This window comes from Enterobacter sp. BNK-18 (assembly GCF_047456135.1).
GTDB classification, from domain to species: Bacteria; Pseudomonadota; Gammaproteobacteria; order Enterobacterales; family Enterobacteriaceae; genus Enterobacter; species Enterobacter ludwigii.
The window spans coordinates 2,972,994-3,028,747 of record NZ_CP179899.1 but is presented as its reverse complement, the minus strand read 5'-3'; the positions used below and the strand labels follow the sequence as shown (position 1 = coordinate 3,028,747).

Sequence of the window (55,754 nt, the reverse complement as noted above, 5' to 3'; positions counted from 1 at the left end):
TGTTTACCTAAAGACAGGGAGAGGATTGCGCCAGCGGTTGAACGTCCGACGCCGGGCAAATCAGCCACTTCATCGAAGGTTTCCGGAAATGTGCCGTGGTGTCGGGTCGCCACCTGCTGCGCGGCTTTATGCAAATTGCGCGCACGGGCGTAGTAACCGAGACCGGTCCACAGGTGCAACACCTCGTCTAATGGCGCATTGGCCAGGTCGGTCACCGTTGGGAAACGTGCCATAAAGCGCTCGAAGTAGGGAATCACCGTAGCGACCTGCGTTTGTTGCAACATCACTTCGGAGAGCCATACTTTGTAAGGCGTTTTTTCAATTTGCCAGGGCAGGGTTTTACGCCCGTATTTGTCGTACCAGTCCAGCACCTGGGCTGAAAATTGAGAGGCTTGCATGGTCATCGATTCGTATAATCAGGGACGCCGATTGCAGCACAGCGTCAATCTGCTGTAAACCGGATCTTTCCCATGCTTGCATAGAAGCCTTAACTTTGGATAATGCCCGTTTCCCGAACATTCTCACAAGCAGACAACTCTTTTATGAAAAACGACGTCATTTCACCGGAATTTGATGAAAACGGTCGCCCGCTGCGCCGTATTCGCAGCTTTGTCCGCCGTCAGGGTCGCCTGACCAAAGGGCAGCAACATGCGCTGGACAACTACTGGCCGGTGATGGGCGTTGAGTTCAGCGAGCAGCCTCTGGACTTTACCGAGCTGTTTGGCCGCGACGCGCCGGTAACACTGGAGATTGGCTTCGGTATGGGGTCTTCACTGGTTACCATGGCCCACGCGCGCCCGGAGCAAAATTTCCTCGGCATTGAGGTGCACTCACCAGGCGTAGGCGCATGTCTGGCAACGGCTCATGAAGAGGGCGTTGAGAACCTGCGCGTTATGTGTCACGACGCGGTTGAAGTGCTGCACAAAATGATTCCTGACAATTCTTTGACCATGGTTCAGCTCTTTTTCCCTGACCCGTGGCACAAAGCACGGCATAATAAACGCCGTATCGTTCAGGCGCCGTTTGCTGAGCTGGTAAAAAGTAAGCTGAAACTGGGCGGTGTCTTCCATATGGCGACCGACTGGGAACCTTATGCGGAACATATGCTGGAAGTCATGTCGTCTCTGGACGGGTATAAAAACCAGTCTGCAAGCAACGACTATGTACCGCGTCCCGATTCACGTCCGGTGACAAAATTTGAACAGCGTGGCCATCGTCTTGGTCACGGCGTATGGGACTTAATGTTCGAGAGGGTGAAATAATGGCAAAGAATCGTAGCCGTCGTCTGCGTAAAAAAATGCACATCGAAGAATTCCAGGAAGTGGGCTTCTCCGTTGCGTGGCGTTTCCCGGAAGGCACCAGCGTAGACCAGATCGATCAGGACGTAGATGCGTTCATTAATGAAGTGATCGAGCCAAACAAGCTGGCCTTTGATGGTAGCGGTTATCTGGCATGGGAAGGTCTGATCTGCACCCAGGAAGTCGGTAAATGCACCGAAGAACATCAGGCGCTTGTACGCAAATGGCTTGAAGACCACAAACTGGAAGATGTCCGCGTCAGCGAACTTTTTGACGTTTGGTGGGACTAATTAAGCAGTAAGGGGGCCAGCATTAGCTGGCCCATTTTGTCTGAGGGAGTGTTTAAGATGCGCAAAACGTTGCTGGCTGTTGCCTTAATGGCAACCGGATTCACCGCTCATGCGGAGTATAAATGTAGCGTCACCCCGCGTGATGACGTGGTGTTAAGCCCGCAAACCGTGCAGGTCAAAGGCGAGAACGGTCATCTGGTGATTACGCCGGACGGGAACGTCACATTTAATGGTAAACAGTACAACCTGACCCCCGCTCAGCGTGAGCAGGCGAAAGACTACCAGGCCGATTTGCGTACCGCGCTGCCGTGGATTGATGAAGGTGCCCTGACGCGCGTAGAGAAGAGCCGCGTCGCGCTGGATAAGATCATCACCAAAGAGGTGGGAGAGAGCAGTAACATGCGCACCCGCCTGACGAAGCTCGACAAACAGCTGAAAGAGCAGATGAACCGCATTATTGAGCATCGCGCCGACGGCCTGACGTTCCATTACAAGGCAATCGATCAGGTTCGTGCCGACGGTCAGCAGCTGGTGAACCAGGCAATGGGTGGTATCCTGCAGGACAGCATTAACGAGATGGGGGCTAAAGCGGTGCTGAAAGGCGGCGGTAACCCACTGCAGGGCGTGCTCGGTAGCCTGGGTGGTCTGCAGACCTCAATTCAGAACGAGTGGAAGAACCAGGAAGACGATTTCCAGCAGTTCGGCAAAGACGTCTGTAAACGCGTAGTGTCGCTGGAAGATAGCCGCAAGGCGCTGGTGGGGACGCTGAAGTAATTTCCCCTCACCCTAACCCTCTCCCCAAAGGGGCGAGGGGATGGTTTGCTCCCTTTCCCTTTTAGAGAGAGGGCCGGGGTGAGGGTTGCAGCATTTGCAGTGTTTCAAGGATCTTTTCTAACACCGCTTCTTCGTTATTCCAGAGTTCGTTGTTCCAAAATCGAATGACATACCAGCCTTTCTCGTTAAGCCAGCACGTTCTTTGACGATCGTATTCCTGCTTTTCATCATGTTGCCCGCCATCCAGTTCAATAGCCAGATGAGCCGCACAGCAGGCGAAATCCAGAATGTAGTGATCTACAGGATGTGGTCGACGAAATTTATAATTTTCGAAGCGGCGGCTGCGCAGTAGATACCAAAGCCGTCTTTCTTCTTTTGTCAGCTCCCGTCTGAGCTGTTTTGCATCAGTACGAGTAATATCCATCCCCACACTCTGCCAGCCTTTTCCTCAGCCGGCAGAATGGGGTGCAAAATCCTGAATCAGCCTTCAGGAATCTTCTGCGAGGAACAACTCAAGGAGGGAGTTTAAAAACAGTTTGCCGTGCTCGGTGATCTGCCAGTAATCCTCACACTCGGTGAGATATCCCTGCGCCAGCGCCTCGTCAATCTGCGGACGAATCGTGGCTTCCGGCAATCCGGTATAACGCGCAAACTCCGCACGTGGTGCGGGTTCCAGCAAGCGGAAGCGGTTCATAAAGAACTCAAACGGTTTATCCGCCGCCTCAACATCATGCTGACGTTCAAGGTAGCGGCCTTCCATGTAACCACGCGGATGACGCGTTTTGGCGGTACGCAGGATGCGCCCGTCAGGGAAGGTCACTTTACCGTGCGCGCCACAGCCAATCCCCAGATAATCACCAAAGCGCCAGTAGTTCAGGTTGTGCTGACACTGGTAACCCGGCTTCGCGTATGCGGAGGTTTCGTATTGCTGATAACCTGCCGCGGTCAAAAGCTGATGACCTTGCTCAAAGATATCCCACAGGGCGTCATCATCCGGCAGCACCGGCGGACGGGAACCAAACAGCGTGTTTGGCTCAATAGTCAACTGATACCAGGAGAGATGCGGTGGGTTAAGGGCGATCGCCTGACGCAGATCGTCCAGCGCTTCCTCCAGCGACTGGTCCGGCAGGCCGTGCATCAAATCCAGGTTAAAGCTGCGCAGGCCTAAGCCAGTGGCCAGGTTTGCCGCGCGCTTTGCCTCTTCCGGGCCGTGAATGCGTCCCAGACGTTTCAGCTTCGGCTCGCTAAAGCTCTGGACACCGATCGAGATGCGGTTTACGCCTGCACGTTGATAATCGACAAAACGGTCGGCTTCAACGGTGCCGGGGTTGGCTTCCATTGTTATTTCAGCATCCGCGGCCAGGTTCAGGCGCGCACGCACGCCGTCCAGCAGCGTTTGCATCGCCGGGCCAGAAAGCAGGCTCGGCGTACCGCCACCAATGAAAATGGTCTTAACTTCACGTCCCTGTGCGTAAGGTACATCGGCATCGAGGTCGGCCAGCAGATGCGCAACGTAGTCATCATGCGGCACTTCACCTTTCAGCGCGTGCGAGTTGAAATCGCAGTACGGGCATTTCTGCACGCACCACGGGATGTGAATATAAAGACTCAGAGGCGGCAAATTAGCCATTACGCAGTGCTTCCAGTAACAGTTTCAGGGCGCGTCCACGGTGGGAAATCGCGCTTTTCTCTTCGCGGGACAGTTCCGCAGCGGTTTTGCCCTCAGACGGGACAAAGAAAATCGGGTCGTAGCCAAAGCCACCACTGCCTGCCGCTTCACGGGTAATCACACCCGGCCAGCTGCCGTGGCAGACGACTGGCGTAGGGTCTTCGGCATGACGCAGATAGACCAGTACGCAGTGGAACTGAGCCTGGCGTTTATCATCTGGCACGTCTTTCAGTGCGACAAGCAGCTTTTCCAGATTCTGCTGGTCGGTGGCATCGACGCCAGAATAGCGTGCGGAGTAGATACCCGGCGCACCGCCAAGGGCATCTACCGCCAGACCGGAGTCGTCGGCAATCGCGGGCAAACCGGTAATCTGTGCGGCATGGCGCGCTTTCAGGATCGCGTTTTCGATAAACGTCAGCCCTGTCTCTTCAGCGGACTCCACACCCAGTTCGGTCTGTGCAACGACATCCAGTCCAAAATCATTTAATAGCGAGGCCAGCTCGCGCACTTTACCGGCGTTACCGGTAGCGAGAACAACTTTCTGCATGGTTTAATCCTGCTCTGTCAGCGCCGCGACTTCCGTCGGGATAGATTGCGGGTTAAGAATTTTTACCTGTTTATGCCGCCCAAGTTCACCTTTCTCGATGATCACCTGGCTTTTGGCGACACGAAACTGTTTTGCCAGATATTTGGTCAGATGCGCATTCGCCTGGCCATCAACCGGTGGGGCAGTGATGGCGACTTTTAGCTCGTCGCCATGCAGTCCAACAATACTGTCACGGCTGGCTTTAGGCTGAATATACAGCCGTAAAACCAGCCCGTCAGCGCAAGTGCTCACTGCACTCATAGCGCCATCCACAGCCCCGGCAGCAGCATATCGCCCGTGGACTGTAACAGCTCAGCGATCCCCATATTCACGACGTACAGCAGCAGAACCAGGATCATCGGAGAGAAATCGATGCCGCCCATAGACGGAAGCAGGTTACGGATTGGACGCAGCAGCGGCTCAGCCAGCTGAATTAACGCGTACTCCACCGGACTACGGCCCTGGCTTACCCAGCTCATGATCGCCATGACCAGCAGCACCCAGAAGATCAGCAGACCGACGGTTTTTATCAGGATCAGGACGGCGGCAATCCAGATTATCGGCTGGAAGGTGATAACCATAAACAGCACAATCGCTTTGATAACGCTCAGAATAAACGCGACCAGCAGAGAAGCACTGTCAATGGGGCCCATCGCCGGAATGACGCGACGCAGCGGTCCTACGATAGGTTGCGTGATTTTCACGACAAACTGCGAGAACGGATTGTAAAAATCACAGCGGGCCCACTGCATCCAGACGCGCAGTAACAGCGCCATCGTATACAGCTCAATGACCGTTGAAAGCAGGAAAGTCAACGTCTTCATGGCGTTCCTCAGGTTTCCTTATTATTGGGTGTAATCGCGCGCACCGAAAATTGCCGTGCCGATGCGCACCATAGTGCTGCCTGCCGCGATGGCGGCTTCCATATCATCCGACATGCCCAGAGAAAGCGTGTCTACCGTTTCATAGCGCGCTTTAAGCGCCTCAAATGCTACAGCCATTTGCTGTGCCACGGCAAACTGCCTTTCATAACTTGACTCCGGTGCCGGGATGGCCATTAACCCGCGCAGGGTTAAGCGCGGCAGTGCCGCGACGTCTGCTGCCAGCGCATCCAGTTCTTCCAGCGCAATACCGGACTTGCTGTTTTCGTCACTGATGTTGACCTGAATCAGCACATTCAGCGGCGGTAACGCTTCAGGGCGCTGGTCGTTCAGGCGCGAAGCAATACGCAAACGGTCAATGGTATGGCACCAGTCGAAATGTTCAGCGACCAGACGGCTTTTGTTCGACTGCAAGGGGCCAATAAAGTGCCATTGCAGATCCGTCTTCCCCTGTTCCTGGAAGAAGCGAATTTTATCCACGCCCTCCTGCACGTAGTTTTCACCAAACGCATGCTGACCCACCTCAATCGCATCTGCGATGGCGCTTGCAGGTTTGGTTTTACTCACTGCAAGTAACGTAATTTCTTCTGAAGCACGGCCGCAACGTGTTGCTGCAGCTGAGATTTTGTCCCGGACCTGTGCCAGGTTGTGCGCAATGTCGTTCATTTTCCGAGGAGTATTGTATGGATGTGGAAGAAATTGTGGCCCTTAGTGTAAAGCATAATGTCTCCGATCTACACCTGTGCAATGATTCGCCACCGCGCTGGCGCAGATCAGGTCGTCTTGAACCCGCACCGTTTCCGCCGCCCGAAGTCGATACGCTATTAAAAGCGTGGCTCAACGATGAACAGCAGGGAACGTGGTGGGCGAACGGGCAGGTGGATTTTGCCGTCACTCTGGCGGGCAACCAGCGCCTGCGCGGAAGCGCGTTTAAACAGACAAGCGGCGTCTCAATGACGCTGCGGCTGTTGCCCGGGGTCTGCCCGCAACTCTCCGCGTTGGGGGTGCCCCGGGTTGTTCCTGAGCTGTTATCCAGTGACAACGGGCTAATTCTGGTCACCGGGGCAACCGGCAGCGGTAAGTCCACTACACTGGCAGCGATGGTGGATTTTCTTAATCACCATACTGACGGGCATATTCTGACGCTCGAAGATCCGGTGGAGTTTCTGTACCAGAGCGAACGGTGCCTGATCCAGCAGCGCGAGATTGGGCAACACAGCCCGTCATTTGCCGACGCGCTGCGCGGGGCGTTACGCCAGGATCCTGATGTCATACTGCTGGGAGAGCTGCGCGACAGTGAAACAATCCGCCTCGCGCTGACGGCGGCGGAAACCGGACATCTGGTGCTCGCGACACTGCATACCCGCGGGGCAGCGCAGGCGATTGAGCGGCTGGTCGATACGTTTCCGGCGCAGGAGAAAGATCCGGTGCGCAATCAGCTGGCCGGCAGCCTGCGGGCGGTGCTGGCGCAAAAGCTCCTCCCCGATGCGCAGGGCGGGCGCGTGGCGCTTTATGAGCTGCTGGTGAATACTCCGGCGGCGGCGAATCTCATTCGCGAAGGAAAAACGTGGCAATTGCCCGGTATTATTCAAACCGGCCAGCAGTCGGGGATGCAGAACTTTGACCAGAGCCTGGCTGAAAGACGGGCGCAGGGGCAACTCCAGGCCCCGGCGCTCAATAACCCTGTTCGAAATAGCTTTCGAGAATGATGACAGCAGACGCGGAGTCAACGCTGCCTTTGTTGAGAGCCCTGAAGCCGCCGTGTTCAAAAAGACCTGCACGTGCTTCAACGGTGCTCAGACGCTCGTCGTGGAGCTTCACGGAGACGCCAAAGCGGCCATGGATTTTATTGGCGAACTTACGCGCTCGGGCGGTAAGCGGTTGTTCAGTGCCATCCATGTTCAGCGGTAACCCAACGATGACGTCATCCGGCTGCCACTCTTTTAGCAGGCGCTCGATGAGGTTCCAGTCCGGTGTGCCGTCACTGGCCTTCAGGGCCGTGAGTGGACGTGCGGTACCCGTGATTCGCTGACCCACGGCGACGCCTATGCTTTTGGTGCCAAAATCGAAGGCCAGAAGTGTTCCGCTCATCAGGCATGCCCCGCTACGCCAGGCATAGTCAGGATATCAATGCCGATCAGTTTCGCGGCGTCACGCCAGCGATCGGCAATAGGGGTTTTAAACAGAATGTTCATGTCCGCAGGCGCGGTCAGCCAGGCGTTATCGAGGATCTCTTGCTCAAGCTGGCCTTTCTCCCAGGAGGAGTAGCCCAGGGCCACCAGCACTTCCGACGGCTGCTCAGCGGTACCCAGCGTTTCGAGCACGTCGCGAGAGGTCGTAATGACGGTGTTGTCAGAGATGCGAATACTGGAAGAGAAGACCGGCGGCGTATGCAGGATAAAACCGCGATCCTCTGCGAGTGGCCCGCCCAGCATCACCGGTTTATCAAGCCTGATTTCCGGCAGACGCTCTTCAGCCGAAATTTTCAGCTTGTCCAGAATCCCTTCAACCTGCAGGTTTTCCAGCGGTTTGTTGATGATAATGCCCATCGCGCCGTCTTCATTGTATTCACAAATATAAACCACGGCGCGGCGAAAAATCGGATCCTGGAGAGCAGGCATGGCAATAAGAAAGTGATGCTGTAAATTCATTGTCAGAGGTACTGTTTCCTGGTTTAAAAAGCGACAGCCCCAGTATGCGGACAAACCGGGGTGCTGTCACTAATAGTATTGAAAGGTTATTTCTGTAAACGTTTCTCGATGGCGTCCATCAGCATTCCGGTGATCGAAATCGGGAATTCCGCTTCGATTTCACGAATACAGGTTGGGCTGGTCACGTTCACTTCGGTCAGACGATCGCCGATGATATCCAGGCCGACAAAAATCAGGCCCTTGGCTTTCAGTGTCGGGCCAACGCGGCGGGCAATTTCCCAGTCGCTTTCACTTAACGGGCGCGGCTCACCGCGGCCACCGGCCGCCAGGTTACCGCGGGTTTCGCCGCCCTGCGGGATACGCGCGAGGCAATACGGCACCGGTTCACCATCCACCACCAGAACGCGTTTATCGCCATCTTTAATGGCCGGGAGGTAGTTCTGTGCCATGCAGTAACGCGTGCCCAGCTCGGTCAGCGTTTCGGCAATCACCCCAATATTCGGGTCGCTCTCTTTCACGCGGAAAATAGATGCGCCACCCATGCCGTCCAGCGGTTTCATGATGATGTCGCCGTGTTTCTGCCAGAACGCTTTCAGCTGTGCCTTGTTGCGGGTCACCAGCGTTTCAGGCGTCAGGTCAGAGAACCATGCAGTGTAGAGCTTCTCGTTACAGTCGCGCAGGCTCTGCGGTTTGTTGACGATCAGCGTTCCTTTCTCTTCCGCGCGCTCAAGGATATAGGTGCAGTAGATGTATTCGGTGTCGAACGGAGGATCTTTACGCATCAGAATGACATTGAGGTCGGCAAGGGCAATATCCTGCTCGGTGCCGAATTCATACCATTTGTCGTAATTCTGCTCGACGTTAACGATGCGGGTGCGTGCGCGGGCTTCACCGTTGATCAGGTAAAGATCGTTCATCTCCATGTAGTGGAGTTCATAGCCGCGACGCTGCGCTTCCAGCAGCATCGCGAAGCTGGAATCTTTCTTGATGTTAATGTTTGCGATGGGATCCATCACGATGCCGAGCTTGATCATTTTCATCTCCGTTAAAAGCCTGAGGGCTCAGGCTTAGCGTTAACCCAGATCGCCAAAACGCACCTGTAGCGCGGTAATGGCTGTGAGTGCCGTTGTCTCAGTACGCAGAACGCGAGGTCCCAACAGAATATCAGTAAACTGGTAACGCGCCGTCATGGCAATTTCGTCAGCGGACAAGCCGCCTTCCGGACCAATCAGCAGGCGAACACGTTCAACGGGTAGCGGCAGCGTATTGATGCTGGCGCTGGCGCGTGGATGGAGATTGAGCTTCAGCCCGCTTTCCTCTTCAGCACACCAGTCCTCCAGATCCATCGCCGGGCGGATCTCCGGAATACGGTTGCGGCCACTCTGTTCACAGGCAGCAATGGCAATTTTCTGCCACTGCTGGATCTTTTTATTCAGACGTTCCGCATCCAGTTTAACGCCACAGCGCTCAGAAAAAAGTGGCGTAATGAGGCTTACACCCAGTTCAATGGATTTCTGGATGGTGAATTCCATCTTTTCTCCGCGCGACATCACCTGTCCCAGGTGTATGTGCAGCGGAGATTCACGGTCATCCACTTCGCCGCGCAATATCGTTACATGCACGCTTTTTTTATCAGCACGCGTAATTTCCGCGTCGAAAACCTGATTAGAACCATCAAACAGCTGAATAGCTTGTTCTGCTCCCATGCGCAGTACGCGACCAACATGGTTGGCGGCATCGTCAGAGAGGGCAATTTCGCGGCCGACGGTAATCAGCTCAGGGTGGTAGATGCGAGGAATGCGCATAGTCAGAAATTCCATATGTCATGCGGTGTAAGCGAATTGCCGCTAGTGTAGGTTAGCTCTTTTGCGCCTGGCAAGCCCGCTGGACGTAAGGGTTGTGATTACCCTGAACTTTCGCGATGCGCGCGTCACGCTGGCATTCCCATTCCGTCACCGGATATTGCTTGTCCCATGCGTTGAACAGCTGCGTCTGCTGGCGGGAAAGGTTGAGGTCGTAACGGTCACGCATATAGAAATAGGTGCGGGCGATACTGCCGCGCGCGCGGGCCGGGGGCTCAGCGACTTTCTCTTTAAAATCAACTTTCATGCCGCACTGGCCGTACTGACCCTCTCCGCCGTTCCACTGGCTGTACATAAAGTTGCCGCGATCGCCATTCACCTCGCCAACCGCGGGTTGCAGGTTGTGCATATCGCTTTCCATCTGGCGATAGACCGGATCTTTGGCGCAATTTTTACGACCGCCATCCTGCCAGCACTGACGCTGGTGGCCAAACTGCCATGCCGGCACCACGTGTTCCCACTCGATGCGGCTGGCGCGGTTTTCATTCTTACGCACTTTATAGCCGCAGGATTCGAGATCAACGATCCCTTTTTTACCCTGCCAGTTAATCTTACAGCCGCAATAAAAATCACCGGGAACATCCGCGTTGACCTTTACGCCTGCCGCTTTTGCCTGGGAGAAACTGTTAATACCGTCGGCCAGAACCTGGCCGGAGAGTGCTGTCGCCAGAAAAGCGACCGCGAGAGAAAAATTACGGGACATCTTACACTCCGTGTCAAAACGAGCCCGCAACGTAACGAATGTTGTTCCTGTATGCAATCAGTCAGATCAGGAAAGTTCCTGAAAGTTCAGTTGGTTATTCCGCGACCAGCGGTTCACCACATTTGACGCAACGGTAGGTGGCCTCGCCGCGCACCACGCGATTATGACGGCGAACGGTAAGCTGATGCTGCTGACACTGGCAGCGGTAGGGGAAGGTATTGCGGCGTACCGACTCAAGTTCAAACTGATGGGTTCTGCGTGCCGGAACGCCCAGCACGGCTTCCATCATCCACTTCCACTCTTTGCCGTGGGGTGCCACGCGGCCAAAGTGTTTCCATACCAGCAGGTGCGCCAGCTCGTGCGGCACCACTTCCTCAATAAACGCCTGCTGATTTTCCAGCATCAGCACCGGGTTCAGACGGATCTCATAGGATTCGAGCCACGCCGTACCCGCCGCCGTGCCACGTTGTTGGTAGACGAGTTTCGGCTCAGGGTAATTCCGGCCGAGTTTCAGGTTGGCCTGGGCGAGTTTTTCTCGCAGGCTGCGCATAACGGCTTGCTGAAGGGCGATGGGGAGACGGGGTGCTTTCATAGGGGCAGAGCATAAAGCGCGAAGCGGGGAGGTGCAAGAGGCACCTCCCGCCAGAGAATTAGTCGTGTGCGCCAATCTCGCGCAGTGGACGACCTTTCATCAGGTTACGTTCAATATGTTCCAGTGACACGTGTTTGGTTTCAGGAACCAGCCACAGCGTCAGAACAATAAAGAAGATGTTCAGGCCGGAGTAGACCCAGAAGGTGTTCGCGTTGCCCAGCGTATTGAGCATGGTCAGGAACGTCGCACCCACAATCATGTTGGCAATCCAGTTGGTCGCGGTGGAGCAGGTGATACCGAAATCACGCCCTTTCAGCGGCTGGATTTCAGAGCACAGCACCCAAATCAGCGGACCGGCGCTCATCGCAAACCCGACGATAAACATCAGCAACATGCCCACAGCGAAATACTGGGCGGTTGGAGAGTGAATCCCCACGTGCATCATCGTGCCGAGAACCCCCATACCGGCGGCCATCACCAGGAAGCCCAGCGTCAGGGTTGGCTTACGGCCCCAGCGGTCCACCAGACCGATAGCGATAAAGGTCGCCAGAACGTTGGTCAGCCCAACGATGACGGTCCCCCACATCTGCTCGGTGGTATTAGTATACCCCGCCAGTTCAAAGATTTTTGGCGCGTAGTACATGATGACGTTCATCCCGGTGAACTGCTGCATCACCTGCAGGAGCACGCCCAGGAATACCGCACGACGGAAGTTACTGTTCTCTTTAAACAGCGCCCAGCCTGACTGTTTTACCTTCAGGCTCTCGCGGATCTCTTCCAGTTCGTTTTTGGCTTCCGCGCTGGTATCGCGCAGTCGCAGCAGCACGCGCTCGGCATCGACGAAACGACGCTTCGCTGCAAACCAGCGTGGGCTGTCCGGCAGGAAGAAAACGCCAATCAGCAGCAGAATGGCAGGGATAATGATCACGCCAAGCATCCAGCGCCATGCGCCGCTGTAGCTGAACGCGGTATCGGAAAGGTAAGCTCCGAGGATGCCGATGGTGATCATCAGCTGGTACATCGAAATCATACTGCCACGGATTTTCTCGGGTGCGATTTCAGAGAGATAGAGTGGGGCGGTATACGACGCCACACCCACGGCCAGACCAAGCAGCACGCGAGAAAGCAGCAATACCTCAACGTTTGGAGCCGCTGCTGAGAAGAGCGAACCGGCAACAAACAGGATTGCACCGATCATCAGGCTCTTTTTGCGGCCCAGCCTGAAAGAGAGCCAGCCGCTGCCCACGGCACCCACGGCCGCACCAAACATCATGGAACTTACTACCCACTCCTGGGTGTGAGCGCTTATCTGGAACTCTTCAGTGATAAAGGGTAACGCACCGGCAATCACGCCAATGTCCAGGCCAAAAAGTAATCCTGCCAGGGCGGCGAGGAAGCAGACGAAAAATGTCATCGCCTTATTGGACGTACGCCCCTGTTTTTTATTGTCAGGCATTATGCCCTCCAGTTGGGTTATCAGTTTTATCGATGTTAAGGGTAAGTGAGCAACCCGTATAAATATGTGAGATAAATCACATTGGTGTAATCGGTTACACTGGTGTGCAACCGTAAATAAAATTAAAGCTTTGAAAATATAGAGGTAAATTAGTTGATGCGCATCGCGTTTGAATGAATTTCAGACTTAACTGAAAGGAAATGTAACAGCATAAGACATGCGATCATGCAAAGAGATTATTCTGAAAGCGAGGTATATCGGGTGGGGTGTAATCGGTTTCACGCAAAGCGCAATGTCAGGCTCTCTGGCTGACAAAAGCAAAAGGCCAGCACGGGGCTGGCCTTTTTAACATTCGCTGTCAGTCGATTATTTTAGACCGGCAGCTTCACGCAGCAGAGCGGCTTTGTCGGTTTTTTCCCATGGGAAATGTTCACGACCAAAGTGACCGTAGGCAGCGGTTTCTTTGTAGATTGGGTGCAGCAGATCCAGCATCTGAATCAGACCGTACGGGCGCAGGTCAAAGAACTCGCGCACCAGCAGCGTCAGTTGCTCGGATGGCACTTTCTCGGTACCAAAGGTTTCAACCATGATGGAGGTCGGTTCAGCCACGCCGATAGCGTAGGAAACCTGAATCTCACAGCGGTCAGCCAGGCCAGCAGCAACGATGTTTTTCGCAACATAACGCGCAGCGTACGCGGCAGAACGGTCAACTTTAGACGGGTCTTTACCGGAGAAGGCACCGCCACCGTGACGCGCCATGCCGCCGTAGGTATCAACGATGATTTTACGGCCGGTCAGACCGCAGTCACCCATTGGGCCGCCGATTACAAAGCGTCCGGTTGGGTTGATGAAGTATTTGGTTGCGGAGCTCAGCCATTCAGTTGGCAGAACCGGCTTGATGATCTCTTCCATCACTGCTTCCTGCAGGGATTTCTGGTCGATCTCTTCGGAATGCTGAGTAGACAGAACGACCGCGTCAATACCGACGATTTTGCCGTCGTCGTACTGGAAGGTCACCTGGCTTTTCGCATCAGGACGCAGCCATGGCAGGGTGCCATTCTTGCGCACTTCAGCCTGACGCTGCACCAGACGGTGTGCGTAGGTCACTGGCGCTGGCATCAGCACGTCAGTTTCGTTGGTTGCATAACCAAACATCAGGCCCTGGTCGCCCGCGCCCTGTTCCAGCGGATCGGCACGGTCAACGCCCTGGTTGATGTCCGGAGACTGTTTGCCAATTGCGCTCAGTACCGCGCAAGAGTTGGCATCAAAGCCCATATCAGAATGGACATAACCGATCTCACGAACCGTGTTACGGGTGATCTCTTCGATATCCACCCATGCGCTGGTGGTGATCTCACCGCCAACCAGAACCATGCCGGTTTTGACGTAGGTTTCACACGCGACGCGCGCTTTTGGATCCTGCGTCAGGATCGCATCAAGCACCGCATCGGAGATTTGGTCAGCAATTTTATCTGGATGTCCTTCTGATACGGACTCGGACGTAAACAGGTGTTTTGCCATGTTTTATTTCACCTAAAAGGAATTTGTTTAGCTCAAGCTGCTGTGTGGAATAGCCAAAGGAGATAATTCTACCAAGGCCTGCAGGTTAATGACACTGGCAGTCTGAGTGTTAATCAGTATGGATGGATTAACATCTGGATGGCTATTTTAGGTCAGTTCTTCGCCCGATTTCCAGTTTTTTTTGACTAACCTCTCACTGAGTTGAATTCGCTGCTGGAAATTTTTCCTGACGGCGCTGGCAACCCGCGCATTTATCTTTTGCAATTTACCCCTGTTCTCGGTATAAAACGCGGCGCGCGGCTCATACCAATAAGCGCTCGATGAACTCATCGTGTCGCCACTTCCAGCCGGGTTAAGCAGTGAACTTTTAGCTTTGGCTTGTGGTCCGTTTCAGCAGGAGCGGCCGTGGAGGTGATACGAGATAATGAACCAGTGTTTTCCGCTAATTCAGCGCAGCCGTTCTGGCGCGTATTTGATTCCCGCAACCCGCATTTCTAATCTGCAAACCTGCCGATGTTATACCCATCTCGGGGCTTCTCAGGATTCCAGGGCCGGTCACGCTTTGTGAAAACTGAACAAGGGCGCTCTTGTTAAGACAAGAGTTTTCTCGTGGTTTCGCCGAACGTTGTCATAATTAAGTTCGGACACGTGTTTACAATGATATGAATATGAAACCGGTCGCACGGTCTGGTTTTCAGCATAGTCTGCTGGGAAATGGATCCGTTTATGGGTTGTTATCGCCGTATAACGCTGCGATAGTAGTCAACTGTTTTACACTTAATACAAAGAGTTGAGGTTCGCTATGTCTGACGACATGTCTTCGCTTTCGCCTTCGTCAGCGGGCGAACAGGGTGTACTACGTTCCATGCAGGAGGTTGCGATGAGCTCCCAGGAAGCCAGCAAGATGCTGCGCACTTACAATATTGCCTGGTGGGGCAATAACTACTACGACGTCAACGAACTGGGCCATATCAGCGTTTGCCCGGATCCTGACGTTCCTGAAGCGCGCGTGGATCTCGCCAAACTGGTGAAAGCACGCGAGGCGCAGGGCCAGCGTTTGCCTGCACTGTTCTGCTTCCCGCAGATCCTGCAACATCGTCTGCGTTCCATTAATGCCGCGTTTAAACGCGCGCGTGAATCTTACGGCTATAAAGGCGATTACTTCCTGGTTTACCCTATCAAGGTGAACCAGCACCGCCGCGTGATTGAATCATTGATCCACTCCGGTGAACCGCTGGGCCTGGAAGCGGGTTCCAAAGCGGAGCTGATGGCCGTGCTGGCACATGCTGGCATGACCCGTTCGGTGATCGTCTGTAACGGTTATAAAGACCGTGAATACATTCGTCTGGCGCTGATTGGCGAAAAGATGGGCCACAAGGTCTATCTGGTAATCGAGAAGATGACAGAGATCGCTATCGTGCTGGAAGAGGCGGAGCGTCTGAACGTTATCCCGCGTCTGGGCGTGCGTGCGCGTCTGGCGTCGCAGGGTTCCGGTAAGTGGCAGTCCTCAGGCGGCGAAAAATCCAAATTTGGTCTCGCGGCGACCCAGGTTCTGCAGCTGGTTGAGATTCTGCGTGAGCGTGGTCGTCTGGACAGCATTCAGCTGTTGCACTTCCACCTCGGTTCGCAGATGGCCAACATTCGCGACATCGCCACCGGCGTACGCGAATCAGCACGTTTTTACGTTGAGCTGCACAAGCTTGGCGTAAACATTCAGTGCTTCGACGTGGGCGGTGGTCTGGGCGTGGATTATGAAGGTACCCGCTCGCAGTCTGACTGCTCCGTGAACTACGGCCTGAACGAATATGCCAATAACATCATCTGGGCGATTGGCGATGCCTGTGAAGAGCACGGCCTGCCGCACCCAACGGTGATCACCGAGTCTGGTCGCGCGGTTACCGCACACCACACCGTGCTGGTATCGAACATTATCGGCGTTGAACGCAGTGAAATTTCAGAGGTAACCCCACCGGCTGAGGACGCGCCTCGTGCGCTGCAAAGCATGTGGGAAACCTGGCAGGAGATGCACGAGCCGGGTACCCGCCGTTCGCTGCGCGAGTGGCTGCACGACAGCCAGATGGATCTGCATGATATTCATGTGGGGTATTCATCGGGCACGTTCAGCCTGCAGGAACGCGCATGGGCAGAGCAGCTTTATCTGAACATGTGTCACGACGTACAGCAGCAGCTGGACCCGAGCAACCGTGCTCACCGTCCGATTATTGACGAACTGCAGGAACGCATGGCGGACAAAATGTACGTCAACTTCTCGCTGTTCCAGTCGATGCCGGATGCCTGGGGTATCGATCAGCTGTTCCCGGTTCTGCCGCTGGAAGGGCTGAACCACGCCCCGGAACGTCGTGCGGTGCTGCTGGACATCACCTGCGACTCCGACGGTGCTATCGATCACTACGTCGACGGCGACGGTATCGCGACCACGATGCCTATGCCAGAGTACGATCCGGAGAACCCGCCGATGCTGGGCTTCTTCATGGTCGGTGCTTATCAGGAGATCCTCGGCAACATGCATAACCTGTTCGGTGATACCGAAGCGGTTGACGTGTTTGTCTTCCCTGACGGCAGCGTGGAAGTTGAGCTGTCCGACGAAGGGGACACCGTGGCGGATATGCTCGAATACGTTCAGCTGGATCCGAAAAAGCTGCTGACCCAGTTCCGTGACCAGGTGAAAAATACCGGTCTGGACGATGCGCTGCAACAGCAGTTCCTGGAAGAGTTTGAAGCGGGTCTTTATGGATACACCTATCTGGAAGACGAGTAAGTAAACCTGCCTCTCTCTGTTGGAGAGGGGCGGCGTGAGGGCAAGGGGCAATACCCTCGCCTATACTCACTTGAACCCGTATGAATTAGCGGCGATAATTCGCCCCAATAAGTGATTTACAAATCAATCCCTTCCTCGTCGGGTTTAACGACGCGGAGGGGATTTTTTTTCATCTGTTTTTAATGTATCGACTTTAAAGAGGTCAGGACATGAGCACTTTAGGCCATCAGTACGATAACTCTCTGGTATCTAACGCGTTTGGTTTTTTACGTCTCCCGATGAACTTCCAGCCGTACGACAGTGACGCTGACTGGGTGATCACCGGCGTGCCGTTTGATATGGCCACGTCAGGCCGTGCTGGTGGCCGTCATGGTCCGGCAGCTATTCGTCAGGTTTCCACTAACCTGGCCTGGGAGCACAACCGTTTCCCGTGGAACTTCGACATGCGCGAGCGCCTGAACGTGGTTGACTGCGGTGACCTGGTGTACGCCTTTGGCGACGCGCGCGAGATGAGTGAAAAACTGCAGGCCCATGCCGAAAAACTGCTGGCTGCCGGTAAACGCATGCTCTCCTTCGGGGGTGACCACTTCGTCACGCTGCCGCTGCTGCGTGCTCACGCGAAGCACTTCGGTAAGATGGCGCTGGTGCATTTTGATGCCCATACCGACACCTACGCGAACGGCTGTGAATTCGACCATGGCACCATGTTCTTCACCGCGCCAAACGAAGGTCTGATCGATCCAAACCACTCTGTGCAGATCGGTATCCGTACCGAGTTTGATAAAGACAACGGCTTCACCGTGCTGGATGCCGGCCAGGTGAACGATCGCGGCGTGGATGACATCATCGCTCAGGTAAAACAGATTGTCGGCGATATGCCGGTTTACCTGACCTTCGATATCGACTGCCTGGATCCGGCGTTTGCCCCGGGCACCGGCACGCCGGTGATCGGCGGCCTGACCTCTGACCGCGCCATCAAACTGGTACGCGGCCTGAAGGATCTGAACATCGTGGGTATGGACGTGGTGGAAGTGGCTCCGGCTTACGACCAGTCAGAGATCACTGCTCTGGCAGCGGCCACCCTCGCGCTGGAAATGCTCTACATCCAGGCCGCGAAAAAAGGCGAATAAGCCTTACGCCCGGATTGCTGCTGCGCGACGCATGCGCAGCAGCAACATGCCTCCTGCCAGCAGGGTGATAACCTGCGAGACGACCAGCACCGAAAACCCTGAGCTGACTGAACCCACCGATTTCATCACCATCCCCATCAGCAGCGGAATAAACGCCGCGCAAATATTCCCAATCCCGTTGATGATCCCGTAGGCACTGCCAACGGCTTCCCGCGCCGCATGATGCTGGATAACCGCCGGAATGGCTGCCCCCTGAAGTCCCCAGAAAATATTGGCCGAGAGCATAAATAGCGCCAGCCAGCCGGGCTGGTGGCTCAGCATCAGCATGACGACGGAACTCGCCGTTAAGATCCCGCCCACCACAAACAGCAGCGGTGCCTGGTCCGGGCGCATTTTGTCGAGCAGCACACCGCCCAGAAACTTTGAGCCAAGACTCAGCAGGAAGGGGATAGCCGCGAGAAAGCCGGTCGCGTGCAGGGAGAAGTGGTGTTCATCGCGCAGCCAGGCCGGAAGCCAGGCGCTGCTGCCCCAGAGATAACTCAGCGTGGCGATTTCAACCAGCAGGATCAAGCCCAGAAGCGGCGTCTGCCAGGCAAGCGTAAAGGTCTGCACAAACCCGAACGTTCGGCGCTTTTCCGAATGTTGAGGGGCCGGCAGGAAACGCCAGATTAACCCCCCACCCAGCGCCAGATTGATCGCCGCGAGGGCATAAAATGAGCCCGCCCAGCCAAGGTGTGCCATCAGCCAGGTGATCAGCGGAAAGCCTACCGCCAGCCCCAGTGAAACGCCCAGCGCGGTAACGGCGTTGGGCTTACCAATTTCCCCGGCGCTAAAGTTATCGCTGATAAAGCGTGTTTTCAGTGAAAAGAGTGGGCCTTCGGCAATGCCCAAAATCAGTCGGGCGATGAGCATGCCCATCAGCGACCCCAGCAGTGGCGAGATGGCGCAGACCACGGCCCATATCGCAATGCTGGTTAACAATCCCTGTCGATAATGTAATTTGCTTTCGATAACTGGGGTCAATAGTAAAGCGGAAAAACCATAACCCAGCAAAAAGCAGGTTATGAGCATTCCTTGTAACATTCTGTTTTCATTTAGCTGAAAATGTTCGGCAAATTCAGGGTTTAAAATCATCACCGAGATATTTACGCGGTCAACGTAGGAAATAATAATGAGCACCAGAAGTGCCAACGTGCCTTGCCATCTTGCCGTCATTTAATCCGCCTTAATCGTGCTGTCTGTTTATATTTTTTATGAACGTTATTGTCACGTAACTAAAATGGTTCACCTGTGAAACTCATTGTTTTAATGAGATAAATTAAATTAAAGTTTCACAGGTGAAACGCCAGAGGTATGCGCGCATATAATTTTTAAGGAATAAAAAGAAAAGAAGTCAATCTCTATTTTAAAAAATAAAAGATCATCAAAAAAATGTATTCATTCACGCCTGAATAATGAAAATTTCATATCGCTGCATTTTTTCGTGATCGCTTGCACACTTAGCTAATTAAACCTCGACTGATTAACAAATTCGTCACATTCGCGCTTGACGAAACATTCATCGCTTTTATATTGACCGTATTAAATAAGAAACAGAGTTTCATATATGAAACAAAAGCCTGGAGGATCGTGATGAGCTGGATAGGCGTATGTGACGCAGAACAAGTACAGGAAGATTTCCCTTTTAGCGGCAACGTCGAGGGGAAAGAGATCGGCGTTTATTTGATTGATGGCGAATATTACGCGCTGGAAGACGTATGCCCGCACGCTTACGCGCTGCTGAGTCAGGGTTTCGTCGAGGACGGTAAAGTGGAATGTCCGCTGCATGAGGCGGTTTTCGATGTCAAAACCGGCCAGTGCCTGCACGGCCCCGGCGGACGTAACCTCAATCGTTACCCGGTTCGGGTATTTGAAAACCAGATCCAGATTACCTTCGTCGAGGAGACAGTGGCATGAGCGAAAGTCTGAACTTCAACCCGGCGCTGCCGGAAAGCCGTCAGTTTACCCCTCCGGCTGAGGGCGGTAACGGCGCCATCCATAAGCCCGGTGATTACCAGAACCTGATCTGGCAGACCCGCAGCCGCGTACCGGAAAACTGGGAAATCACGCTTATCTCCACGCTGGAAGACCTTTTCGAACAGGGCGCGGAAACCGTGCCGGAACTGGTAAACGGGCTGAACGCGGTACGTATGCACGATCAGCAGGGCGAGCCATGGAGCGATGCCAGCTTCCAGGCTTTCTTACAGGTTAACGGCTACTGAGGGCAATGCGATGACGACTACCGTACAAAACTATCTTGATAAAGGTCTGCGCGGCCTCTGGTACCCGGTGCTGGCCAGTTGGGAAGTTCAGTCTGCGCCCGTGGGGATCACCCGTCTGGGCGAACAGATAGTGGTCTGGCGCAACAAAGATGGCCAGGTGCAGGCGCTGGAAGATCGCTGTCCGCACCGTGGCGCGCGTCTGTCGATGGGCTGGAATCTGGGCGATCGTATCGCCTGCTGGTATCACGGCGTGGAAGTGGCGGGCAACGGCGAAGTGAAGGATGTGCCTGCGGTGGACAAATGTCCGCTGGTCGGCCAGCAGTGTGTGCGCAGCTACAACGTGCAGGAAGTGCACGGGGCCATCTTCCTTTGGTTTGGCGTTACCGCCGATCAGCAACCCGACGAACTGAGCTTCCCGGACGAACTGGCTGACACCGACGCCTACAGCAATTTTCTCTGCACCGCCGCGTGGAAATGCAATTACCAGTACGCACTGGAAAACGTGATGGACCCGATGCACGGCACCTATCTGCACTCTTCGTCGCACTCCATGGCGGAAGGGGATCGCAAAGCGGATATGGTTCTGCAGCCGACGAAAACCGGGTTTATCTTCGAGAAAAAAGGCCAGAGCGGCGTCAACTTCGACTGGGTTGAGCTGGGCAACAGCGGCACCTACTGGATGCGTTTGTCCATTCCTTATAAGAAGCGTTTCGGGCCGGGCGGTCACTTCTTCATTGTTGGCATGGTGGTGCCGGAAGATAACGATAACTGCCGCGTCTTCTTCTGGCGTATCCGCCGCGTGCAGGGCTGGCAGCGCGATATGTGGCGTTTCATGTACCGTAACCGTCTGGAAAAACTGCACTGGGAAGTCCTTGAGCAGGACCGCGTGGTGCTGGAGAGCATGGCGCCAGATGCACGGGAACACGAATACCTTTACCAGCATGATGTGGGCCTCTCGCGCCTGCGCCGCATGATGCAAAAAGCGGCGAAAGAGCAGTTGGCGGCGCGTGAAGCTCAGCAGGGAGCCGCCTGATGAATGGGCTGCTGAACGGGAAACGCATCGTGGTGACCGGTGCCGCGCGTGGGCTGGGCTTTCATTTCGCGAAAGCCTGCGCAGAGCAGGGCGCGGCGGTGGTGATGTGCGACATCCTTCAGGGCGAACTGGCTGAAAGCGCGCATGGCTTAAGTGAGAAGGGCTATGCGATTGAATCACACGTTATCGATCTGGCCGATCCGCTCTCCATTTCGCGGGTGTTCAGCGCCATTGGCGAACAGGGACCGATCGACGGTCTGGTCAATAACGCGGCGATGGCGACCGGGGTCGGCGGTAAGGACATGCTTGATTACGATCCGGATCTGTGGGACCGGGTGATGAGCGTTAACGTCAAAGGCACCTGGCTGGTTACCCGGGATGCGGTACCGCTGCTGCGCGAAGGGGCAGCCATTGTCAATGTGGCTTCCGATACCGCGCTGTGGGGCGCGCCGCGCCTGATGGCCTACGTAGCCAGCAAGGGCGCCGTGATTGCCATGACCCGTTCAATGGCACGTGAGCTGGGTGAAAAACGCATTCGTATTAACGCCATCGCCCCGGGCTTAACCCGCGTCGAAGCGACGGAATATGTCCCTGCAGAGCGGCATCAGCTTTACGAAAACGGCCGGGCGCTCACCGGGGCGCAGCAGCCGGAAGACGTCACCGGCAGCGTGGTCTGGCTGTTAAGCGATCTGTCGCGGTTTATCACCGGACAGCTGATTCCGGTCAACGGCGGTTTTGTCTTTAACTGAGGTAAAGCAAATATGGCAAGCGATCACGAAGTGAAGTACCTGGTGCCCGGGCTGGAGCGAGGCTTACAGCTGTTGCTGGCCTTTGGCGAGCAGCACCGTGAACTGACCTTTGCCGAGCTGCACAGGCTGGTCGATATGCCGAAAGCCACCGCCTACCGCGTGGTACAAACGCTGGAATACATGGGTTTTCTGGAGCGCAACACGCGAACCAATACCTTCTCGCTTGGCATGAACGTCCTGCGTCTGGGCTTTGAATACATCGCCTCACTGGATGTGGCGCAGGTCGGTCAGCCGGTCATCGAGCAGCTGCGTGACGTCAGCCAGTGCAGCAGTCATCTGGCGATCCGCGACGGGCGCGACATCATCTATATCGCCCGCGTCAGCGCCGCCGGTTCTCGCATCAATCAGGTGAGCATTGGTACCCGTTTGCCGGTGCACTGCACGTCGCTGGGGCGCATGCTGCTGACCGATATTTCGCGAGCCGATTTCGAACAGCTGTTCCCGCACGAGCGTCTGCCGGGCAACACGCCGGGCCAGATCCACGACCGTGAAGCGTTGTGGCAGATGGTGCAGCAGGACAAAGCACGCGGCTATGTGATCGGCGAATCCTTCTTCCGTCATGGCATCTCCTCCATCGTTTATCCGGTGTATGACCGCAGCGGAAGGGTGGCGGCCGTGGTGAGCATTCTGGTGCCTTCGGAGGAGATCCCGCAGACCGATCGCGAGCGCCTGCAAAACGATGTCCGCATGGCGGCGGATAAAATTTCTGGCTTCTTAGGGTATTTGTCACAGGCCAGTTAAATCAGCAGGTTAACGCCAGGCGCTTCATTGCGTCGGGCATGTTTTACGCCCAATCTGGGCCAGACGAGGCAACGAACGATGTGTATAACCGGAATTGAAAAGCTGGAATTTGGCGTCGAGAACCTGACGCACTGCGCCAAATTTATGCGTGATTTTGGCCTGACGGGCGATGCCAGCGGCCAGCGTTTTACTACCCTGAGCGGCGCGCGCGTGGAGCTTAATCCTGTCGACAGCCCTGACCTGCCGCCAGCGTTTGAAGCAGGAAATACGTTGCGCCGGATGACCTGGGCAGTCGCCACCCGGGACGATCTGGAGGCGCTGCGCCCGAAGCTTGAGAAGCAGCCCGGTTTTCGTGAGGTGGGCGACGCGCTGGAGTGCCGTGATCCGAACGGCATGACCCTGCGCGTACAGGTCAGCCATCAGGTGCCGGTGGAGCTGAACGTCGAGCCGATTAACCAGTGGGGCGATGCCCGCCGTATCGACACGCCAAGCCCGGTCTACGATCGCGCCCAGCCTATTAACGTGGGCCACGTGGTGTTCTTCGTGGAGGAGCTGGCGGCGGTGGAGACGTTCTACCGTGAGGTGCTTGGGTTCCAGGTGTCTGACCGCTACATCAACCGTGCGGTGTTCCTGCGCTGTGGCGTGCGCGGCGGGCATCACAACCTGTTCCTTCTTCAGCTGCCTCACCGTAAGCGGGGTCTGAACCACGTTGCCTTTACCGTACGCGACATTCACGAGGTGATCGGCGGTGGGATAGCGATGAACAAAAACGCCTGGAGCACCTTTATTGGCCCGGGGCGTCATCCGGTCTCCTCGGCCTATTTCTGGTACGTCAACAGCCCAACCGGCGGGGCGTTTGAATACTACACCAACGATGATTACCTCACCGAAAACTGGCAGCCGCGCGAGCTGGAACATTCGCTGGTGTCATTCACCGAGTGGGCGGTTGAGGGTGGGATTGACCACGACACGCGCCGTCAACAGAAAAAGCCGGAGGCGGTATGACCTCGCGCATTGTCATTATTGGCGGTGGTCAGGCAGGTGGCTGGGCGGCGAAAACCCTGCGTGACGAAGGCTTCGACGGCGAGATTTGCGTCGTGGCGGAAGAGGCGTGGGATTTCTACGAACGCCCGCCGCTGTCCAAGGCTGCGTTACTGGAGCCGGACGCGCCGCTACCGCGTCTCTTTCCTGAAGCGGCGCAACAGGCATTGAACCTGACATGGTGCCGGCCGGTGCGCGCGGAATCTCTCGATCGTCACGCGAAAACGGTGCGCTTAAGCAACGGTGAATGCCTTAGTTACAACATTCTTTTAATCGCTACCGGTGGTCGGGCGCGTCTGCCGGGCGACGCGTGGGCGGCCCACCCGCAGGTCTATACCCTGCGCCATTGGCAGGACGCACAGCGGCTGAAGGCGCGCCTGGCAGAGAGTCAAAACCTGGCGATTATCGGCGGAGGCTGGATTGGCCTGGAGATTGCGGCCTCCGCGCGTAAATGTGGCGTCGCCGTGACGCTGTTTGAGCAGCAGCCCGCGCTGTGCATGCGTTCGGTGAGTGCCGAGGTATCGCAGCAGCTGGAAACACTTCACCGCGAACAGGGCGTGGATATCCGCACCGGCTGCGGAACGCTGGAGCTGGAAGATAACAATGGTCTGCCGGTCATTCACTGTGACGGCAAGCGTGAAACCTTTGATGCCGTGGTCGTCGGGATCGGTGTTGATCTCAATCTCGAGCTGGCACGTGATGCGGGTCTGCAGACTGAGCGCGGGATCGTGGTGGACGCTCAGGGGCGAACGTCGGATCCGTTTATTTTTGCTGCCGGTGATGTGGCCCAGCACCATCACTATGGGCTGTGCATTCAGTCGTGGGCCTTTGCCCAGAATCAGGCGGTTGCCACGGCAAAGGCCATGCTCAATCCCGATGCCCCCGGCTATGACGACGCGCCGTGGCTGTGGTCGGATCAATACCAGCACAACATTCAGATCCTCGGTATTCCGCAGGCCGGCTGCACAACCCTTGCCCGGGATAATGCGCTGTTTTTCTCACTGGATGAAAACGGACGGCTGACCCAGCTGGTGGCGTTCAACGATGCGCGTACCGTCAAGCTGGCGAAGCGCTGGATGGCTGCCGGAAGGGATCTGTCCGCGGTGCCGCTGGCAGACCCGACTTTTTCACTGATGTCATTGCGATAGCTAACCCGCACCCGTAGGGGGAGACATGACTACATTTGAGACTAACACCGCGCCGGTTGAGGCAAGCGGTGAGGGCACCCGCACGCCCGAAAAAGCGGTGCGCTGGGCCATCCCGCTGTCATTGCTGGCCTGCGTGCTGCTGGCATTTTTCGACAAAATCAGCATTGCGGCGCTCTTTTCCGACAGCCATTTCCAGCAGGCGATGGGCATTGATTTTGACACCACGCGCCTCGGTATTCTGATGAGCGCCTTTCTGCTGAGCTACGGCTTCTCATCGGTCTTTTTAAGCGGACTGGGGGACAAGATTGCACCGCTTCGCCTGCTCACCGGCATGATGGTGGTGTGGTGCGTGCTGATGGTGGCCATGGGGTTTACCCATAACTACACGGTCATGATCGTCCTGCGCATTTTGCTGGGCGTGGCAGAAGGGCCGCTGTTTCCGCTGGCGTTTGCCATTGTGCGGCATAACTTCCCGCAGCATCTGCAGGCGCGAGCCACCATGTTGTGGCTGCTGGGTACCCCGGTAGGCGCGGCGATTGGTTTCCCTCTCTCTATCTGGCTGCTGAATGCCTTCGGCTGGCAGAGCACCTTCTTTGTGATGGCGATGCTCACCGTGCCGGTGCTGGTGTTCGTGCGCATCGGTCTACGCGGGATCCGTCTGGGTGCCAAACCGGCTGCGGATCGCGAATCACAAGATGAACGACGTGCCGCGCGGCGCGAGCTGTTTGTCAGCCCGCACTTCTGGATTATCTGCATCTTTAACATCGCGTTTCTCACCTACCTGTGGGGAATCAATGGCTGGCTGCCGGGTTACCTGATTAAAGGGAAAGGCATTCATCTTGAACACGCGGGCTGGCTGTCGTCGATGCCGTTTATTGCCATGCTGGCGGGTGAGGTGATTGGCGCATGGCTTTCTGACCGGGTCGATAAACGCGCGGTGGCCTGCTTTATCTCGATGGCTGGCGCGGGATTAGGCCTGACGGCGGTCATGCATCTTGATACCCCGCTGGCCGTTATCGCGGCGATGAGCTTTAGCACCTTTATGTGGGGCACCGGTGCGCCGAACATTTTCGCACTGCTGGCGAAGGCGACCCATCCCCGGGTGAGCGCGACGGCGGGCGGTATTTTCAACGGGCTGGGAAACTTTGCAGGCGCGCTGTCGCCGGCGGTGATGGGCGCGTTGATCGCCTTCACCCACAGCATGGATTCCGGGCTGATTTTTCTGGCGGTGATGGCGGCGGTGGGCTGCGTCCTGTTACTGCCGCTGCTGAGACGTTACTGAGGAGAGTGTCATGACTGATTCAACCGTAACTGCAAAACCAGGCATTAAACCTGACCATCTGACCATGGAAGAGTGGATCGAGTCGCGCATTGCGCGCTTTGAAGGGCGTAAATATGACTGGAACGCGCTGAAGTTCCAGGCCGATTTCGATCCTAAATACCGCCGTGCGCAGATGCGCTACATCGGTACCGGGGCGACGGGCGTGGCAAGCGATACCAATACCGTGCCGGCTGAGCACTTTACCTTCTCCACCATGGTGCTGCCGTCGAAGTGCGAGGGACCATTGCATCTGCATGATGATGTGGAAGAGGTGTTCTTCATGCTTAAAGGGCAGATCACGCTGATGATCCAGGACGGCGATCACTACACCGAAACCGTGCTGCGCGAACGCGATCTGATCTCCGTTCCGCCGGGCATCTATCGCGGTCTGTTCAATCATGGTGAAGAAGAGGCGCTGATGTGCGTGATGCTCGGCACCAACAAGCCGGAAATCCCGACCTATCCGGCCGATCACCCGCTGTCGAAAGTGAAGCGGAACTAAGGGGGCGCGATGACGGGCTTTCGTGAACAGGGAAGCGGCATCCCGCTGATGCTGCTCCACGGCATCAGCTCCGGCGCTGCCTCCTGGCATAAACAGATGGCGCTGAACGGTTTTCGCGTGCTGGCGTGGGACATGCCCGGTTATGGCGAAAGCCCGATGCTGGCGGTTGAGCGCGCCAACGCGGGGGATTACGCCGACGCGCTGGCGGCCATGCTGGACCGTGCGGGCGTCTGGCAGGTCGTTCTGGTCGGGCATTCGCTTGGAGCGCTGGTGGCAAGCGCCTTTGCGGCGAAGTATCCCGAACGCGTGCTGCATCTGGTGCTGGCCGATGCCGCGCAGGGTTACGGCCAGGCCGAGCCGGCGCAGCGCGAGCAGGTCTGGCGTAACCGGGAGCAGCAGATGGCGCTTGGGGGCGAGATCCTGGCGCAAACCCGGGCCGCTAAATTATTACGCCCGGGCGCGCGTGAGGACGATATTGCCACCGTTGCGGCGGGCATGCGCAAACTGCGCCCGGAAGGCTACCTCGCTGCCGCATGGATGCTGGCACATGACGATATTCACGGCTGGCTGAAGCGTTACGCCGGTGACTTTGAAGTCTGGTGCGGCGAGCAGGACGCCATTACCCAGCCTGAGCTGGTTCAGGGGCTGGCGCTACGTTACGGCATGCCGTTTACCGCGATTCCCCTGGCCGGGCACGCCAGCTATCTCGATAACGACGCGTTTTTTAATCAACAGCTTTTACGTATCAACGAAGAGGTGCGCGATGAATGCACAAATTGACGGGCGCGTAGCGGTAGTCACCGGCGGTTCTTCTGGCATTGGTTTTGAAACACTGCGCTTGCTGCTGGGCGAGGGGGCAAAAGTGGCGTTCTGTGGCCGCGACCCGGACCGGCTTGCCAGCGCGCATGCGTCGCTGCAAAACGAATTCCCTGATGGCGAGATTTTCTCTCACCGCTGCGACGTGCTGGATGCAGACCAGGTTCAGACCTTTGCCCAGGCCGTTAAGTCCCGCTTTGGCGGGACAGACTTGCTGATTAATAACGCCGGACAGGGGTATGTGGCGCACTTCAATGACACCCCGCGCGAGGCCTGGCTGCATGAAGCCGAACTGAAACTGTTTGGGGTGATTAACCCCGTGCAGGCTTTTCAGCCGCAGCTGGAGCAATCGGATATTGCCTCCATTACCTGCGTGAACTCGCTGCTGGCGCTGCAGCCAGAGGAACACATGATTGCCACCTCCGCAGCACGTGCCGCGCTGCTCAATATGACGCTCACGCTCTCGAAAGAGCTGGTGAGTAAGGGTATCCGCGTGAATTCCATTTTGCTTGGCATGGTGGAATCCGGCCAGTGGCGGCGTCGCTTTGAGAACCGGTCGGATAAAAGTCAGAGCTGGCCGCAGTGGACGGCGGATATTGCCCGCAAACGCGGCATTCCGATGGCGCGTCTCGGTAAGCCGCAGGAGCCTGCGCAGGCTCTGCTGTTCCTCGCTTCGCCGCTGGCTTCGTTTACCACCGGTGCGGCGCTGGACGTTTCCGGCGGCTTCTGCCGTCATCTGTAAGGACACATCATGAAAAAAATCATGTTAATCGGCTACGGTGCCATGGCGCAGGCGGTCATTGAGCGCCTGCCCGAGCAGGTTGCCATCGGCTGGATCGTGGCGCGCGAGACGCATCATGCTGCTATCCGCCAGCAGTTTGGCGATGCGGTGGTGGCACTGACCTCGCCCGCATTATGTACGGATACTCCCGATCTGGTGCTGGAATGTGCCAGCCAGCAGGCGGTGGCGCAGTACGGGGAAGCGATTTTACGCCGTGGATGGCATCTGGCGGTGATCTCCACCGGCGCGCTGGCAGACAGCGCGCTGGAACAGCGTCTGCTCAACGCAGGCGGAAAGCTGACGCTGCTCTCCGGGGCGGTGGCGGGCATTGATGGCCTGGCAGCGGCAAAAGAGGGCGGGCTTGAGAAGGTGACCTACCAGTCGCGTAAAAGCCCGGCCAGCTGGCGCGGCAGCTATGCCGAGCAGCTTATCGATCTTAACGCCGTGTCCGAGGCGCAGATCTTCTTTGAAGGCAGCGCACGTGAAGCGGCACGACTGTTTCCGGCCAACGCCAACGTGGCGGCGACCGTGGCACTTGGCGGCGTGGGGATGGATGACACCCGCGTGCAACTGATGGTCGACCCGGCCACTCAACGCAATACCCACACGCTGCACGTCGAAGGGATGTTTGGCGAGTTCCATCTGGAGCTGAGCGGGCTACCGCTTGCCAGCAACCCCAAAACCTCCACCCTGGCGGCACTCAGCGCGGTTCGCGCCTGCCGTGAACTGACGCAGCGCTGAGGAGCGACGATGGACGATCTTAACATTTTCATTGGCGGCAACTGGCGGCGTGGCGGCGGTAACCTGATGCAGAGTCATTTCCCGGCAGACGGTGCGGTGAACGCCACGCTCCACGCGGCAAGCCTGGAGGATCTGCAGGAGGCTATCGACGCCGGAGAGCGCGCGTGGCGCGATCCTGCCTGGCGTAACAGCCTGCCGCATGCGCGTGCGAAGATCCTGCATAAGGTGGCGGATCTGATCGAATCCCGCGTCGATGAACTGGCCCGCATGCAGAGTCGCGACAACGGTAAACCGCTGGCGGAAGCGCGGGGGCTGGTGATGAGCGCGGCAGGCACGGCGCGTTATTTTGCCGCCGCCTGCGAGCTGCTGGAAGGTGAACTGCCGACCCCACGCCAGCCTGATGTGCTTACCCTCAGCCGATATGAACCGCTCGGCGTGGTGGCGGCTATCACGCCCTGGAATTCCCCCATTGCCAGCGAAATGCAGAAAGTGGCGCCGGCCATTGCTGCCGGTAACGCGGTGGTTCTCAAACCAGCCGAAGCCACCCCGCTGATGGCGCTGGAGCTGGCGCGTATTTTTGAGCAGGCAGGCTTACCCGCCGGGCTGCTGAGCGTGCTGCCGGGCAAAGGCTCGGTGATTGGCGATGCGCTAGCGCGTCACCCGAAAGTGCGAAAAATCTCCTTTACCGGTGGCACCACCACGGGCCGTCATCTGGCGCACGTGGCGGCGGAAAAATTGATCCCGGCCTCGCTGGAACTGGGCGGTAAATCCCCGACCATCGTGCTGGAAGATGCCGACGTTGAGCTGGCTGCGCGCGGGATCTGCTACGGCATTTTCAGCTCGGCGGGTCAGGCCTGTATTGCCGGTTCGCGGCTCTTTATCCATGAGCGCCTTTACGCCCCACTGATGGCGAGGCTGCTCGAGTTAACGCGCGGCCTGCGGGTCGGGCATCCCTTTACCGACGGCACCCATGTGGGACCGCTGATTAACGACGCGCACCGCAAGAGCGTGCAGGCTTACGTTGAACTGGCAAAGCGTGAAGGGGGCCGCGTGCTGTGTGGCGGGGAGATCCCTGCCGATCCACTGCTGGCAAACGGCAGTTACTTCCAGCCCACCATCATCGAAGGCCTGATCAACAGCGCGCGCGCCTGTCAGGAGGAGATCTTCGGCCCGGTGCTGGTGGCGATGCCCTTTAGCGATGAAGCCGCGTTGATCCGTGAGGCGAATGACTCCGTTTATGGCCTTGCCGCCGGGATCTGGACGCGGGATACCGGGCGCGCCCTGCGCCTGAGCGAGCAGCTTGAAGCGGGCACGGTGTGGATAAACACCTACAAAGTGTTTGCAATTTCGACCCCGTTCGGGGGCTTTAAAGAGAGCGGTCTGGGCCGCGAAAAGGGCATTCAGGGGCTGAAAGCCTGGATGCAGCAAAAGAGCATTTATCTGGCGACGGGTAACAGCGTCAACCACTGGTGCGACTGAGAAAGGGTGAGTAATGAGCGAAATGATAACCGTCGGCGACGCCATCGCCAGAACGCTGGAGCAGTATCAGGTTGAGGCCATCTACGGCGTCATCTCCATCCACAATTTACCCATCGCCGATGCGGTAGGGCAGCGCGGGAATATTCGCTTTGTGCCCGCACGTGGCGAAGCGGGGTCGGTCACCATGGCCGATGCCCACGGCCGTTTTTCCGGGCTCGGCGTGGCGCTGACCAGTACCGGTGCCGGGGCGGGTAACGCCGTCGGCGCGCTGGTGGAAGCCATGAATGCCTGCACGCCGCTGCTGCATATCACGGGCCAGGTGGAAAAAGCCTGGCTGGATGCCGACACCGGCTTTATCCACGAAACCCGCGACCAGCTGACCTTCCTGAAGGCCAGCTCAAAACGGGCATACCGCATCAGCAACGCAAACCAGGCGATAGCGATCCTTCACAAGGCCATTCAGGAGGCGCAAACTCCGCCGTGCGGGCCGGTCTCCGTGGAGATCCCGATTGATATTCAGGGGGCGAAAATCCCCGTGTCGCTGATCACCGCTCCGGTGAAACCGACGTCGGTTTCCGCGGTTGATACGGCAGTGGTCGACACGCTGTGGGCGCAGCTTAAACAGGCCAGACAGCCGCTGCTGTGGCTGGGTGGCGGAGCGCTCGGTAGCGCTGATGCGGTAAAAAAACTGGCGGATGCGGGAGTGACGGTTATCTCCAGCACCCACGCGCGCGGCGTGCTGCCGGACAGCCATCGCGCCAGCCTGCGGGCGTTTCATAACTCGCCGTCAGTTGAGGCGTTGATCGCCCAGTGCGACTTTACGCTGGTCGCTGGCTCACGCCTGCGCAGCAACGAAACCCGCTCGTGGACGCTTGAATTACCGCATCCCCGCGTCCAGATTGATATCGACCCCGCGGCGGCGAGCCGCAACTATCTGATGGACACAACCCTTGTGGCCGACTGCGCGGCGCTGTTAACCGCGCTGGCGGCTAAAGCTCAGGGGCGTGAATGGGGCGATGCACAGTGGGATACACAGGTGCAGCAGGCGCTGGCGAAAGCCGTTGCGGGACTGCGTGAGCAGTGCGGTGCTTATGCGAAGCTCAACGACGCCATCGAGAACGCGCTGCCGCAAGATGGCCTGCTGGTTCGTGATATCACCGTTTCCGGAAGCCTGTGGGGCAGCCGTTTGTTCCGCGCCAACGGACCGCTGATGAACATTCACTCGCTGGCAGGCGCCATCGGCATGGGGCTACCGATGGCGATTGGCACGGCGATTGCCAACCCGCAACGCAAAGTGGTGGGGCTGGTGGGCGATGGTGGCGTAAGCCTGAATCTGGGCGAGATGGCAACGCTGGCGCAGGAGAAGGCCAACGTGACGCTGCTGGTGATGAATGACGGCGGTTACGGCGTCATGCGCGGCATCCAGGATAAGTATTTCGGCGGGCGCCAGTATTATAACGAGCTGCATACCCCGGACTTTACGCAGCTGGCGCATGCGATGGGGTTACAGGCGTGGAGCGTCGAACGGGCGGAGGATTTTGACGCGGTGATGACCGAAGCGCTTGCCATGCCAGGACCGTCGGTAGTGGAAGTGCGGATGGGACAGATTGGCGCGCTGAAGTTTGCCGGGCCGCCGCAGAAGACGTTGTACTAAGCGTGTTTACCCTCACTCCAGCCCTCTCCCTTAGGGAGAAGGGCGGGTGAGGGGCTTAATCAGAACACGTTAAACGGGTATTCCACGTACGCGCGGATCTCATCCCCGCCCACGTTATAGTCGCTGACGTTGCTGGACACACGCAGGACGGAGTAACGGAGTTTCAGTTTCAGATCTTTAGCCGGGCCGTCCTGCACCTGATACTGGATCTGGTTAAACCACTCATGCTCTTTACCGTTGCTGGTTTCAGAGGTCTTGATGTTGTCGCCACGCACGTAAGCTGTGGTCCAGCTCAGGCCCGGTAAACCCAGACCGCCGAAGTCCAGCGCGTAAGAAGCCTGCCATGAGCGCTCGTCTTCGCCGTTGAAATCAGACCAGTAGGAGTTCGCCAGCCAGATGGTATTGCCGCCGTCACCTACGCCTCCCTGATCGCGATAGCTGCCATAGTGATAGCCGGTGCTGCCGCTGCTCTGCTGATACGCCACCTTGAAGGTATGAATATCCCAGATGTAGCTTGCCGCCAGGCTCCAGATGCTATTGCTGCGTCCGGTATCAAGGCTGTCTGCGTAGCGCTGATCCAGGCGTGAGTTATAGCCGTTGAAATCGAGCACCAGCTGCTGCCCGGTGCTGAACGGCTGTTTGAAGTTCATTCCCAGGTACTGCTTGTTCATCACCTCTTCCACATGAGAGGCATACAGCGCACCGCTGAACTGGTCGTTGAACTGGTAGCTCGCACCGCCGAAGGAGAGGCTCTTCAGGCCACTGTCGTGGCGGTCGTCACTTTTGCGCTGCTCATCGGTGAAGTAACCGGCGTTCACTTCCAGACCCGCGATCTCTTTTGAGGTCAGCATGGTGCCGGTAAAGCTTTCAAACAGCAGACGGGAATTGTCGGCATTAACAATCGGTAATTCCGGACGCTGGTTACCGTAGCTCAGCACGGTATTGGAAATACGCATTTTTGCTGTGGCGCCAAATTTCGCCAGATCGGATTTAGCCCGGCCATCGTCTTCCTGTTTAAAGAAGTCAATGCCGCCTGCGCCGCTCTTTCCACGACCGCCGTCCAGACGCACACCATACTGGGCAATGCCGTCCACACCGAAGCCAACCAGCCCTTCGGTATAGCCGGATTCAAACGTGGCAACGATGCCCTGACCCCATTCGGCTTTGTCCTGCTGGCCCTGATGATAATCACGGCTGATATACGCATTGCGTAAAAACAGATCTAAATGGCTGTCGTCAACAAACCCTTTGCTGTCGGATTGCTGGCTTGCAACGGCGGGTAATGCGGCGAATAAACTTAACGCAATTAATGATAATTCTTTTTTCACGGAGGGAACGTCTCTGTCTTAATATTGTAAATTGAATTACTGCGAGCTCGATAATTACCCGAATGGTAAATGATTGCAATAATTATGTGACGAGACGTTTCAGGGCGATAAGACAGTGTTTGCGCGGCTTAGAAAGGTACTAAAGTACTATTACCGATATGTGCGGTTAAATTAACAATTCATGCGAAATAAAAAGGAGGCAAATATGCCTCCTTTCGAATTATTTAATTCCGTCTGCGGCCATACGGTCGCGAATATGCTGTGCGCGCTCTTCTGACGCCGGGTGGTCATCAAACATGGAGCTCTGGCGACCGGCTTCCAGTTTGGCCAGTTTTTCGAAGCTGGTGGCTAAACCTGATGGATTAATGCCACGTTTGCGCAACAGATCGTAGGAGTAGTCATCCGCTTCGGATTCCTGACGCTGCGAGAACTGAGAGTTAACCAGCTTTTCACCCACATCGCCAAGCTGCGACTGTGACAGGCTGCCGACTATACCGCCCGTAGACGCCGCCGCGGCGCGGATGGCGTTAGTGCCTAACGCAACCTGCATGCCTTTCTTCACGTGGCCAAGTGCAACGTGGCCCATTTCATGGCCGATAACCGCTTCAACTTCGTTGTCGGTCATCATATCCATCAGCCCGCTGTAAACGCGGATGCAGCCGTTCGCCATCGCGAAGGCGTTTACATCTTTGGCCATGTACACCTTATAGTTCACCGGCTGGCCATTAATGTTATCACCCAGCGCGGAGGCTATCTTATTCAGACGCTGCGTGTAGGTACTATTGGCCGGGGCAAGCGTGGCTTTTCCGTCCATATCTTTACAGGCCTGGTCGCTCAGCGCTTTAACCTGTGCGTCGCTCAGGGAGTAGGCCTGAAAGGCTTCTGCGCCTGAGGACATCAGGCCGTTAGAATCCATATTCTGACAGCCGCTCAGCAGGAGCGTTGTACCCAGGGCCAGCACTATTGCACGCATTTTCATGATGTCGCTTCCGTACTCGTTAATCTGAATAAAATCTGAAAAGTGCACCGGCAACGAAGCCGGGGTCGGGCTAAGTATAAGGAATATCTACGGGGCCGGGCGAGCAGATTGCGCAACATGCGAGCATGATCCAGAGATTTCTTAAGCTGCAAAAGAATGCTCCATGTACATGACATGCCGCTTGGGTTACATTGTTGGCACTTTTTTCCGGCGTAGCCCAAAACGCGCTGTCGTCAAGGGCATGGCCTTTAACAGTCCGATCTGGAGTTAAAATGTCCTCACGTAAAGAGCTTGCTAATGCTATTCGTGCGCTGAGCATGGACGCAGTACAGAAAGCCAAATCCGGCCACCCGGGCGCCCCTATGGGGATGGCTGATATCGCCGAAGTCCTGTGGCGCGATTTCCTGAACCACAACCCGCAGAACCCTTCCTGGGCTGACCGCGACCGTTTCGTGCTGTCTAATGGCCACGGCTCAATGCTGATCTATAGCCTGCTGCACCTCACTGGCTACGATCTGCCAATTGAAGAGCTGAAAAACTTCCGCCAGCTGCACTCCAAAACGCCAGGTCACCCGGAAGTGGGTTACACCGCAGGTGTAGAAACCACCACCGGCCCGCTGGGTCAGGGTATTGCTAACGCGGTGGGTATGGCGATTGCCGAGAAAACCCTGGCCGCGCAATTCAACCGTCCAGGTCATGACATTGTTGACCACTTCACCTACGCATTCATGGGCGACGGCTGCATGATGGAAGGCATTTCTCACGAAGTGTGCTCCCTGGCAGGTACCCTGAAGTTGGGCAAACTGGTTGCGTTCTATGACGACAACGGCATCTCCATCGACGGTCACGTTGAAGGCTGGTTCACTGACGACACCGCGAAGCGTTTCGAAGCTTACGGCTGGCACGTTGTGCGTGGCGTTGACGGTCACGATGCTGACTCGATTAAACGTGCAGTAGAAGAAGCGCGCGCTGTGACGGACAAGCCGTCACTGCTGATGTGCAAAACCATCATTGGTTTCGGTTCTCCGAACAAAGCGGGTACCCACGATTCCCACGGTGCGCCACTGGGCGACGCGGAAATCGCTCTGACGCGCGAAGCGCTGGGCTGGAAATATCCTGCTTTCGAAATCCCATCTGAAATTTACGCGCAGTGGGATGCTAAAGAAGTGGGTCAGGCGAAAGAATCCGCATGGAACGAGAAGTTCGCTGCCTATGCGAAAGCCTTCCCACAGGAAGCGGCTGAATTTACCCGTCGTATGAAGGGTGACATGCCGTCTGACTTCGACGCCAAAGCGAACGAGTTCATTGCTAAACTGCAGGCGAACCCATCCAAAATCGCCAGCCGTAAAGCTTCTCAGAATGCGATTGAAGCGTTCGGTCCGCTGCTGCCAGAATTCCTGGGTGGCTCCGCTGACCTGGCGCCATCTAACCTGACAATCTGGTCTGGTTCTAAAGCAATCAACGAAGACACTGCCGGTAACTACATCCACTACGGTGTGCGTGAATTCGGTATGACCGCGATTGCGAACGGTATCTCCCTGCACGGTGGTTTCCTGCCGTACACCTCTACCTTCCTGATGTTTGTCGAGTACGCGCGTAACGCCGTGCGTATGGCTGCGCTGATGAAACAGCGTCAGGTGATGGTCTACACCCACGATTCCATCGGTCTGGGCGAAGATGGTCCAACTCACCAGCCGGTAGAGCAGGTGGCTTCCCTGCGCGTGACGCCAAACATGAGCACATGGCGTCCATGTGACCAGGTTGAGTCCGCCGTGGCGTGGAAATACGGTGTTGAGCGTCAGGACGGTCCAACCGCACTGATCCTCTCCCGCCAGAACCTGGCACAGCAGGAACGTACTCCAGAGCAGCTGGCGAACATCGCCCGTGGTGGTTACGTGCTGAAAGATTGCGCGGGTCAGCCAGAGCTGATCTTCATCGCGACCGGTTCTGAAGTTGAGCTGGCTGTTGCCGCATGGGAAAAACTGTCTACCGAAGGCGTTAAAGCGCGCGTGGTTTCCATGCCGTCTACCGATGCGTTCGACAAGCAGGATGCAGCCTACCGCGAATCCGTACTGCCTAAAGCCGTTACCGCGCGCGTGGCAGTAGAAGCAGGTATCGCTGACTACTGGTTCAAATATGTGGGCCTGAACGGCGCAATCGTCGGCATGACCACCTTCGGTGAATCTGCTCCGGCAGAGCTGCTGTTCGAAGAGTTCGGCTTCACCGTTGAAAACGTTGTCGCGAAAGCAAAAGAACTGCTGTAATTGTTTGTAGGGGAGGGGCGCGAGCCCCTGTCCGTGCTCTCACTGAGAAGAGGGCGCAAACACCCTAAACGGTAACCTTTGGGTTACCGTTTTGTTTTTTTCACGCTATCCGCCTTATATGTCCACTATTCCTCAAACATGTAACGTTCCTGTGAATTATTCCATCCAAAATGTGACGCAAGTCATATAGCGCGCTTATTGCTCTGGACAGACATTCCTTTTATTCCCTGATTCGCTTATTCTAGCTGAAGCGTTTCAGTCGATTAAATGTTCGACAATTGACCAATCAATCGCAGTTTGTGACAGCAAGGATTCCCCTTCGGGCGTAGCTGGATTACTCTTTCAGCCACCTCAAACTCAGGGATAGCTTTGCAGGAGATCTATGACCGTACGCGTAGCGATTAATGGCTTCGGTCGCATCGGGCGTAACGTGGTTCGTGCTTTATATGAATCCGGGCGTCGGGCGGAAATAACCGTGGTGGCTATCAACGAACTGGCGGATGCTGCGGGCATGGCGCATTTGTTGAAATATGACACCAGCCACGGACGCTTTGCCTGGGATGTTCGCCAGGAAAGAGATCAGCTGTTTGTCGGCGACGATGCTATCCGCGTGCTGCATGAGAGCAGTATTGCCGGGCTACCGTGGCGTGAACTGGGTGTGGATATCGTACTTGACTGTACTGGCGTATACGGTAACCGCGAGCATGGCGAAGCGCATCTGACAGCAGGTGCGAAAAAAGTCCTGTTTTCCCATCCTGGCAGCAACGACCTCGACGCGACCGTCGTATTTGGCGTGAATCAGCATGAGCTGCAAGCCGAACACCGCATTGTTTCCAACGCCTCCTGCACCACCAACTGCATTATTCCGGTCATCAAACTGTTAGACGATGCGTATGGCATTGAATCCGGCACCGTAACCACGATTCATTCAGCGATGCACGATCAGCAGGTGATTGACGCCTACCATCCGGACTTACGACGCACGCGAGCCGCGAGCCAGTCAATCATTCCGGTGGACACAAAACTGGCGGCAGGTATCACCCGTTTTTTCCCGCAGTTTAACGATCGTTTTGAAGCAATTGCCGTACGTGTACCGACGATTAACGTCACCGCAATTGACCTGAGCGTGACGGTGAAAAAACCGGTAAAAGCCTGTGAAGTCAACCTGTTGCTGCAAAAAGCGGCACAGGGGGCATTTCATGGTATAGTTGACTATACGGAATTACCGTTGGTCTCAGTAGATTTTAACCACGACCCGCACAGCGCCATTGTCGATGGCACTCAAACGCGCGTCAGTGGCGCACACCTTGTCAAGACGCTGGTCTGGTGTGATAACGAATGGGGCTTTGCTAACCGAATGCTCGACACCACGTTAGCAATGGCCGCTCAAGGTTTCAGGTAAGACGCATCGTGCGTCTGCAAAACTTTAAGAATCAACGAGAGGATTCACCATGTCTGTAATTAAGATGACCGATCTGGATCTGGCTGGTAAACGCGTTTTCATCCGTGCTGATCTGAACGTACCGGTTAAAGATGGCAAAGTGACCAGCGACGCGCGTATCCGTGCATCTCTGCCAACCATCGAACTGGCTCTGAAGCAGGGCGCTAAAGTGATGGTGACCTCCCACCTGGGTCGTCCAACTGAAGGCGAGTACAATGAAGAGTTCTCTCTGCTGCCAGTTGTTAATTACCTGAAAGACAAACTGTCCAACCCGGTTCGCCTGGTAAAAGATTACCTGGACGGCGTAGACATCGCTGCCGGTGAACTGGTTGTTCTGGAAAACGTTCGCTTCAACAAAGGCGAAAAGAAAGACGACGAAGCGCTGTCCAAAAAATACGCTGCACTGTGTGACGTATTCGTGATGGATGCCTTCGGTACTGCTCACCGTGCGCAGGCTTCAACCCACGGTATCGGTAAATTCGCAGACGTTGCGTGTGCCGGTCCTCTGCTGGCTGCTGAGCTGGACGCACTGGGTAAAGCGCTGAAAGAACCTGCTCGTCCAATGGTTGCAATCGTTGGTGGTTCTAAAGTTTCTACCAAACTGACCGTACTGGATTCCCTGTCTAAAATCGCTGACCAGCTGATCGTTGGCGGTGGTATCGCGAACACCTTCGTGGCGGCACAAGGCCATAACGTCGGTAAGTCCCTGTACGAAGCGGATCTGGTTGACGAAGCAAAACGTCTGCTGACCACCTGCGATATCCCGGTTCCAACGGATGTTCGCGTCGCGACTGAGTTCTCTGAAACAGCGACTGCGACCCTGAAATCTGTTAACGACATCAAAGATGATGAGCAGATTCTGGACCTGGGCGACGTTTCTGCACAGAAACTGGCTGAAATCCTGAAAAACGCGAAAACTATCCTGTGGAATGGTCCTGTTGGCGTGTTCGAATTCCCGAACTTCCGCAAAGGTACTGAAATCGTTGCTAACGCTATCGCAGACAGCGAAGCGTTCTCTATCGCAGGCGGCGGTGATACGCTGGCAGCAATCGACCTGTTCGGTATTTCTGACAAGATCTCCTACATCTCCACTGGTGGCGGCGCATTCCTCGAGTTCGTGGAAGGCAAAGTACTGCCAGCAGTAGCAATGCTCGAAGAGCGCGCTAAGAAGTAAGCCATTCAAGGGCAGGGAAACCTGCCCAATTTTCAGCGCGCTTTAAGAGCTCGCACCTTTTCTAACGGCCGAAGATACAGGACTAAGCAACATGTCTAAAATTTTTGATTTCGTAAAACCTGGCGTGATCACTGGTGATGACGTTCAGAAAGTGTTCCAGGTAGCTAAAGAAAACAACTTCGCTCTGCCAGCAGTTAACTGCGTTGGGACCGACTCCATTAACGCCGTACTGGAAGCTGCTGCAAAAGTTAAAGCACCGGTTATCGTTCAGTTCTCTAACGGTGGCGCAGCATTCATCGCTGGTAAAGGCGTGAAAACTGACGTTCCTCAGGGCGCGGCAATCCTGGGCGCAATCTCTGGTGCGCACCATGTACACCAGATGGCTGAACACTACGGTGTTCCGGTTATCCTGCACACTGACCACTGCGCGAAGAAACTGCTGCCGTGGATCGACGGTCTGCTGGACGCGGGTGAAAAACACTTCGCAGCGACCGGTAAGCCACTGTTCTCTTCTCACATGATCGACCTGTCTGAAGAGTCCCTGCACGAAAACATCGAAATCTGCTCTAAGTACCTGGCGCGCATGGCCAAAATGGACATGACCCTGGAAATCGAACTGGGTTGCACCGGTGGTGAAGAAGACGGCGTGGACAACAGCCACATGGACGCTTCTGCACTGTACACCCAGCCAGAAGACGTTGATTACGCTTACACCGAGCTGAGCAAAATCAGCCCACGCTTCACCATCGCAGCGTCCTTCGGTAACGTACACGGCGTTTACAAACCAGGTAACGTGGTTCTGACCCCAACCATCCTGCGTGATTCTCAGGAATACGTTTCTAAGAAACACAACCTGCCGCACAACAGCCTGAACTTCGTCTTCCACGGCGGTTCCGGTTCTTCTGCTCAGGAAATCAAAGACTCCGTAAGCTACGGCGTAGTGAAAATGAACATCGATACCGACACCCAGTGGGCAACATGGGACGGTATCCTGCAGTACTACAAAACGAACGAAGCTTACCTGCAGGGCCAGCTGGGCAACCCGAAAGGCGAAGACCAGCCGAACAAGAAATACTACGATCCACGTGTATGGCTGCGTGCTGCGCAGACTTCCATGGTGGCGCGTCTGGAGCAGGCTTTCAAAGAACTGAACGCGGTTGACGTTCTGTAATTTAAGCTGCTCATAGCATCAGAAGGCCCGCGAATGCGGGCCTTTTTTTATGCTTTTTCAATGGTCTGCCCGGTCCGTTTATGTGATCTGTTTGGCAAAACCGGTCCTTTTTGTTTACCCTTTACTGACCTGCCTGTCTCCATGGGGGATGGATTTTGTGTTTTTGGGATAACAAAAGGAAGACTAAATGGAACAACTCGATGTTGTAGACAGCATCAATAATGCCGGTAACTGGCTGGTGCGCAACCAGGCGCTGCTGCTGAGCTATGCCGTTAACATCGTCGCGGCGATTGCCATCATCATCGTCGGGATGATCGTGGCGCGTATCGTATCAAACGCCGTAAACCGCGTGATGCTGGCGCGTCACATTGACGCCACTGTGGCTGACTTCCTCTCTGCACTGGTGCGCTACGGTATTATTGCCTTTACGCTGATTGCTGCACTGGGGCGTGTTGGCGTACAGACTGCCTCGGTGATTGCTGTTCTCGGTGCGGCCGGTCTGGCCATTGGTCTGGCGCTGCAGGGGTCGCTCTCGAACCTGGCAGCGGGTGTGTTGCTAGTAACCTTCCGTCCGTTCCGCTCTGGCGAGTACGTTGACCTGGGCGGTATTGCCGGCACCGTACTGCAGGTGCAGATTTTCTCAACCACCCTGCGAACTGTGGATGGCCGTATCGTGGTGGTACCGAACGGGAAAATTATCGCGGGCAACATCATTAACTTTTCCCGCGAGCCGGTGCGTCGTAACGAGCTGATTATCAGCGTGGCGTATGACTCTGATATCGATCAGGTGAAATCGCTGATCGCCAATATCATTGCCTCCGACGATCGTATTCTGAAAGATAAAGAGCAGACCGTTCGCCTGAACGAGTTGGGGGCATCCTCCATCAACTTTGTCGTGCGCATCTGGAGCAAAAGCAGCGATTTGCAAAACGTTTACTGGGATGTTCTGGAACGTATCAAACGTGATTTTGATGCCAACGGGATCAGCTTCCCGTATCCACAGATGGACGTGAACCTTAAACGCGAGAAAGAAGCCGAGTAATCCTCTTCCTCAGCAGGCCCGGTGAGCGGCAACGCCACCGGGCCTTTTTATTAGCAATACTAATCACCAATTAATATTATCAATTTCCTCTAATAAGGATCTCGCAGTATAGTCAGCTCCCAGGACAACTTGCTGAGAATTTATTCATGTTATCTTATTATTTTCAAGGCCTTGTATTAGGTGCGGCCATGATCCTTCCCCTTGGCCCGCAGAACGCGTTCGTGATGAACCAGGGCATTCGCCGTCAGTATCATCTCATGATTGCCCTGCTGTGCGCGGTGAGCGATTTGCTGCTGATCTGCGCCGGAATCTTTGGCGGCAGTGCGCTGCTGATGCAGTCTCCCTGGCTGCTGGCGCTGGTGACCTGGGGTGGGGTAGCGTTCCTGCTGTGGTATGGGTTTGGGGCGCTGAAAACGGCAATGAGCAGCAATCTCGAACTGGCGAGCGCCGAGGTCATGAAGCAGGGCCGCTGGAAGATTATCGTCACCATGCTGGCGGTCACCTGGCTCAACCCGCACGTTTATCTGGATACCTTTGTGGTGCTGGGCAGCCTGGGTGGGCAGCTCGACGTTGAGCCAAAACGCTGGTTTGCCCTGGGTACCGTCAGCGCCTCATTCCTGTGGTTCTTCGGTCTCGCGATTCTGGCGGCATGGCTGGCCCCGCGTCTGCGTACCGCTAAAGCCCAGCGGATCATCAACACGCTGGTGGGCGTGGTGATGTGGTTTATCGCCTTTCAGCTGGCAAAAGAGGGGATTCATCATGTTCAGGAATTGCTCAACTAAGCGTTGTCTTATGGACAACTGAGCGAGAGCCGCTAAGCTTGCTGGCATGCGCCCTGTTGTTGGGCACTCTTCGCAACATGGAGGAATGACAGTGAAGTTTAAAGTGATGGCCCTGGCGGCATTAGTGAGTTTAGGTGCGGTGTCGGTGCAGGCAAGTGAATTGCCTGATGGCCCGCACATCGTCACTTCAGGCACCGCAAGCGTGGATGCGGTACCCGATGTTGCAACGCTGGCAATTGAAGTGAACGTGGCCGCGAAAGATGCCGCTTCTGCCAAGAAGCAGGCTGACGATCGTGTTGCGCAATATCTCTCTTTCCTGGAGCAGAACGGTGTCGCTAAAAAAGACATCAGCTCTGCCAACCTGCGTACCCAGCCTGATTACGACTACCAGAACGGTAAAAGCATCCTGAAAGGCTACCGTGCCGTGCGCACCGTTGAAGTAACCGTGCGTCAGCTCGATAAACTGAACTCGTTGCTGGATGGCGCGCTGAAAGCGGGTCTGAACGAAATTCGTTCCGTCTCACTGGGCGTTGCGCAACCGGAAAAATACAAAGACCAGGCGCGTAAAGCTGCCATTGATGATGCAATCCATCAGGCGCAACAGCTGGCGTCCGGGTTCAACAGTAAGCTCGGTCCGGTATACAGCGTGCGTTACCATGTCTCAAATTATCAGCCAAGCCCGATGGTACGGATGATGAAGGCCGACGCGGCGCCGGTGTCTGCTCAGGAAACTTATGAGCAGCCGACGATTCAGTTCGACGATCAGGTTGATGTGGTATTCCAGCTGCAGCCGACCCAAAGTCAGCAGACTGAGCCGGCAAAAGCGCAGTAATCTGTCTTCACAATCCCCCTCTCCCGTCAGGAGAGGGGGATTGTTCCTTAATCCTGTCTTAACACCTTATGCCCATACGCCAGCAGCGCGTCGGTGACGTTGCGCATCATGCGGCTTTCTGGCGCAAAACGGTGCCAGTAGAGCATCCGGCGCTGATACAGCCCCGGCGTTAAGTCAATCAGCTCACCGCTTTTCAACTCTTTCTCTATCTGCAGGTGCGGGATCATACAGCAGGTGGTGCCCTGACGTGCGAGCTGCACAAACGCTTCAGACGAGTTCACGATATGACATGGCACGCTGCCCGGCGGCAGATCGAAGTTTTGCTGCAGGAAGGCCTGATGCATATCGTCCAGATGGTCGAACGCTACCGCAGGGGCTTTCAGCAGCGCGGCGCGGGTGACGCCGTTCGGGAAGTAGCGCTCGGCAAACGCTTTTGAGCCGACAAACAGGTAGTCCAGTGCGCCCAGCTGATCGACAAGACAGCTCGGCAGCGCCTGAGGCTGGATACTGACCGCCCCAACCACTTCACCGCGTCGCAGGCGCTCCTGTGTACGGGTTTCATCTTCAACCTGCAGATTCAGGCGAATCGGGGAGTCCGCTAACACCGGCGCAAGGGCCGGCAACAGCCAGGTTGCCAGACTGTCGGCGTTCACCGCCAGCGAGAGCAGCAGCGGCGTTGAGCCGGTCTGTTCGTCACCCAGCCACTCATCTTCGAGCAGTTCAACCTGGCGCAGCAGGGCGAGGAGCTTTTGCCCTTGCTCCGTTGGACGCGGTGGAACAGTACGTACCAGCAGAGGCTGCCCGAACATGTTTTCCAGCTGCTTGATGCGTTGTGATACGGCGGACTGAGTGATACAAAGCTTTTGCGCTGCGCGCTCAAAACCGCGTTCACGAATAACTGCATCAAGTGCCTGTAGTGTTCTGTAGTCCGGACGTTTCATTGCTCTGGCTGACTCCTTAATTTTGCTTAATCTGCACTATGACACAATTTTCCCTTCGTGGCAGACGAAATCCACCCGACGTGTTCTATAATGCGGCCTACGTTTTCACACCACAGGCTAAACGATCATGACGCAGGATGAACTGAAAAAAGCAGTAGGATGGGCCGCTCTCCAGTATGTGCAACCGGGTACCATTGTCGGTGTTGGTACGGGCTCGACGGCGGCACACTTTATCGATGCGCTGGGCACGATGAAAGGGCAGATCGAGGGCGCAGTTTCCAGCTCCGACGCTTCCACGGAAAAGCTGAAAAGCCTTGGCATCACCGTTTTCGATCTGAATGAAGTTGACCGTCTTGGTATCTACGTTGATGGCGCGGATGAAATCAACGGCCATATGCAGATGATCAAAGGCGGCGGTGCGGCGCTGACGCGTGAAAAAATCATCGCCTCCGTGGCGGATAAATTCATCTGTATCGCCGATGCGTCAAAGCAGGTTGATATCCTGGGTAAATTCCCGCTGCCGGTAGAAGTGATCCCAATGGCGCGTAGCGCTGTGGCGCGTGAACTGGTGAGACTGGGTGGACGCCCGGAATATCGTCAGGGCGTCATCACTGATAACGGCAACGTGATCCTCGACGTTCACGGTCTGGAAATTCTCGACGCCATTGCGCTGGAAAATGCCATTAACGGTATTCCAGGCGTAGTGACTGTAGGGTTATTCGCCAACCGTGGCGCGGATGTCGCGCTGATCGGCACGGCAGATGGCGTGCAAACCATCGTAAAATGATCTGATGGGGGGAGCCCTCCCCCCGCTAAAAAAATTTTGAAAAGCTAAATTCGGTGACTTGTGTCACGCTTTTTACCTCTCGTTTGCCGATCCTGCCGCATTCGCAAATTTCTACAGCATTTTCCTCTGTCATTTTGCTCTGTATGACTTTTCTTCAGAGTGCCGACGCAAACGTTCATATTGCTGCAATAGTTTTTTTTGATATGTTGGCTACAGCGGATTTTAATCCAGCACAACATCAGTTCAGACAAAAACAGGGTCGGGTAAGGTAAATGGCAAAGGTATCACTGGAGAAAGACAAGATTAAATTCCTGCTGGTTGAGGGCGTGCATCAGAAAGCGCTTGATAGCCTTCGTGCAGCAGGTTACACCAACATCGAATTTCACAAAGGCGCGCTGGACACCGAAGAGCTGAAAGCGTCCATCCGTGATGCCCATTTCATTGGCCTGCGATCCCGTACCCAACTGACTGAAGACGTGATTGCCGCGGCGGAAAAGTTGGTTGCCATCGGCTGTTTCTGCATCGGTACCAACCAGGTTGATCTGAATGCCGCCGCAAAACGCGGTGTGCCTGTCTTTAACGCCCCGTTCTCCAACACCCGTTCCGTGGCGGAGTTAGTGATTGGCGAGTTGCTGCTGTTGCTGCGTGGTATTCCGGAAGCTAACGCCAAAGCGCACCGCGGCGTGTGGAACAAACTGGCTGCGGGTTCATACGAAGCCCGTGGTAAAAAACTCGGTATCATCGGCTATGGTCACATCGGTACTCAGCTGGGGATCCTGGCTGAATCCCTGGGGATGCATGTCTATTTTTATGATATCGAAAGCAAACTGCCGCTGGGCAACGCCACTCAGGTTCAACACCTCTCTGACCTGCTGAACATGAGCGACGTGGTCAGCCTGCACGTGCCGGAAAATGCGTCGACGAAGAACATGATGGGTGCTGAGGAACTGGCGCTGATGAAGCCGGGGTCACTGCTGATCAACGCCGCGCGCGGTACGGTTGTCGATATTCCGGCGCTGTGCGATGCGCTGAAGCGTAAGCATCTGGCGGGGGCGGCAATCGACGTCTTCCCGACTGAGCCTGCTACCAACAGCGATCCGTTCACCTCTCCGCTGTGCGAATTCGACAACGTGATCCTGACGCCGCACATCGGCGGCTCGACGCAGGAAGCGCAGGAAAATATCGGTCTGGAAGTCGCGGGCAAGCTGAGCAAATACTCCGACAACGGTTCTACGCTCTCTGCTGTGAACTTCCCGGAAGTGTCTCTGCCGTTGCACGGTGGCCGTCGTCTGCTGCACATCCATGAAAACCGTCCGGGCGTGCTGACTGCAATCAACCAGATCTTTGCCGAGCAGAGCGTCAACATTGCCGCGCAGTATCTGCAAACGAACTCTCAGATGGGTTACGTGGTAATTGATATTGAAGCGGACGAAGATGTAGCGGAAAAAGCGCTGCAGAGCATGAAGGCCATTCCGGGTACCATTCGCGCCCGTCTGCTGTACTGATTCTGTTTCTGTGAGCATAAAGCCGGGTCGCTACCCGGCTTTATTTTACCAGCGCCAGGTTTTGCCCGGCGTCACTACCGCAGGCAGCGGAATATCCCACTTCTCTACCGGCAAGGCTTCCACGCCCTGACAGTCATGTGCGTACCCCACAGGCTGTAAATGATACTGCTGCCAGTTTTGCAGCGTCCTGTCATAAAAACCGCCACCCATCCCTAAGCGCTGACCCTGCTCATCAAACGCCACCAGCGGCGTGATCAGTACATCCAGTTCTGAGAGGGGGAGGACGTCGCGGACGTCGAGTTTTGGTTCGGTGATTTTCAGACGATTCACCACCAGTTCGCTGTGCGGATGGTAGTGTAAAAACAGCAGATTTCCCTGGCTAAACGGATGCAGCACCGGCAGGTACACTTTCTTCCCGGCGCGCCACAGCTGTTCGATCAGCGGTTGAGTATCCAGTTCGCCATCAAACGAGAGGAACAGGGCGACGGTACGCGCCATCACAACAGGGGGATAGGCCATCATACGGGCAGCACCTTGCTGGGCAAACTGTGCTTGCTGTTCGGGAGTTAACGCACGACGGCGTTGACGCATGAGCTGACGGATGTCCTGGCGTGAGGAAGAGACTTCAGGGAGTTGGGTCATGGTAGTCGGTAGAAGAAAAAGAGAGGGAATCTCCGAGATGCCGCCGCAGGCTGTAACCCTTGAACCCTTGGTTCAAGGTGAATGTGTCGTCATAGTTTTAAGGCTTCTCGGACGAACCGAGCATGCTCACCAACCATGGAGCGCCACATTCTTGTGGTATGAAATATCGGCTCAGGGGACTGGCCCGCTTGCGAACATCTCAGAGAAATTTTGTCTTCACAGTTACTCTACCATAGTCAACTGAGAAGTGTTATTCAAACTTTGGTCCCGGTCTTTCGGGATTGCGACCTTGATCAAGCAATGCCTGTTCTATGGTCTGCTGGAGCATTTTAATGCGCTGCTCCATGCTTGCCGCGTAATCGCGGGTCTTCGCTTTTTCCTGAGTCAGTTCATAACTGATGTTCAACGCGGCGATGAAAACCAGCTGCTCAGTATTTGTGACTCTAGTGCGTTCTTTGAGATCTTGCAACCGCTGATTCAAATCGTCCGCAGCCTGATTCAAGGCATCCCTTTGTTCAGGCGGACAATTCACTCGCAGTGAACGGCCAAAAATCTGGAGATCGACGGGTTGTGCAGACATGCCACCTTCCTGCTGATTGACTGCGCTGCCTTCGCTTACTGCCCCGGGGGCTGCGAAGGGGCGACACTATAGCTACCCTGATGTGAAGATACAAGCCCTTTTCTGGTATCACCAGGGTCCAAAGTGGTAGCATATCATGAATATTCCTCCCAACGATGACGAATGCGCATGTCTATACAGAACGAAATGCCTGGTTACAAGGATTTAAACCAGTTACTGAACCAGCAGGGAGTCGGTTTAACCTCTGCGGAAATGCACGGTCTGATCAGTGGCATGCTGTGCGGCGGAAACAGCGACAGCTCATGGCAGCCGCTGATCCACGACCTGACGAACGAAGGGCTGGCGTTTGGTCACGAGCTGGCGGAAGCCGTGCGTAAAATGCACTCCGCGATCAGCGATTCGCTGGAAGACGATGGCTTCCTTTTTCAGCTTTATCTGCCTGAAGGCGATGACGTCAGCGTCTTCGATCGTGCCGATGCGCTCGCAGGTTGGGTCAACCACTACCTGTTGGGGCTGGGCGTCACGCAGCCGAAACTCGATAAAGTGACCGGCGAAGCGGGTGAGGCGATCGACGATCTGCGTAACATTGCGCAGTTGGGCTACGATGAAGACGAAGACCAGGAAGAGCTGGAAATGTCTCTCGAAGAGATCATCGAATACGTTCGCGTTGCAGCGTTGCTGTGCCACGACCACTTTACGCGTTCGCAGCCGACCGCACCGGAAGTCCGTAAGCCAACCTTACATTAAGAAAAATAACGCACAGGAGGGTGTCATGGTTATCTCAAATCAAGAGTATTCGCGCCGTCGTCAGGCGCTGCTGGCCAATATGCAGCCGGGCAGCGCCGCGCTGATTTTTGCTGCGCCAGAAGTGACGCGCAGCGCCGACAGCGAATACCCCTATCGCCAGAGCAGCGATTTCTGGTACTTCACCGGCTTCAACGAGCCGGAAGCGGTACTGGTGCTGATTAAGAGTAATGACACCCACAACCACAGCGTGATTTTTAACCGCGTACGCGATCTCACTGCCGAAATCTGGTTTGGCCGCCGCTTAGGGCAAGAGGCTGCGCCAGAGAAGCTGGGGGTGGATCGGGCGCTGGCATTCAGTGAAATCAACCAGCAGCTCTATCAACTGCTGAATGGCCTGGATGTGCTTTACCACGCGCAGGGCGAGTATGCGTATGCCGATGAGATTGTCTTTACCGCTCTGGATAAGCTGCGCAAAGGTTCGAGGCAGAATCTGTCCGCCCCGGCCACCCTGACGGACTGGCGTCCGGTGGTGCATGAGATGCGTCTGTTCAAATCGCCGGAAGAGCTGGACGTGATGCGCCGCGCGGGTGAAATCAGTGCGCTGGCGCACACCCGCGCCATGGAGAAATGCCGCCCGGGAATGTTTGAATATCAGCTGGAAGGAGAGATTCATCACGAATTTAACCGCCACGGCGCGCGTTATCCTTCTTACAACACCATTGTCGGTGGCGGTGAAAACGGCTGCATTCTGCACTACACCGAAAACGAAAGTGCGCTGCGCGACGGCGAGCTGGTGCTGATTGACGCCGGATGCGAATTCCAGGGGTATGCGGGCGATATTACCCGTACGTTCCCGGTGAACGGTAAATTCACCCCCGCACAGCGCGCGGTGTATGACATCGTCCTCGAATCTCTCGAGACGGCGCTTAGGCTGTACCGTCCAGGCACGTCCATTCAGGAAGTGACTGGCGAAGTGGTGCGCATCATGATCACCGGTCTGGTGAAGCTCGGTATCCTGAAAGGCGACGTGGATACCCTGATTACCGAGAACGCGCATCGTCCGTACTTTATGCACGGCCTGAGCCACTGGCTGGGGCTGGATGTGCATGACGTGGGGGCATACGGTGCCGATCGTTCCCGCGTGCTTGAGCCAGGCATGGTATTAACCGTTGAGCCGGGGCTGTATATCGCGCCGGATGCCGACGTGCCGGAAGCATACCGTGGGATTGGCATTCGTATCGAAGATGATATCGTCATTACCGAAACCGGCAACGAAAACCTGACCGCCAGCGTCGTGAAAAATGCTGACGATATCGAGGCGCTGATGGCAGCGGCACGCGTATGAGCGTGATTATCGTTGGCGGCGGGATGACCGGAGCCACGCTGGCACTGGCCATCTCGCATTTTACGCAGGGAAAACTGCCGGTGCATCTGGTGGAAGCCGTTGCGCCAGAGGCCTCTGATCACCCCGGTTTTGATGCCCGCGCCATTGCACTGGCGCAGGGTACCTGTCAGCAACTCTCACGCATTGGCATCTGGCAGGCGATAGCCGACTGCGCGACGGCGATTAACACCGTTCACGTCAGCGATCGCGGTCATGCCGGTTTCGTTACCCTGGATGCGCATGATTACCGTATAGATGCGCTGGGCCGGGTCGTGGAGCTGCACGACGTCGGGTTACGCCTGTTCCGCCTGCTTAAGGATGCGCCAGGCGTGACCCTGCATTGCCCGGCGCGTGTGGCCAGCTTTAGCCGCAGTGACGCGTCGGTCAACGTGGTGCTGGATAACGGTACCGTCCTTGAAGGCCAGCTTCTGGTAGCGGCAAACGGTTCGCGCTCTTCGCTCGGCACGCAGTGCGGCGTGGAGTGGCGACAACAGCCCTACGGGCAGGTGGCCGTCATTGCTAACGTTTCGACAGCGGGCGCTCACAACGGCCGCGCTTTTGAGCGTTTTACCCAGCATGGCCCGCTGGCGATGCTGCCCATGTCCCACGATCGCAGTTCGCTGGTGTGGTGCCATCCGCAGGACAACGCGGCTGAGATACAGACCTGGTCTGACGAACGTTTTTGTACCGAGCTGCAAAAAGCCTTTGGCTGGCGGCTGGGACGTATTACCCACGCGGGAAAGCGGAGCGTATACCCGTTGTCGCTGACCACCGCCTCGCAGTCCATCTCCCATCGCATGGCGCTGGTCGGCAATGCTGCGCAGACATTGCATCCCATCGCCGGGCAGGGGTTTAACCTCGGGCTTCGCGACGTGATGAGCCTGGCAGAAACGCTTTCGCAGGCGTGGAGCGAGCAAAAAGACTGTGGTGCCTGGTCGGTGCTCAGCCATTACCAGAAGCGACGCCGGGCAGATAAAGAGGCGACGATTGGTGTGACGGATGGTCTGGTGCACCTGTTTGCCAATCGCTGGGCACCCCTGGTTGCAGGCCGCAATCTTGGGCTGATGGCGATGGAATTATTCATTCCGGCACGTGACGTGCTGGCGCAGCGGACTCTTGGTTGGGTCGCGCGTTAAGGAGTTATCACTGTGCAAAATGTTGATGTCGCCATCGTTGGCGGCGGAATGGTAGGACTGGCGCTGGCCTGTGGTTTACAGGGCAGCGGCCTGCGCGTTGCGGTACTGGAGCAAAACGTGCCTCAGCCTGTCGCGCAGGACGCGCCGCCGGAACTGCGCGTCTCGGCAATCAATGCGGCCAGTGAAAAGTTGCTGACGCACCTTGGCGTCTGGTCAGATATCGTGGCGCAGCGTGCCAGCTGTTATCACGGCATGGAAGTGTGGGACAAAGACAGCTTTGGTCATATCGCGTTTGATGATGAAAGTATGGGCTACAGCCATCTGGGACACATCATCGAAAATGCCGTTATCCACCATGCTCTGTGGCAAAAGGCGCAGTCCTGCAGCGATGTCACGCTGCTGGCACCGGCGCAAATCCAGCAGGTTGCCTGGGGAGAAAACGACGCCTTTATCACCCTGCAAAGCGGTGACATGCTGACCGCGCGACTGGTTGTGGGCGCTGACGGTGCCAACTCCTGGCTGCGTAACAAGGCGGATATTCCGCTGACGTTCTGGGACTATCGCCATCATGCTCTGGTGGCAACGATTCGCACTGAAGAGCCGCACGGTGGGGTGGCGCGCCAAATCTTCCACAATGACGGCATTCTGGCATTCCTGCCGTTGAGCGATCCACATCTGTGTTCGATTGTCTGGTCTCTGGTTCCTGATAAAGCGCAACAGATGCAGGAGGCGACTCCCGAGGCATTCAACCAGGCGCTGTGCGTCGCGTTTGATAACCGTCTTGGGCTATGCACCCTTGAGAGCGAGCGGCTGGTGTTCCCGTTAACCGGACGCTATGCGCGTCAGTTTGCGGCGCACCGTCTGGCGCTGGTGGGTGACGCGGCGCATACGATCCATCCGCTGGCCGGGCAGGGCGTGAACCTTGGCTTTATGGACGCGGCAGAGCTGGTAGAAGAGTTGCGTCGCCTGCATCGCGAAGGCAAAGATATCGGCCAGCATCTCTATCTGCGTCGCTACGAACGCAGCCGTAAGCACAGTGCAGCGCTGATGCTGGCAGGCATGCAGGGTTTCCGTGAGCTGTTTGCCGGCGCGAATCCAGCGAAAAAACTGCTGCGCGACCTCGGCCTTAAACTTGCCGATACCCTTCCGGGCGTAAAACCTCAACTCCTTCGCCAGGCGATGGGTCTTAACGACCTGCCGGACTGGCTGCGCTAATATAGACCCCCGTCACACTTTATTTTCCCGGCCTCTGCGCCGGGGAAATTCGCTCGTTTGAAATAATCTAATTTCACCGCATTTTTCGCATTAGAAAATCTAATCTTACTATTTTTTTGTTACGGAAATTCCGCCCGTTTTTCCGCATGAAATATCACCATCTGCTAAATCCTGTTAGAGCAATGTTAATTTTATGCGGGTTTAATCGCAGTTTGCCAGTGAATAACTCTGTAAGCTTTTTCGTGTTTTTAGGTCATAAGCTAATGTGATGGCCCGTTTTACCTTATGGTTAATCGCCGGTTTCGGTGGTAAGTTCAGGTAAAAGAGAACGTTTGCGTCGGGGTCCAGAAAGCGATCGCGGCGCCGGGTTTCGTGGCACTGTTCAGGTGTGCGAAACGCAAGACAGCCCTGCTTATTCAACGAGGAAAAGATGGCTCAACAGACTCCTTTGTACGAACAACACGTGTTATGCGGCGCACGCATGGTGGACTTCCATGGCTGGATGATGCCGCTGCACTACGGCTCGCAGATTGATGAGCACCACGCGGTGCGCACCGATGCCGGTATGTTCGACGTGTCACACATGACGATTGTCGACCTGCATGGCAGCCGCACCCGGGAGTTTTTACGTTATCTGCTGGCAAACGACGTCGCCAAACTGAAGACGCCAGGCAAAGCGCTCTACACCGGCATGCTAAATGCCTCCGGCGGCGTAATTGATGACCTCATCGTCTATTACTTCTCTGAAGATTTCTTCCGCCTCGTTGTAAACTCCGCCACCCGCGAAAAAGACCTCTCCTGGATTACCCAACACGCTGAGCCTTACGCCATCGACATCACCGTCCGCGATGATCTGTCGCTGATCGCCGTACAGGGGCCGAACGCGCAGTCTAAAGCCGCCTCTCTGTTCAGCGATGAGCAGCGTAAAGCCACCGACGGCATGAAGCCGTTCTTCGGCGTACAGGCAGGCGATCTGTTTATCGCGACCACCGGCTACACCGGTGAAGCGGGCTATGAAATTGCCATGCCGAATGAGAAAGCCGCCGATTTCTGGCGTGCGCTGGTGGAAGCCGGCGTTAAGCCGGCAGGTCTGGGCGCGCGCGATACGCTGCGTCTGGAAGCCGGTATGAACCTCTACGGGCAAGAGATGGATGAAGGCGTGTCACCGCTGGCGGCCAACATGGGCTGGACCATCGCCTGGGAACCGGCTGACCGTGAGTTTATTGGCCGTGAAGCGCTGGAAATGCAGCGTGAAAAGGGCACTGAACAGCTGGTTGGCCTGGTGATGACCGAGAAAGGCGTGCTGCGCGGCGAGCTGCCGGTGCGTTTTACAGATGCTGACGGCAACCCACGTGAAGGCGTGATCACCAGCGGTACCTTCTCCCCGACGCTGGGCTACAGTATTGCACTGGCGCGTGTTCCGGCGGGCATTGGCGAAACGGCAGTGGTGCAAATCCGCAACCGTGAAATGCCGGTCAACGTGACCAAACCGATTTTTGTTCGCGCCGGTAAGCCGGTCGCCTAATCATTTTTATCAGGAGAACTTCAATGAGCAATGTGCCAGCAGAACTGAAATACAGCAAAGAACACGAGTGGCTGCGCAAAGAGGCGGACGGCACTTACACCGTAGGGATCACCGAGCATGCGCAGGAGCTGCTGGGCGACATGGTGTTTGTTGACCTGCCTGAAGTCGGCGCATCCGTGGAAGCAGGCGATGACTGCGCCGTGGCCGAGTCCGTAAAAGCGGCTTCTGATATCTACGCCCCGGTAAGCGGTGAAATTGTTGCCGTGAACGACGCCCTGAGCGACTCCCCGGAGCTGGTGAACAGCGAGCCTTATGAAGGCGGCTGGATCTTCAAAATCAAAGCCAGCGACGAATCGCAGGTCGCCGCGCTGCTGGATGCCACCGCGTACGAAGCGCTGTTAGAAAACGAGTAAGCCTTAACCCTCTCCCCTTTGGGGGGAGGGTAGGGTGAGGGGAACAGACGACACCCTCACCCCAGCCCTTTCCCTCCGGGAGAGGGAGAAAACACATTCACTGCACGTTTCAGGAACCATCGCTCATGACACAGACTTTAAGCCAGCTTGAAAACCGTGGCGCCTTCATTGAACGTCACATTGGGCCGGATGCTCAGCAACAGCAGGAGATGCTGAAGACAGTTGGCGCGGATTCATTAAATGCACTGATCGGCCAGATTGTGCCAAAAGACATCCAGCTTGCCACGCCGCCTCAGGTGGGTGAAGCCACCACTGAATTCGCCGCTCTGGCGGAGCTGAAGGCGATTGCCGGCCTGAACAAGCGCTATAAGTCTTACATTGGCATGGGCTACACCAACGTGCAGTTACCCCCGGTTATTCTGCGTAATATGCTGGAAAATCCGGGCTGGTACACCGCCTACACCCCGTATCAGCCAGAAGTTTCTCAGGGCCGTCTGGAAGCGCTGCTGAACTTCCAGCAGGTTACGCTGGATTTGACCGGCCTGGATATCGCGTCCGCTTCACTGCTGGATGAAGCCACCGCCGCCGCCGAAGCAATGGCAATGGCGAAGCGCGTGAGCAAACTGAAAAATGCCAACCGCTTCTTCGTGGCAGCGGACGTGCATCCGCAAACGCTTGATGTGGTTCGTACCCGTGCCGAAACCTTTGGTTTTGACGTGATTGTCGACGACGCCGACAAAGTCCTCGATCATCAGGATGTGTTTGGCGTGCTGCTGCAACAGGTCGGCACCACCGGTGACGTTCACGACTACAGCGCACTGATTGCTGAGCTGAAAGCCCGCAAAGTGGTTGTCAGCGTCGCGGCTGATTTTATGGCGCTGGTCCTGCTGACGGCTCCAGGTAAACAGGGCGCGGACATTGTTTTCGGTTCTGCACAACGCTTTGGTGTCCCGATGGGCTACGGTGGCCCACATGCGGCGTTCTTTGCCGCAAAAGATGAATTCAAACGCTCCATGCCTGGCCGTATCATCGGCGTTTCAAAAGATGCCGCCGGTAACACCGCGCTGCGCATGGCAATGCAGACTCGCGAGCAGCATATTCGTCGCGAGAAAGCGAACTCCAACATCTGTACCTCGCAGGTCCTGCTGGCCAATATCGCCAGCCTGTACGCTGTCTTCCACGGTCCGGTTGGCCTGAAACGCATTGCCAGCCGTATTCACCGTCTGGCGGATATTCTGGCCTGTGGTCTGCAGCAGAAAGGCCTGAAACTGCGCCACGCCCATTACTTTGACACGCTGTGCGTTGAAGTGGCTGACAAAGCCGCGGTGCTGGCTCGTGCTGACGCGG

The 55,754-nt window shown here is 56.1% G+C and carries 59 protein-coding genes and 1 other RNA gene (2 of these 60 cut by a window edge); 37 read left to right on the top strand and 23 right to left on the bottom strand.

The window, feature by feature from the left end; translation table 11 throughout:
- Window positions 1-398 carry the start of an A/G-specific adenine glycosylase gene (gene mutY / locus ACMGG3_RS14555; RefSeq protein ID WP_020883686.1) on the bottom strand. It extends 655 nt beyond the left edge of the window, so the window shows 398 of its 1,053 coding nt (coding positions 1-398); its start codon is at window positions 396-398; its stop codon lies beyond the left edge, outside the window.
- 144 nt (window positions 399-542) lie between these two features.
- Between mutY and trmB the strand changes: the two genes are divergently transcribed.
- The 3 genes from trmB to ACMGG3_RS14540 are packed head-to-tail and all read left to right on the top strand — an operon-like array spanning window position 543 to window position 2,362.
- Window positions 543-1,262, top strand: a complete 720-nt coding sequence (trmB, locus tag ACMGG3_RS14550; protein ID WP_020883687.1) for a tRNA (guanosine(46)-N7)-methyltransferase TrmB — start codon at window positions 543-545, stop codon at window positions 1,260-1,262.
- Window positions 1,262-1,588, top strand: coding sequence for a YggL family protein (locus ACMGG3_RS14545; protein WP_020883688.1), 327 nt, complete (start codon window positions 1,262-1,264; stop codon window positions 1,586-1,588). Before trmB ends, ACMGG3_RS14545 begins: the two co-directional genes overlap by 1 nt.
- 57 nt (window positions 1,589-1,645) lie before the next feature.
- On the top strand, window positions 1,646-2,362 hold the full coding sequence (locus ACMGG3_RS14540) for a DUF2884 domain-containing protein (RefSeq protein WP_040018846.1): 717 nt from the start codon (window positions 1,646-1,648) through the stop codon (window positions 2,360-2,362).
- Between the two features lie 61 nt (window positions 2,363-2,423).
- Here ACMGG3_RS14540 and ACMGG3_RS14535 read toward each other — a convergent pair whose 3' ends face one another.
- The 6 genes from ACMGG3_RS14535 to ACMGG3_RS14510 all read right to left on the bottom strand — a co-directional run bounded on the left by ACMGG3_RS14535 (window position 2,424) and on the right by ACMGG3_RS14510 (window position 6,164).
- A complete protein-coding gene (locus ACMGG3_RS14535; RefSeq protein WP_257806075.1) occupies window positions 2,424-2,786 on the bottom strand; it encodes an endonuclease domain-containing protein in 363 nt (120 codons plus the stop codon).
- A 63-nt stretch (window positions 2,787-2,849) separates the two neighbouring features.
- Window positions 2,850-3,992, bottom strand: a complete 1,143-nt coding sequence (gene hemW, locus ACMGG3_RS14530; RefSeq protein WP_014171573.1) for a radical SAM family heme chaperone HemW — start codon at window positions 3,990-3,992, stop codon at window positions 2,850-2,852.
- Entirely contained in the window at window positions 3,985-4,578 is a 594-nt protein-coding gene (locus tag ACMGG3_RS14525) for an XTP/dITP diphosphatase (protein WP_138614615.1), read from the bottom strand. The genes hemW and ACMGG3_RS14525 overlap by 8 nt, the downstream gene beginning before the upstream one ends.
- 3 nt (window positions 4,579-4,581) lie before the next feature.
- A complete protein-coding gene (yggU, locus tag ACMGG3_RS14520) occupies window positions 4,582-4,878 on the bottom strand; it encodes a DUF167 family protein YggU (protein WP_014885193.1) in 297 nt (98 codons plus the stop codon).
- Window positions 4,875-5,441 carry a YggT family protein gene (locus tag ACMGG3_RS14515; protein ID WP_014171570.1) on the bottom strand — a complete coding sequence of 189 codons (567 nt, stop codon included), beginning with the start codon at window positions 5,439-5,441 and terminating at the stop codon, window positions 4,875-4,877. Before ACMGG3_RS14515 ends, yggU begins: the two co-directional genes overlap by 4 nt.
- 21 nt (window positions 5,442-5,462) lie before the next feature.
- The gene (locus tag ACMGG3_RS14510; RefSeq protein ID WP_414149275.1) at window positions 5,463-6,164 is read right to left on the bottom strand and encodes a YggS family pyridoxal phosphate-dependent enzyme; all 702 of its coding nucleotides are present in this window, start codon (window positions 6,162-6,164) and stop codon (window positions 5,463-5,465) included.
- Between the two features lie 17 nt (window positions 6,165-6,181).
- Here ACMGG3_RS14510 and ACMGG3_RS14505 point away from each other — a divergent pair, with 17 nt between their 5' ends.
- Window positions 6,182-7,207, top strand: coding sequence for a type IV pilus twitching motility protein PilT (locus ACMGG3_RS14505; protein ID WP_414149274.1), 1,026 nt, complete (start codon window positions 6,182-6,184; stop codon window positions 7,205-7,207).
- On the opposite strand, the gene ruvX is transcribed toward ACMGG3_RS14505, so the two are convergent.
- The 9 genes from ruvX to ACMGG3_RS14460 all read right to left on the bottom strand — a co-directional run bounded on the left by ruvX (window position 7,173) and on the right by ACMGG3_RS14460 (window position 14,613).
- Entirely contained in the window at window positions 7,173-7,589 is a 417-nt protein-coding gene (gene ruvX, locus ACMGG3_RS14500; protein ID WP_014171567.1) for a Holliday junction resolvase RuvX, read from the bottom strand. The two genes, ACMGG3_RS14505 and ruvX, sit on opposite strands and share 35 nt — an antisense overlap.
- Window positions 7,589-8,149 carry a YqgE/AlgH family protein gene (locus ACMGG3_RS14495; RefSeq protein ID WP_020883695.1) on the bottom strand — a complete coding sequence of 187 codons (561 nt, stop codon included), beginning with the start codon at window positions 8,147-8,149 and terminating at the stop codon, window positions 7,589-7,591. Before ACMGG3_RS14495 ends, ruvX begins: the two co-directional genes overlap by 1 nt.
- Before the next feature lie 86 nt (window positions 8,150-8,235).
- On the bottom strand, window positions 8,236-9,183 hold the full coding sequence (gene gshB, locus ACMGG3_RS14490; protein WP_020883696.1) for a glutathione synthase: 948 nt from the start codon (window positions 9,181-9,183) through the stop codon (window positions 8,236-8,238).
- A 39-nt stretch (window positions 9,184-9,222) separates the two neighbouring features.
- Window positions 9,223-9,954 carry a 16S rRNA (uracil(1498)-N(3))-methyltransferase gene (gene rsmE / locus ACMGG3_RS14485; RefSeq protein ID WP_414149273.1) on the bottom strand — a complete coding sequence of 244 codons (732 nt, stop codon included), beginning with the start codon at window positions 9,952-9,954 and terminating at the stop codon, window positions 9,223-9,225.
- 52 nt (window positions 9,955-10,006) lie between these two features.
- Window positions 10,007-10,714: a deoxyribonuclease I gene (endA, locus tag ACMGG3_RS14480; RefSeq protein ID WP_106503478.1), complete on the bottom strand. Its 708-nt coding sequence runs from the start codon at window positions 10,712-10,714 to the stop codon at window positions 10,007-10,009.
- 94 nt (window positions 10,715-10,808) lie between these two features.
- Entirely contained in the window at window positions 10,809-11,306 is a 498-nt protein-coding gene (locus ACMGG3_RS14475) for a SprT family zinc-dependent metalloprotease (protein WP_032670169.1), read from the bottom strand.
- 58 nt (window positions 11,307-11,364) lie between these two features.
- Complete coding sequence (galP, locus tag ACMGG3_RS14470; RefSeq protein ID WP_014171560.1) at window positions 11,365-12,762, bottom strand: galactose/proton symporter; 1,398 nt, start codon at window positions 12,760-12,762, stop codon at window positions 11,365-11,367.
- Between the two features lie 366 nt (window positions 12,763-13,128).
- Window positions 13,129-14,283 (bottom strand): methionine adenosyltransferase, encoded by a 1,155-nt coding sequence (metK, locus tag ACMGG3_RS14465; RefSeq protein ID WP_014171559.1) that lies wholly within the window; start codon window positions 14,281-14,283, stop codon window positions 13,129-13,131.
- A gap of 147 nt (window positions 14,284-14,430) precedes the next feature.
- A complete protein-coding gene (locus ACMGG3_RS14460; RefSeq protein ID WP_025203262.1) occupies window positions 14,431-14,613 on the bottom strand; it encodes a hypothetical protein in 183 nt (60 codons plus the stop codon).
- Between the two features lie 332 nt (window positions 14,614-14,945).
- Here ACMGG3_RS14460 and yqgB point away from each other — a divergent pair, with 332 nt between their 5' ends.
- The 3 genes from yqgB (at window position 14,946) to speB (ending at window position 18,192) form a co-directional block, all read left to right on the top strand.
- The gene (yqgB, locus tag ACMGG3_RS14455; protein ID WP_071605459.1) at window positions 14,946-15,077 is read left to right on the top strand and encodes an acid stress response protein YqgB; all 132 of its coding nucleotides are present in this window, start codon (window positions 14,946-14,948) and stop codon (window positions 15,075-15,077) included.
- Between the two features lie 8 nt (window positions 15,078-15,085).
- Complete coding sequence (gene speA, locus ACMGG3_RS14450; RefSeq protein WP_020883700.1) at window positions 15,086-17,062, top strand: biosynthetic arginine decarboxylase; 1,977 nt, start codon at window positions 15,086-15,088, stop codon at window positions 17,060-17,062.
- A 209-nt stretch (window positions 17,063-17,271) separates the two neighbouring features.
- Complete coding sequence (gene speB, locus ACMGG3_RS14445; RefSeq protein ID WP_014071686.1) at window positions 17,272-18,192, top strand: agmatinase; 921 nt, start codon at window positions 17,272-17,274, stop codon at window positions 18,190-18,192.
- Between the two features lie 3 nt (window positions 18,193-18,195).
- On the opposite strand, the gene ACMGG3_RS14440 is transcribed toward speB, so the two are convergent.
- On the bottom strand, window positions 18,196-19,407 hold the full coding sequence (locus ACMGG3_RS14440; RefSeq protein WP_414149272.1) for an MFS transporter: 1,212 nt from the start codon (window positions 19,405-19,407) through the stop codon (window positions 18,196-18,198).
- Between the two features lie 417 nt (window positions 19,408-19,824).
- Here ACMGG3_RS14440 and ACMGG3_RS14435 point away from each other — a divergent pair, with 417 nt between their 5' ends.
- From ACMGG3_RS14435 to ACMGG3_RS14370, 14 genes are all read left to right on the top strand, one after another.
- Window positions 19,825-20,148: a Rieske (2Fe-2S) protein gene (locus ACMGG3_RS14435; RefSeq protein WP_013098654.1), complete on the top strand. Its 324-nt coding sequence runs from the start codon at window positions 19,825-19,827 to the stop codon at window positions 20,146-20,148.
- Window positions 20,145-20,453, top strand: a complete 309-nt coding sequence (locus ACMGG3_RS14430) for a recombinase-like helix-turn-helix domain-containing protein (protein ID WP_014171555.1) — start codon at window positions 20,145-20,147, stop codon at window positions 20,451-20,453. The genes ACMGG3_RS14435 and ACMGG3_RS14430 overlap by 4 nt, the downstream gene beginning before the upstream one ends.
- Window positions 20,454-20,463: 10 nt before the next feature.
- The gene (locus ACMGG3_RS14425) at window positions 20,464-21,486 is read left to right on the top strand and encodes an aromatic ring-hydroxylating oxygenase subunit alpha (RefSeq protein ID WP_020883703.1); all 1,023 of its coding nucleotides are present in this window, start codon (window positions 20,464-20,466) and stop codon (window positions 21,484-21,486) included.
- Window positions 21,486-22,235 carry an SDR family oxidoreductase gene (locus ACMGG3_RS14420; protein WP_020883704.1) on the top strand — a complete coding sequence of 250 codons (750 nt, stop codon included), beginning with the start codon at window positions 21,486-21,488 and terminating at the stop codon, window positions 22,233-22,235. Before ACMGG3_RS14425 ends, ACMGG3_RS14420 begins: the two co-directional genes overlap by 1 nt.
- Window positions 22,236-22,247: 12 nt before the next feature.
- On the top strand, window positions 22,248-23,036 hold the full coding sequence (locus ACMGG3_RS14415) for an IclR family transcriptional regulator (protein ID WP_020883705.1): 789 nt from the start codon (window positions 22,248-22,250) through the stop codon (window positions 23,034-23,036).
- 78 nt (window positions 23,037-23,114) lie between these two features.
- Window positions 23,115-24,041, top strand: coding sequence for a VOC family protein (locus ACMGG3_RS14410; RefSeq protein ID WP_025203264.1), 927 nt, complete (start codon window positions 23,115-23,117; stop codon window positions 24,039-24,041).
- Window positions 24,038-25,225, top strand: a complete 1,188-nt coding sequence (locus ACMGG3_RS14405) for an NAD(P)/FAD-dependent oxidoreductase (RefSeq protein ID WP_414149271.1) — start codon at window positions 24,038-24,040, stop codon at window positions 25,223-25,225. The genes ACMGG3_RS14410 and ACMGG3_RS14405 overlap by 4 nt, the downstream gene beginning before the upstream one ends.
- 25 nt (window positions 25,226-25,250) lie before the next feature.
- A complete protein-coding gene (locus tag ACMGG3_RS14400; protein WP_025203265.1) occupies window positions 25,251-26,507 on the top strand; it encodes an MFS transporter in 1,257 nt (418 codons plus the stop codon).
- A 10-nt stretch (window positions 26,508-26,517) separates the two neighbouring features.
- Complete coding sequence (locus tag ACMGG3_RS14395) at window positions 26,518-27,048, top strand: cupin domain-containing protein (RefSeq protein ID WP_020883709.1); 531 nt, start codon at window positions 26,518-26,520, stop codon at window positions 27,046-27,048.
- A gap of 9 nt (window positions 27,049-27,057) precedes the next feature.
- A complete protein-coding gene (locus tag ACMGG3_RS14390; RefSeq protein ID WP_025203266.1) occupies window positions 27,058-27,828 on the top strand; it encodes an alpha/beta fold hydrolase in 771 nt (256 codons plus the stop codon).
- Complete coding sequence (locus ACMGG3_RS14385) at window positions 27,812-28,606, top strand: SDR family oxidoreductase (RefSeq protein ID WP_020883711.1); 795 nt, start codon at window positions 27,812-27,814, stop codon at window positions 28,604-28,606. The genes ACMGG3_RS14390 and ACMGG3_RS14385 overlap by 17 nt, the downstream gene beginning before the upstream one ends.
- A gap of 9 nt (window positions 28,607-28,615) precedes the next feature.
- Complete coding sequence (locus tag ACMGG3_RS14380) at window positions 28,616-29,386, top strand: aspartate dehydrogenase (RefSeq protein WP_020883712.1); 771 nt, start codon at window positions 28,616-28,618, stop codon at window positions 29,384-29,386.
- Window positions 29,387-29,395: 9 nt separating this feature from the next.
- Window positions 29,396-30,865 (top strand): aldehyde dehydrogenase, encoded by a 1,470-nt coding sequence (locus ACMGG3_RS14375; protein WP_047356723.1) that lies wholly within the window; start codon window positions 29,396-29,398, stop codon window positions 30,863-30,865.
- A gap of 13 nt (window positions 30,866-30,878) precedes the next feature.
- Window positions 30,879-32,519 carry a thiamine pyrophosphate-binding protein gene (locus ACMGG3_RS14370; protein WP_014171541.1) on the top strand — a complete coding sequence of 547 codons (1,641 nt, stop codon included), beginning with the start codon at window positions 30,879-30,881 and terminating at the stop codon, window positions 32,517-32,519.
- A gap of 59 nt (window positions 32,520-32,578) precedes the next feature.
- Here ACMGG3_RS14370 and ACMGG3_RS14365 read toward each other — a convergent pair whose 3' ends face one another.
- Window positions 32,579-33,847, bottom strand: coding sequence for an OprD family outer membrane porin (locus ACMGG3_RS14365; protein ID WP_414149270.1), 1,269 nt, complete (start codon window positions 33,845-33,847; stop codon window positions 32,579-32,581).
- A gap of 220 nt (window positions 33,848-34,067) precedes the next feature.
- Window positions 34,068-34,826: a M48 family metallopeptidase gene (locus ACMGG3_RS14360; RefSeq protein ID WP_020883714.1), complete on the bottom strand. Its 759-nt coding sequence runs from the start codon at window positions 34,824-34,826 to the stop codon at window positions 34,068-34,070.
- A 272-nt stretch (window positions 34,827-35,098) separates the two neighbouring features.
- On the opposite strand from ACMGG3_RS14360, the gene tkt reads away from it, so the two are divergent.
- The 7 genes from tkt (at window position 35,099) to ACMGG3_RS14325 (ending at window position 43,532) form a co-directional block, all read left to right on the top strand.
- A complete protein-coding gene (tkt, locus tag ACMGG3_RS14355; RefSeq protein ID WP_414149269.1) occupies window positions 35,099-37,090 on the top strand; it encodes a transketolase in 1,992 nt (663 codons plus the stop codon).
- A gap of 382 nt (window positions 37,091-37,472) precedes the next feature.
- On the top strand, window positions 37,473-38,492 hold the full coding sequence (gene epd, locus ACMGG3_RS14350; RefSeq protein WP_414149268.1) for an erythrose-4-phosphate dehydrogenase: 1,020 nt from the start codon (window positions 37,473-37,475) through the stop codon (window positions 38,490-38,492).
- Window positions 38,493-38,541: 49 nt separating this feature from the next.
- The gene (gene pgk, locus ACMGG3_RS14345; protein ID WP_014171536.1) at window positions 38,542-39,705 is read left to right on the top strand and encodes a phosphoglycerate kinase; all 1,164 of its coding nucleotides are present in this window, start codon (window positions 38,542-38,544) and stop codon (window positions 39,703-39,705) included.
- A 91-nt stretch (window positions 39,706-39,796) separates the two neighbouring features.
- Window positions 39,797-40,876, top strand: coding sequence for a class II fructose-bisphosphate aldolase (gene fbaA / locus ACMGG3_RS14340; protein WP_014171535.1), 1,080 nt, complete (start codon window positions 39,797-39,799; stop codon window positions 40,874-40,876).
- A 187-nt stretch (window positions 40,877-41,063) separates the two neighbouring features.
- Window positions 41,064-41,918, top strand: a complete 855-nt coding sequence (gene mscS / locus ACMGG3_RS14335) for a small-conductance mechanosensitive channel MscS (RefSeq protein ID WP_014171534.1) — start codon at window positions 41,064-41,066, stop codon at window positions 41,916-41,918.
- A gap of 146 nt (window positions 41,919-42,064) precedes the next feature.
- Window positions 42,065-42,700 carry an arginine exporter ArgO gene (gene argO, locus ACMGG3_RS14330; protein WP_279750186.1) on the top strand — a complete coding sequence of 212 codons (636 nt, stop codon included), beginning with the start codon at window positions 42,065-42,067 and terminating at the stop codon, window positions 42,698-42,700.
- 91 nt (window positions 42,701-42,791) lie between these two features.
- Entirely contained in the window at window positions 42,792-43,532 is a 741-nt protein-coding gene (locus tag ACMGG3_RS14325; protein ID WP_025203272.1) for an oxidative stress defense protein, read from the top strand.
- Between the two features lie 47 nt (window positions 43,533-43,579).
- On the opposite strand, the gene argP is transcribed toward ACMGG3_RS14325, so the two are convergent.
- On the bottom strand, window positions 43,580-44,473 hold the full coding sequence (argP, locus tag ACMGG3_RS14320; protein WP_008499727.1) for a DNA-binding transcriptional regulator ArgP: 894 nt from the start codon (window positions 44,471-44,473) through the stop codon (window positions 43,580-43,582).
- A 127-nt stretch (window positions 44,474-44,600) separates the two neighbouring features.
- On the opposite strand from argP, the gene rpiA reads away from it, so the two are divergent.
- Complete coding sequence (gene rpiA / locus ACMGG3_RS14315) at window positions 44,601-45,260, top strand: ribose-5-phosphate isomerase RpiA (protein ID WP_014171530.1); 660 nt, start codon at window positions 44,601-44,603, stop codon at window positions 45,258-45,260.
- A 272-nt stretch (window positions 45,261-45,532) separates the two neighbouring features.
- On the top strand, window positions 45,533-46,765 hold the full coding sequence (serA, locus tag ACMGG3_RS14310) for a phosphoglycerate dehydrogenase (protein ID WP_014171529.1): 1,233 nt from the start codon (window positions 45,533-45,535) through the stop codon (window positions 46,763-46,765).
- A gap of 45 nt (window positions 46,766-46,810) precedes the next feature.
- Here the strand turns inward: serA and ACMGG3_RS14305 are convergent, their stop codons facing one another.
- The 3 genes from ACMGG3_RS14305 to zapA all read right to left on the bottom strand — a co-directional run bounded on the left by ACMGG3_RS14305 (window position 46,811) and on the right by zapA (window position 47,987).
- Window positions 46,811-47,407 (bottom strand): 5-formyltetrahydrofolate cyclo-ligase, encoded by a 597-nt coding sequence (locus ACMGG3_RS14305; RefSeq protein ID WP_073396441.1) that lies wholly within the window; start codon window positions 47,405-47,407, stop codon window positions 46,811-46,813.
- A 25-nt stretch (window positions 47,408-47,432) separates the two neighbouring features.
- A non-coding RNA gene (gene ssrS, locus ACMGG3_RS14300) (6S RNA) lies at window positions 47,433-47,616 on the bottom strand.
- A 41-nt stretch (window positions 47,617-47,657) separates the two neighbouring features.
- Complete coding sequence (zapA, locus tag ACMGG3_RS14295; RefSeq protein WP_006811891.1) at window positions 47,658-47,987, bottom strand: cell division protein ZapA; 330 nt, start codon at window positions 47,985-47,987, stop codon at window positions 47,658-47,660.
- A gap of 168 nt (window positions 47,988-48,155) precedes the next feature.
- Here zapA and ACMGG3_RS14290 point away from each other — a divergent pair, with 168 nt between their 5' ends.
- The 7 genes from ACMGG3_RS14290 to gcvP form a co-directional block, all read left to right on the top strand.
- Window positions 48,156-48,734, top strand: a complete 579-nt coding sequence (locus tag ACMGG3_RS14290) for a YecA family protein (protein ID WP_025203274.1) — start codon at window positions 48,156-48,158, stop codon at window positions 48,732-48,734.
- A gap of 31 nt (window positions 48,735-48,765) precedes the next feature.
- A complete protein-coding gene (gene pepP / locus ACMGG3_RS14285; protein ID WP_262105237.1) occupies window positions 48,766-50,079 on the top strand; it encodes a Xaa-Pro aminopeptidase in 1,314 nt (437 codons plus the stop codon).
- Complete coding sequence (gene ubiH / locus ACMGG3_RS14280) at window positions 50,076-51,254, top strand: 2-octaprenyl-6-methoxyphenyl hydroxylase (protein ID WP_032678928.1); 1,179 nt, start codon at window positions 50,076-50,078, stop codon at window positions 51,252-51,254. Before pepP ends, ubiH begins: the two co-directional genes overlap by 4 nt.
- 12 nt (window positions 51,255-51,266) lie before the next feature.
- Window positions 51,267-52,469, top strand: coding sequence for an FAD-dependent 2-octaprenylphenol hydroxylase (gene ubiI / locus ACMGG3_RS14275; RefSeq protein WP_183516701.1), 1,203 nt, complete (start codon window positions 51,267-51,269; stop codon window positions 52,467-52,469).
- 430 nt (window positions 52,470-52,899) lie between these two features.
- Entirely contained in the window at window positions 52,900-53,994 is a 1,095-nt protein-coding gene (gcvT, locus tag ACMGG3_RS14270; RefSeq protein WP_020883724.1) for a glycine cleavage system aminomethyltransferase GcvT, read from the top strand.
- 23 nt (window positions 53,995-54,017) lie between these two features.
- Window positions 54,018-54,407 (top strand): glycine cleavage system protein GcvH, encoded by a 390-nt coding sequence (gcvH, locus tag ACMGG3_RS14265; RefSeq protein ID WP_014171522.1) that lies wholly within the window; start codon window positions 54,018-54,020, stop codon window positions 54,405-54,407.
- 125 nt (window positions 54,408-54,532) lie between these two features.
- Window positions 54,533-55,754, top strand: the start of a protein-coding gene (gene gcvP, locus ACMGG3_RS14260) for an aminomethyl-transferring glycine dehydrogenase (protein WP_138014143.1). It continues 1,652 nt past the right edge of the window; 1,222 of the gene's 2,874 nt are visible here — the first part of the coding sequence; its start codon is at window positions 54,533-54,535; the stop codon falls past the right edge of the window.

Coding starts and splice junctions, on each gene's coding strand:
- zapA (WP_006811891.1), bottom strand. CDS start 47,987: ATGTCTGCACAACCCGTCGATCTCCAGATTTTTGGCCGTTCACTGCGA.
- gshB (WP_020883696.1), bottom strand. CDS start 9,183: ATGATCAAGCTCGGCATCGTGATGGATCCCATCGCAAACATTAACATC.
- metK (WP_014171559.1), bottom strand. CDS start 14,283: ATGGCAAAACACCTGTTTACGTCCGAGTCCGTATCAGAAGGACATCCA.
- ACMGG3_RS14475 (WP_032670169.1), bottom strand. CDS start 11,306: ATGAAAGCACCCCGTCTCCCCATCGCCCTTCAGCAAGCCGTTATGCGC.
- ACMGG3_RS14380 (WP_020883712.1), top strand. CDS start 28,616: ATGAAAAAAATCATGTTAATCGGCTACGGTGCCATGGCGCAGGCGGTC.
- ACMGG3_RS14385 (WP_020883711.1), top strand. CDS start 27,812: ATGAATGCACAAATTGACGGGCGCGTAGCGGTAGTCACCGGCGGTTCT.
- mscS (WP_014171534.1), top strand. CDS start 41,064: ATGGAACAACTCGATGTTGTAGACAGCATCAATAATGCCGGTAACTGG.
- ACMGG3_RS14515 (WP_014171570.1), bottom strand. CDS start 5,441: ATGAAGACGTTGACTTTCCTGCTTTCAACGGTCATTGAGCTGTATACG.
- pgk (WP_014171536.1), top strand. CDS start 38,542: ATGTCTGTAATTAAGATGACCGATCTGGATCTGGCTGGTAAACGCGTT.
- tkt (WP_414149269.1), top strand. CDS start 35,099: ATGTCCTCACGTAAAGAGCTTGCTAATGCTATTCGTGCGCTGAGCATG.
- speB (WP_014071686.1), top strand. CDS start 17,272: ATGAGCACTTTAGGCCATCAGTACGATAACTCTCTGGTATCTAACGCG.
- ACMGG3_RS14420 (WP_020883704.1), top strand. CDS start 21,486: ATGAATGGGCTGCTGAACGGGAAACGCATCGTGGTGACCGGTGCCGCG.
- ACMGG3_RS14525 (WP_138614615.1), bottom strand. CDS start 4,578: ATGCAGAAAGTTGTTCTCGCTACCGGTAACGCCGGTAAAGTGCGCGAG.
- hemW (WP_014171573.1), bottom strand. CDS start 3,992: ATGGCTAATTTGCCGCCTCTGAGTCTTTATATTCACATCCCGTGGTGC.
- ACMGG3_RS14290 (WP_025203274.1), top strand. CDS start 48,156: ATGTCTATACAGAACGAAATGCCTGGTTACAAGGATTTAAACCAGTTA.
- yqgB (WP_071605459.1), top strand. CDS start 14,946: ATGAATATGAAACCGGTCGCACGGTCTGGTTTTCAGCATAGTCTGCTG.
- epd (WP_414149268.1), top strand. CDS start 37,473: ATGACCGTACGCGTAGCGATTAATGGCTTCGGTCGCATCGGGCGTAAC.
- serA (WP_014171529.1), top strand. CDS start 45,533: ATGGCAAAGGTATCACTGGAGAAAGACAAGATTAAATTCCTGCTGGTT.
- ruvX (WP_014171567.1), bottom strand. CDS start 7,589: ATGAGCGGAACACTTCTGGCCTTCGATTTTGGCACCAAAAGCATAGGC.
- endA (WP_106503478.1), bottom strand. CDS start 10,714: ATGTCCCGTAATTTTTCTCTCGCGGTCGCTTTTCTGGCGACAGCACTC.
- ACMGG3_RS14545 (WP_020883688.1), top strand. CDS start 1,262: ATGGCAAAGAATCGTAGCCGTCGTCTGCGTAAAAAAATGCACATCGAA.
- ACMGG3_RS14405 (WP_414149271.1), top strand. CDS start 24,038: ATGACCTCGCGCATTGTCATTATTGGCGGTGGTCAGGCAGGTGGCTGG.
- ACMGG3_RS14430 (WP_014171555.1), top strand. CDS start 20,145: ATGAGCGAAAGTCTGAACTTCAACCCGGCGCTGCCGGAAAGCCGTCAG.
- ACMGG3_RS14440 (WP_414149272.1), bottom strand. CDS start 19,407: ATGACGGCAAGATGGCAAGGCACGTTGGCACTTCTGGTGCTCATTATT.
- ACMGG3_RS14370 (WP_014171541.1), top strand. CDS start 30,879: ATGAGCGAAATGATAACCGTCGGCGACGCCATCGCCAGAACGCTGGAG.
- yggU (WP_014885193.1), bottom strand. CDS start 4,878: ATGAGTGCAGTGAGCACTTGCGCTGACGGGCTGGTTTTACGGCTGTAT.
- ACMGG3_RS14425 (WP_020883703.1), top strand. CDS start 20,464: ATGACGACTACCGTACAAAACTATCTTGATAAAGGTCTGCGCGGCCTC.
- ACMGG3_RS14495 (WP_020883695.1), bottom strand. CDS start 8,149: ATGAATTTACAGCATCACTTTCTTATTGCCATGCCTGCTCTCCAGGAT.
- ACMGG3_RS14535 (WP_257806075.1), bottom strand. CDS start 2,786: ATGGATATTACTCGTACTGATGCAAAACAGCTCAGACGGGAGCTGACA.
- ACMGG3_RS14510 (WP_414149275.1), bottom strand. CDS start 6,164: ATGAACGACATTGCGCACAACCTGGCACAGGTCCGGGACAAAATCTCA.
- argP (WP_008499727.1), bottom strand. CDS start 44,473: ATGAAACGTCCGGACTACAGAACACTACAGGCACTTGATGCAGTTATT.
- ACMGG3_RS14395 (WP_020883709.1), top strand. CDS start 26,518: ATGACTGATTCAACCGTAACTGCAAAACCAGGCATTAAACCTGACCAT.
- ubiH (WP_032678928.1), top strand. CDS start 50,076: ATGAGCGTGATTATCGTTGGCGGCGGGATGACCGGAGCCACGCTGGCA.
- trmB (WP_020883687.1), top strand. CDS start 543: ATGAAAAACGACGTCATTTCACCGGAATTTGATGAAAACGGTCGCCCG.
- ACMGG3_RS14390 (WP_025203266.1), top strand. CDS start 27,058: ATGACGGGCTTTCGTGAACAGGGAAGCGGCATCCCGCTGATGCTGCTC.
- rpiA (WP_014171530.1), top strand. CDS start 44,601: ATGACGCAGGATGAACTGAAAAAAGCAGTAGGATGGGCCGCTCTCCAG.
- ACMGG3_RS14435 (WP_013098654.1), top strand. CDS start 19,825: ATGAGCTGGATAGGCGTATGTGACGCAGAACAAGTACAGGAAGATTTC.
- ACMGG3_RS14460 (WP_025203262.1), bottom strand. CDS start 14,613: ATGAGTTCATCGAGCGCTTATTGGTATGAGCCGCGCGCCGCGTTTTAT.
- ACMGG3_RS14375 (WP_047356723.1), top strand. CDS start 29,396: ATGGACGATCTTAACATTTTCATTGGCGGCAACTGGCGGCGTGGCGGC.
- ACMGG3_RS14540 (WP_040018846.1), top strand. CDS start 1,646: ATGCGCAAAACGTTGCTGGCTGTTGCCTTAATGGCAACCGGATTCACC.
- argO (WP_279750186.1), top strand. CDS start 42,065: ATGTTATCTTATTATTTTCAAGGCCTTGTATTAGGTGCGGCCATGATC.
- rsmE (WP_414149273.1), bottom strand. CDS start 9,954: ATGCGCATTCCTCGCATCTACCACCCTGAGCTGATTACCGTCGGCCGC.
- ACMGG3_RS14400 (WP_025203265.1), top strand. CDS start 25,251: ATGACTACATTTGAGACTAACACCGCGCCGGTTGAGGCAAGCGGTGAG.
- ACMGG3_RS14305 (WP_073396441.1), bottom strand. CDS start 47,407: ATGACCCAACTCCCTGAAGTCTCTTCCTCACGCCAGGACATCCGTCAG.
- fbaA (WP_014171535.1), top strand. CDS start 39,797: ATGTCTAAAATTTTTGATTTCGTAAAACCTGGCGTGATCACTGGTGAT.
- ACMGG3_RS14410 (WP_025203264.1), top strand. CDS start 23,115: ATGTGTATAACCGGAATTGAAAAGCTGGAATTTGGCGTCGAGAACCTG.
- ACMGG3_RS14360 (WP_020883714.1), bottom strand. CDS start 34,826: ATGAAAATGCGTGCAATAGTGCTGGCCCTGGGTACAACGCTCCTGCTG.
- ACMGG3_RS14415 (WP_020883705.1), top strand. CDS start 22,248: ATGGCAAGCGATCACGAAGTGAAGTACCTGGTGCCCGGGCTGGAGCGA.
- galP (WP_014171560.1), bottom strand. CDS start 12,762: ATGCCTGACAATAAAAAACAGGGGCGTACGTCCAATAAGGCGATGACA.
- speA (WP_020883700.1), top strand. CDS start 15,086: ATGTCTGACGACATGTCTTCGCTTTCGCCTTCGTCAGCGGGCGAACAG.
- ACMGG3_RS14505 (WP_414149274.1), top strand. CDS start 6,182: ATGGATGTGGAAGAAATTGTGGCCCTTAGTGTAAAGCATAATGTCTCC.
- gcvH (WP_014171522.1), top strand. CDS start 54,018: ATGAGCAATGTGCCAGCAGAACTGAAATACAGCAAAGAACACGAGTGG.
- gcvT (WP_020883724.1), top strand. CDS start 52,900: ATGGCTCAACAGACTCCTTTGTACGAACAACACGTGTTATGCGGCGCA.